Source organism: Novosphingobium rhizosphaerae (assembly GCF_050920675.1).
Classification (GTDB): Bacteria; Pseudomonadota; Alphaproteobacteria; order Sphingomonadales; family Sphingomonadaceae; genus Novosphingobium; species Novosphingobium rhizosphaerae.
The window spans coordinates 4224223-4281893 of the sequence record NZ_CP137861.1; the positions used below are offsets into that span (position 1 = coordinate 4224223).

Below are 57671 nucleotides of genomic sequence, written 5' to 3' on the forward strand. Positions count from 1 at the left end.
GAAATCGACGTGATAGACGTTGAGCTGGGCATTGATGCCGATGCCGCGGCCCAGTTCGTGGTTGCTGCGCAGGCCCAGTTCGTAAGTCCACGAGGTTTCCGGCTTGCCATCGCGCTTGAACGCATCGAACGCGGCCTGGCTGCCGGTGCTCCACGGCGAAACCCCGCCGCCGCCATAGGTCATGAACTGGCGCAGGTTCTTCTGTACGTTGACATAGACCTGCTCGCTGCCGGTGAAATCCCACTTGGCGCCGAAAGTGGGCAGGAACCAGCGCTTGGTGTCGATTTCCCCGCTGGGCAGGGCCGACGAGGAGCCGGGCAGCGAGCCGATGATCGGCTGCACCACCATGTCGCCGCGCGCGAACTGGAGGCTGGATTTCACCCCGGCCTGGACCAGCAGATTGGGCAGCACGTGCCAATCATCCTGCGCGTGGAGCTGCACCACGGTGTTGCGGATCTCGCTGCCATATTGGGTGAACAGCGGATTGCTGGGACGGATATAGGGGCTGTAGCGCTCCGGGTGGTTCACATCGAGCGCGTACCAGCGGCGATAGGCCGAGGAGCTGTTGTATTCCATCCAGCCGCCCACTTCGATGTGGTGGTTGCCGGCATCCGCCGTGACATTGCTGATCACCCCGCCGCGATCGATGCGGTATTCGGTGGTGCGGATGGCATAGCCCGAATTGCCGGTGGCGAGCTTGAGGTTCTGCCCCGGAAAATAGAGCGCGAACAGCGTGGGCAGCGATGCCACGGTGATCGGCCCGGCGACCACGCCCACGCCATCGTTGTGGTGGTAATAGACCTGGGTGGACCAGTCGATCTTGCTCGACAGGTGCGCCTGGTACTTCAGGTAGCCGAGGTAATCGGTGCGCTGCGCATCGGAATAATAGTTGCGGTAGTTGTTGGCTTCCTTGGCCGGCACGTTGCCATTGGCATCAAGGTAGGCCACCGCCGCGGCGAAATCGGGATAGGTGAACGGGCGGGTATAGGGCTGGTAGGCCTGCGCCGGGGTGGTCGCCACCTTGTAGACGGTGGTGGCGTCCTCGTTGGGTTCGATCTTGTCGGAATAGGCGAAATAGGCGGTCAGCTTGCCCATGCTGTCATCGTGCACGAACTTGGCATTGGCCTGCCAGCCGCCCTGGCGGCCGTTGAAATCCCAGGCGCGAGCGCGCTGGCGCAGGCCCGAGACGTAGAGGCTGTTGCCATTGCCGAACGTGCCCGAATCGAGGCGCAGGAACGTGCGCGAGGTGCCGTAGCTGCCGATCGTCTGGTTGAGCGTGGCGCCGCGCTGGGCCGTGGGATCCTGGGTGAACGTCTCGATCCCGCCGCCCAGGTTGCTGGTGGAAGCCAGGCCCAGGTCGGCCGCGCCGGTGGAGACGATCGCCCGGCCAACGTTTTCCGAAATCACCGCGCGCTGGGGCGAAAGGCCGTTGTAGTTGCCATAGGACTGATCGCCCAACGGCACGCCATCGAGCGTGTAGCCCAGCTGGTTGCCGGCAAAGCCGTGGATGAACAGCGAGGCGTTCTGCTCGTTGTTGCCCCAGGGATCGGCGGTGACGTACATCACGCCGGGCAGGGTCTGGATCGCTTTCAGCGGATTGATGCCCGGCAGCAGCTTCTGCATTTCGACCGAGGTTACCGCCGTGGCCGAGCGCGTGGCCTTGACCGCCGTGACGACGATATCATCGCCGGACGGCGCCGGCTCTGCCGCGGGGGCCTGCTGCGCGGCAGCGGGCGTGGCAGCCAGAGCAAGAGCCAGGACACCGGCCGAAACGGCCATGCATGCGCGATGCGAAAACGGAACTGGCACGGTATGCAACCCCCTCATTATGTGCAGCGCACAAGATACTGGGGCGGCAGTTAGAAGCGCTTGGAGACAATTGTATGACAAATAGCAGAGGTCTGCAGCGCACCGTCACAAACCTCGGTCGCTCGGCATAAAATCAACGTTTCCGTTGTGTTACATGCTTTCGCCAAGCGGCACGATCACCACCGCGGGCAATGGCGCTGCACCGGGTTGCTCGGTCCAATGCGCCACGGTGAGGACGCCACCTTCGCAGCGCAGCGCATCCACGTGGGCGGTGTCGATCGTGGCATAGACCCATTGGCCCACGCCTTCTTCGCCCAGCGCCAGCACGCCATCGGCCGGCATGCCGCCGCCGGCAGGCGCTGCATCGGGCGGGCCATAGATGCCCGCCGCACCCCGGTTGACGTCCACGGCGGGAGACCATGCCGCGTCGCCCACGGTGGGCGATTGCACCACGAAGCATTGCCCTTCCAGCGCGCGGGCCTGGCTGCCCAGTCGTACGCGCCAATAGCCGTGCAGCGTATCGGTGCAGCTGGGCACCAGCAGCACTTGCGCGCCCGCTTCCACCGCAGCGCGGGCCAGCAGCGGAAATTCGCTGTCATAGCAGATCGTGATCGCCAGCCGGCCCAGGGCGGTATCGAACACGCGCAGGGCATCGCCACCCGTGATGAACCACTCCTCGCGCTCGAACCGGGTCATGATCAGCTTGTCTTGCGTGGCCATGGCGCCATCGGGGGCGAACAGGCGCGCGGCATTGCGTGACCGGCCATCGCCATCGCGGCGCGGTGCGCTGGCAGCCAGGATATGCACGCCATAGGCCTGCGCCAACCGCGCGTGCAGCGCATCGACGCGGGGCAAGAGCGCCGAAACCGTGTCGATCGAACCGGCCAGGTCACCCATGGTCGCCGGATCAAGGCTGGCGAGTTCCATCGCGCCATATTCGGGAAAGACCAGCAGCGCCGCGCCGGCAGCCACGGCCTCTTCCACCCAGGCGGTCAGCTTGGCTTCATAAGCCGCCCAATCGGCCAGGCGATCGATCGGATATTGTGCGGCGGCGACGGTGAAACGCGGCATGGGGCGCCTTTTATGACAGATGCTTGAGCCAGTATTGCATGGGCTTTGGGGTTTCCTGCGCCGCGCCATGCTCTTTCCACGCCAGCTGCGTGACGAGGCCGGGGATCAGCGCATAGCCGCGACCCTGCCAGAAGGCATCGAGCGGACGATAGCCCGCCGGGCGCGCGGGATGATCGGCGCTGCGAATCACGGCGGCAAAGCAGGCCGTCTGCGCCCCGGCGGCGCGGGCAGCGTCTTCGCGGTGATCGAAAAAGGCATGGCCGATGCCGGCGCCGCGATATTCGGGCAGCAGCACGCTTTCCCCGAAATAGAACAGGCTTGCCGTGTCGATGCCGCGCGCTTCGAACGGAGCGCGAAATTCCGCCTTCTGGTGCAACATCGGCGCGGCCGTTGCCGCCCCGACGATGCGAGCGCCATCGAACGCAGCCACCAGCACGGCACCGGGCGCGGCGGCATATTCGGCCAGATAGCGCGCCTCATATTCCCGATCCCCATCATAGAGATAGGGCCAGGCCGCAAAGACCGCGATGCGCAAGCGCGCCAGATCATCGAGCGCGGCCGTCACTTCCGCGCCGCTCAGCGGGCGGATGGCAACGCTCATTCGCCCACCACTTGTGCCGTCCAGTCGGCCAGGTTGTAATACATCGTCAGGCGGGTGATCTTGCCGCCGTCCACCGCCAGGAAGGCACCGGCCGGCAGGACATAGGTTTGCCCCTGGGCTTCGGGCAGGCCTTCGTCGGTGGCAAGATAGCTGCCATGGACGACGAATTCGGCCGCTGCGCGGGTGCCGTCCTCGTTGGCCATCAGCACGATGTCTTCGAGGCGCTCCTTGTAGCAGCGCTCCATGTGGCCAAGGAACGTGGCAAAGGTGTCCTTGCCCACCTGGCGGCTGCCCTGGTTGATATCGTGGGCAACATCTTCGGCCAGGCACGCCAGCATGCCGTTCCAATCCCCGGCGTTGAAAGCGGCGTAATAGGTTTCCAGCAGGGCAAGCGTGGCGGCGCGCGACATCAGGCGGGTCTCCGTAAGTCCGTGGGGCGAAGCGTTGTCGCGCCCTGCGCTAGCCGATCGGACCGGGCGCCGCCACATACCGTTTTGGCATGCTGTATTGCCCATATGCAATGAAGCGGCGCAGGACGGGCCTGCACCGCTTGCATCATTGCGCGTGCCTGTCGGTTTCAGGCGATGCGTATCAGCCGAACAGCTTGTTGGCCGTGTTGGCCACCCGGCGGCCCAGATAGCGCGCACCATCCAGTTCGATCTCGCTGGGCTGGCGGCTGCCATCGCCACCAGCAATGGTGGTGGCGCCATAAGGCGCGCCGCCATGCACGGCATCAAGCGTGAGCTGACCCTGGAAGCCATAGTCGAGGCCCACGATCGTCATGCCGAAGTGCAGCAGGTTGGTCAGGATCGAGAACAGCGTGGTTTCCTGGCCGCCATGCTGGCTGGCGGTGGAGGTGAACGCCGCGCCGACCTTGCCGTTGAGCGCGCCCCTGGCCCACAGGCCACCGGCCTGGTCGAGGAATGCCGCCATCTGCGAGCTGATCCGGCCAAAGCGCGTGCCGGTGCCCACGATGATGGCGTCGTATTCGGCCAGTTCGGCAACCGTTGCCACCGGGGCAGCCTGGTCCAGCTTGAAATGAGCAGCCTGCGCCACTTCAAGCGGGGCGGTTTCGGGAACGCGCTTCACGTCCACCGTGGCGCCGGTTTCGCGGGCGCCTTCGGCAATGGCATTGGCCATCGTTTCGATGTGGCCATAGCTGGAATAATAGAGAACCAGAACCTTGCTCATCACACGTCATCCTTGGGCAGAGAGGGATACCTTGGTGGCGAAGCCGGGGCGGCCCCGCCGTGATGCCCGCCTTGTGCAGCCAGGGCGGCTTTCAAGATAGGGCGATAAGATTGCATCAAATGTTCCAGAACGCCGAACGCTTTGCCAGCGTTTGCGTTTCCCCGCGTTTTCGCATATGGGCGGGTGGGAATGCCCCGGCCCACACGATGCAGTCGCCTCGCGACTCCCTCGTCTGCCGGGGTTTATTGTTTTTCCATGGGGGCGGGCCGATCGCCCCCGCCGTGCAGGAAGAAGCCGCATGTCGCGTCGCCGCCAGATCTACGAAGGCAAGGCCAAGATCCTTTACGAAGGCCCCGAGCCAGGCACTCTCATCCAGTACTTCAAGGATGATGCCACCGCGTTCAACGCGCAGAAGCGCGGAACGATCAACGGCAAGGGCGTGATCAACAACCGCATCAGCGAGTATGTGTTCACGCGCCTGGCGCACATCGGCATTCCCACGCACTTCATCCGCCGGCTCAACATGCGCGAGCAGCTGGTGCGCCAGGTGGAAATCGTGCCGATCGAGGTGGTGGTGCGCAACGTGGCCGCCGGTTCGATTTCCAAGCGGCTGGGCATTGCCGAGGGCGAGCCCCTGCCCCACACCCTGATCGAATACTACTACAAGGACGATGCGCTGGGCGACCCGATGGTGGCCGAAGAGCACATCGCCTGCTTCGGCTGGGCCAGCAACGAGGAAATGCAGGACATTTCCGCGATGGCGATCCGCGTGAACGATTTCCTGTGCGGGATGTTCGCCTCGATCAACATCCGCCTGGTAGACTTCAAGCTGGAATTCGGCCGCATCTGGGATGGCGACTATAGCCGCGTGATCCTGGCCGACGAAATCAGCCCCGACGGTTGCCGCCTGTGGGACATGGTCACCGGCGAGAAGCTGGACAAGGACCGTTTCCGCCGCGACCTGGGTGGCGAGGAAGAAGCCTACCAGGAAGTGGCGCGCCGCCTGGGCCTGCTCGACAACGACGGGCCGAGCGAAGTGCTGGACCTGGGCGCGCACCGCAAGCTGCGCACCAAGAAGTAAGCAGGGCGCCCGCCAGGGCCGCCGAAACGCTATGAAGAAGGTGGGGCCGGCGAAGCAATTCGCCGGCCCTTTCGCATGCCCGCGCCCCGGCGCGGGATGGCGGATTTTTCCCTAATGCCTTGTGCGTTGCACTGCGCATGATCGCCTGATCCATATCTTAGCCGTGTGCCGCGCAGATTGCCGGCCATGGTGAAACCGCGCCTTCATGCCACCACTGCCAGCCCGGGGCCGGCATCCGCCGCGCCGGGCACGGCACGGCCGGGCCACATGGCTGGCTGAGCGCCATGTTGCGCCTGCCCGGCCGAAATGACCCGCCGCGTGCGGCCACCGTGCCCACCGGCAGCCTGCGCACCCGCATCGCGTTGACCGGGGTGCTGGTGCCGGTGGCGCTGGTGCTGGCAATGGTGGCGATCAACGGCATTTCGCTGGCCGAAATCCTGCTGATCCTGGCCGGGCTGTCGCTGGCATTGTGGCTGACGCGCGATCTGGTCGCGGCGATTGCCGGCCCGCTGCAGTCGCTTTCCGAAGCGAGCGAGCGCTATGCCAAGGGCGAGGCAGCCCGCCTTTCCGAGGAAGGCGACGCGGAACTGGCCGATATTGCCCGCCGGTTCAACGCCATGGTCGATGCCGTGGACGAGCGCGAGCGGCGCATCGTCCACACCGCGTTGCACGACGGGCTGACCGGCCTGCCCAATCGCAGCTTCTTTGCCGAAAAGCTCGATCGCGCGATTGCCCGCCAGCATGCCGAACATCGCACGCTGGTGGCGTTCATCGACCTTGATGATTTCAAGCTGATCAACGACACGCTGGGCCATCCCACCGGCGACATGCTGCTGCGCGAGGCCGGCCTGCGGCTGCAACGGCAATTCCCCGATGCAATGATCGCGCGGTTCGGTGGCGACGAGTTCGGCCTGCTGATTTCAGGCCTGCCACCTGATCAGGATTGCACCGCCATTGCCCGCATGCTGCATGCCCAGGTCAACAGCCCAATCCTGCTGGGCGAGCGACTCGTCCCGCTGAGCGCCAGTTTCGGCATGGCGATCGGGCCGGAAGACGGAGCGGATGGCAACGCGCTGCTGCGCGCCGCAGACCTGGCACTCTATCGCGCCAAGGACGAGGGCAAGGGCACCTATCACTTCTTCGAAGCCAGCCTGGACGAGCGCGTACGCCAGCGCCGCCGGATGGAGGAAGACCTGGCCCAGGCCCTGCGCACGGGCGAATTCACCCTGGCGTTCCAACCGACCTTCAGCCTGCAACATCGCCGGATCGTGGCATGCGAAGCGTTGCTGCGCTGGAACCATCACACGAACGGGCCGATTTCCCCCGCCCAGTTCGTGCCGCTGGCCGAGGAATGCGGGCTGATCATGCCGATCGGCGAATGGGTGATCCGCGAGGCCTGTGCCCAGGCGGCCACCTGGCCCGGCGAGATCGCCGTGTCCGTCAACCTTTCCGGGCGCCAGTTCGCCCATCCCGCGCTGCTGCCCACGCTGGTCCAGGCGCTCGCCGCTGCCAAGCTGCCGCCACACCGGCTTGAACTGGAACTGACCGAGCGCGTGCTGGCCGCCAATGCCGAGCGTAGCCAGGCGACGCTGGCCACGCTGCGCCAGTTGGGCGTGCGCATCGCGCTCGACGATTTCGGCATGGGCTATTCCTCGCTCCACCACTTGCGCAGCTTTCCGGTGGACACCTTCAAGATCGACGGCAATTTTGTGCGCAACTTGCGCGGGGATCGCGGCGCCCAGGCCATCGTGCGGTCGATCACCACGCTGGCCGGCGCGCTTGGCATCGAAACGCTAGCCGAAGGGGTGGAACTGGCCGACGACCTTGACCTGCTGGCGCAGCAAGGGTGCAACCTCGCGCAAGGCTATGCCATCAGCCCGCCCTTGCCGGCGGCGGAACTCGCCGCCCTGCTCGCCGCACAACACGCCGGAACAGAGCGCCGCGCCGCACGATAAGCGCTTGCCGCCGCACAAGGAGCGGGGCAAACGCAAGGCAATGACCCGCCATCGCCCGGCCGCGCCCCGCCTCCTGCCCCTTGTTGCCGCACTGTTGTTGAGCGCCTGCGCCGGCCTGGGCCATGGTCCGGCCGCGGCGCCGCCAACCCATGTGGCCGCAGCGCCCACCTGGGTGTTCGAGAAATCCGACCTCGCGCCTGATCCCCGCTTCCGCTTTGGCCGGCTGCCCAACGGCATGCGGACGATCATCGTGCCAAACGCCACGCCCAAGGGCACCGTGCAGGTCCGGCTGGACGTGGCCACCGGATCGCTGGACGAAACGGCGAACGAGCGCGGGTTTGCCCATTTCGTGGAACACATGGCGTTCAACGGGAGCACCCATGTGCCCGAAGGCGAAATGGTGCGCCTGCTCGAACGCAAGGGGCTGGCCTTTGGCGCGGATACCAACGCGCAGACCAGCTTCGAGCAGACCACCTATATGCTCGACCTGCCGCGCGCCGACGACGACCTGGTCGATACCGCGCTGATGCTGATGCGCGAAACGGCCAGCGAGCTGACTTTCTCGCCCGAGGCAGTGGCGCGCGAGCGCGGGGTGGTGCTGTCGGAACTGCGCGACGGGCAAGGCTATGCGCTGGACAATTTCCAGGACCAGCTGGCGTTCTTCTATCCCAAAGCGACGTATCCCAAGCGGCTGCCGATCGGCACCGTGCAAACGATCGACGCGGCCACCGCGCAAAGCCTCAAGCAATTCTGGCAAGCCCATTATGTGCCGGAAAAGACCACGCTGGTGGTGATCGGGGACGTCGATCCTGACAAGGTAACGGCAGCGATCGCCCGGCGCTTTGGCGATTGGCATGCCGCTCCTGCCCCGGCCCGGCCCGGCCAGGGCAAAGTCTTGCCCCATCAGCGCGGGCAGACCGAAATCTGGATCAACCCGGCGCTGGCCGAGCGGTTGACCGTGGCGCGCCATGGCCCCTGGACCGACGAGCCCGACACCATCGCCATGCGGCGCGAGAACCTGCTGCGCCAGATCGGCTATGGCATCGTCAACCGCCGCTTCCAGAGCCTGTCGCGCCGGGTCGATGCGCCGTTTCGCGGCGCCGGGTTCGGCACCAGCGACGTGTTCAAGATCGGCCGTACCACCAACCTGATCGTCGATACCGTCGATGGCGGCTGGGCCCGCGGCCTGGCAGCCGCCGGCACCGTGTGGCGCGAGGCGCTGGCCAAGGGCTTTACCCAGGCCGAAGTGGACGAGCAGGTGGCAAACCTGCGCACCGGCATCGAGAATGCCGCCGCCGGCGAAGCCACGCGCAACAATGCCACGCTGGTCAGCCTGGCGCTGTCGCTGCTGCACGACGACATGGTGCCGACCACGCCGAGCAGCGGCCTCATGCGCTTCAACACCTTTGCCCCCACGATCACGCCGGCCAGCGTGCTCGCCGCCTTGAAGCGAGAGGCGGTGCCGCTGGACCAGCCACTGATCCGGTTCCAGGGACGCAAGACCCCGGCGGGCGGTGCCAAGGCGCTGCGCCACACCTGGCAGGCCGCGATGGCAGCGCCGCTGGACGAGGGGAAAGCCGCGCCCGCCGACACCTTTGGCTATACCGATTTCGGCACGCCGGGCACCGTGGTGGCCGACAGCACCGATGCCACGCTCGGCATCCGCCGCATCCGCTTTGCCAACGGCGTGATGCTCAATATCAAGCGCACCGCGCTGGAGGCAGACCGCATCCATGTGCGCGCGGCGCTGGACGGCGGGGAGATGCTGGAAACGCGCGACAATCCCATGGCGGTAGACCTCGCCTCCAGCCTGCCCGCCGGCGGTCTTGGTCGCTATAGCCAGGACCAGTTGCAGACGATGCTGGCCGGCCATGCGGTGGGCACCAGCTTCGGCGCCAATGGCGACACGTTCGGCGCGGGCGGAACGACCACGGCGCGCGACCTGCTGCTGCAATTGCAGCTGATGGCTGCCTATCTCACCGATCCCGGCTATCGGCCCGAGGCGGAAGAACTGTTTCACCAGGGCATGGCCAATTACTTTGCGCGGCGCGATGCCACGCCGGGATCGGCGCTTTCGGCCGCGCTCGGCGGGATTCTCTCGGGCGGTGATCCGCGCTTTACCCTGCAATCGCCGCAGGCCTATCAGCAGCTTGGCTTTGCCCAGTTGAAGCCGGTGCTGAAAGAGCCGCTGGCCCGTGGCGCGCTGGAAATCGCGCTGGTCGGCGATGTGGACGAAGCCACCGCGATTGCGGACGTCGCCCGCACGTTTGGCGCCCTGCCCCCGCGCGAAGCGACGTTCCGGGCTTGGCAGGAAGCGCGCCAGCGCCGCTTTGCCGCGCAGCCCGGCGTGCAGGTCGTGCGCCACAAGGGGCCGGCCAACCAGGCGATCGTGCGCATGGTATGGCCCACCACCGACGATCGCGACCCGGTGCAAACCCTCACCATGGACCTGGTGGAGCAAGTGGCCGGCATCGAAGTGATCGATACCGTGCGCGAAAAGCTGGGCAAGGCCTATTCCCCCAGCGCATCGAGCGACATGTCACAAGTGTGGACGGGCTGGGGCACCTTCACGCTCCAGGCCTCGGTCAACGTGGCAGACATTGCCGCCACCCATGCCGCCCTGGCGCAGACCATGGCCGATCTGGCCACCCATCCGATCGACGCCGACGTGCTGGAACGCGCGCGCGCGCCGATGCTGGAGCGGCTGGACAACGCCTTGAAAGGCAATGGCGGCTGGCTGGCCCTGGCGGCGCGCGCGCAATCGCGGCCCGATCGCATTGCCCGGTTCCAGGCCGCCCGCGCACGCCTGGCTGCCCTGACCGTGGCCGACGTGCAGGCAGCGGCCAAGGCCTGGCTCACGCCAGACAAAGCCGTGACGGTGCTGGTGTTGCCCGATGGCGTGGCCGTGCCCAAGCTCTAGGCAAGACTTGCCCTTGGCGCCGGACGGGGGCATAGGCGGCCCCGAGTCCCAAACAGCCTATTTTGCGAAAGGCCCACCGCCGATGAAGGTCCGCGTCCATGTCAGCCTCAAGAACGGGGTGCTCGATCCGCAGGGTCGCGCCATCCACCATGCGCTGGAAGGGCTGGGCTTTGCCGGCGTGAAGGACGTACGCGCCGGGCGCCTGTTCGAACTCGACGTGGCCGAGGACACCAGCGACGAAGCGCTGGACGATATGTGCCGCAAGCTGCTCGCCAACATGGTCATCGAAAACTATCGCATCGAGAAGGTTGCCGCCTGATGCCGTTCACCTCTGCCGTCATCACCTTTCCGGGCTCGAATTGCGACCGCGACATGGCCGTGGCGGTGGAAGAGGTCTGCGGCGGCACTGTCCACCGCGTGTGGCATGGCGATGCCAGCCTGCCCGAAGGCCTTGATTTCATCGCCGTGCCGGGCGGCTTTTCCTATGGCGACTATCTGCGCTCGGGCGCGATGGCCGCGCGTTCGCCGATCATGCAGGCCGTGGTCGAGGCCGCCGGGCGCGGCGTGCCCGTGCTGGGCGTGTGCAACGGCTTCCAAATCCTGACCGAAGCAGGGCTGCTGCCCGGTGCGCTGATGCGCAATGCCGGCATCCGCTTTGTCTGCCGCGAAGTGCCGCTCAAGGTGGAAAACAGCCAGTCGCTGTTCACCCAGCGCTATTTCAAGGACCAGGTGATCACCATTCCGGTGGCGCACCATGACGGCAACTATTTCGCCGATGCCGAAACGCTCGATCGCCTGGAAGGCGAAGGCCGCGTGGCCTTCCGCTATGCCGAACCGGTCAACGGTTCGCAGCGCGACATTGCCGGCGTGCTCAACGAAGCGGGCAACGTGCTGGGCATGATGCCGCACCCCGAACGCATGATCGAAGCAGCGCAGGGCGGCAGCGATGGGCGCAAGCTGTTCGAAGGCGTGCTGGCGGGGTTGAACGTTTCGGCTTGAGCCGACATCCCCTCCCCTAACCCCTTCCGCAGGCGGGAGGGGGATTTGTAGAAGGCCCCTGCTTTGCGGGGGTTTTTTGCTCCCCTCCCGCGTGCGGGAGGGGCTGGGGGAGGGCATGTTCCCCCAAAAATCACTCCACCGTCACGCTCTTGGCCAGGTTGCGCGGCTGGTCCACGTCCGTCCCCTTGGCCACAGCCACATGATAGGCCAGCAATTGCACCGGCACGGCATAGACCAGCGGCGCGATCAGGGGGTGGACCTTGGGCATCTCGATCGTGGCAAGGCAGCCCTCGCCCGCTTCGGCCAGGCCTTCGGCGTCGGAGATCAGCACGATCTTGCCGCCGCGCGCGCGCACTTCCTGCATGTTGGACACGGTCTTTTCAAACAGCGGGCCCGATGGTGCCAGCACGATCACCGGCACCGCTTCGTCGATCAGCGCGATGGGGCCATGCTTCATTTCGCCCGACGCGTATCCTTCCGCGTGGATATAGCTGATTTCCTTGAGCTTGAGCGCGCCTTCCAAGGCCAGCGGATAGTCCGGCCCACGGCCCAGGTAGAGCACGTCGCGCGCCGGCGCGATCAGCGGCGCCATCGCGGCGATTTCCTCGTCGTGCGAGAGCGCGGCATTGAGCGCAGCGGGGGTTTCGGCCAGCTGGTTGACGATCACCGCCTCTTCCTCGCGCGTGAGGCGGCCACGCTTGACCGCCAGATGCGCGGCGAGTGCGGCCAGCACGGCCAATTGGCAGGTGAACGCCTTGGTGGACGCCACGCCGATTTCCGGCCCGGCATGGGTGGGCAACAGCAGGTCCGCCTCGCGCGCCATCGAACTGGTCGGCACGTTGACGACCACGGCAATGGTCTGCCCCGCCGCCTTGCAATGGCGCAGCGCCGCCAAAGTATCGGCGGTTTCGCCCGATTGCGAAATGAACAGCGCCAGGCCGCCCGGCTCCAGCACCGGATCGCGATAGCGGAATTCGCTGGCCACATCGATGTCCACCGGCAGGCGCGCGAACTGCTCGAACCAGTATTTCGCCACCATCCCAGCGTAATAGCTGGTGCCGCAGGCCACGATGGTCACGCGGTTGATGCTGGCCAGGTCAAAATCGATCTGTGGCAGCGAGACGGTCTGTTCCACCCGGCGCAGGTAAGAGCGCAGGGTTTGTGCGACCACGATCGGCTGCTCGAAGATCTCCTTCTGCATGAAGTGGCGATAGTTGCCCTTCTCGATCGCGGCGGCCGTGGCGCCCGAGGCGACGACGGCGCGTTGCACGGGATTGTTGTCCACGTCGAACACCTCGATGCCGTCGCGGCGCACGATCACCCAGTCGCCTTCTTCCAGGTACGACACCTTCTGCGTCAACGGCGCGAGCGCCAGCGCGTCGGACCCGAGATAGGTTTCGCCCTCGCCAAAGCCGACGACCAGCGGCGAACCCAGCCGCGCGCCGATCAGCAGGTCGGGATGCTGGCGGAACGCGATGGCGAGCGCAAAGGCGCCGCGCAGTTGCGGCAGCACGGCCTTGACCGCCTCGGCCGGAGACTTGCCCGCTTCCACCTGTTCGGAAACCAGGTGGGCGACCACTTCGGTATCGGTCTCGCTTTCGAACCTGCGGCCGCGCGCGATCAGCGCCTCGCGCAAGGGGCGGAAGTTCTCGATGATGCCGTTGTGCACCAGCGCCACTTCGCTTGTCGCATGGGGGTGGGCGTTGCTGGTGGTGGGCGCGCCGTGGGTGGCCCAGCGGGTGTGGGCAATGCCGATCAGGCCCGGCGCGGGGTTGCCGGCCAGTTCCTTGACCAGGTTGCCCAGCTTGCCCTCGGCCCGGCGGCGCACGAGTTGCCCGTCGAACACGGTGCAGACCCCGGCGCTGTCATAGCCGCGATATTCCATGCGGCGCAGGCCATCGACCAGCCGGTCTGCCACTTCATCCTTGCCGACGATTCCGATAATTCCGCACATCGATCTTGGCCCAGACTTTCTTCAGGATTGGTAGGGTATCCGGATGCCCGGCATCATGGCCGGGAAATCCTTGGTATTTCGTGTCACCAGAATCGCCCCGCTGACTTGCGCCGTGGCCAGCACGGCCGCCGCCGCCAGCGAAAGGCCCATGCGCCCGATCAGATCGGCCGCTGCGGTGGCTATACGCCCATCGAGTTCAACGATTTCGAACGGGGCGATTAATTCGCGGACATGATCGCGCGTTTCCATCGGCTCTGCCGCGCAAAGCTCGATCCAGGTGAGCCGGGCGATGCGGTGGCGCGGATAGCGCAGCAGTTCGACGCGCGCCTGCGGCTTGCCCGCAAGCCAATCGGCGACAATGCCGGTGTCGAAGATGGGATCGGACATCCCGGCGGGCCCTATTCGCCACTGCCGGGCAGGTCGGCGCGGCCCTGCCAATAGCCGGCGCCACGCGCAATCCAGTCCTGGCTGGACTTGCGCAGCAGGTGGGCTTTCACCGCCTCGCGAATCTCGGCCGCGCGCGAGCGGCCGGCGCGAACCGCCAGGGCATCGAGCTTGTCGATATCGTCGTCGGGAATATCAACCAGAGTACGCAAACGGCCAACCTCGCCTCGAATGATATCGCGATATCATATCGCGATATCATCGCGCAAGGATTTCAGAACGTGAAGCCGAGCGAAGTGGAAACGGTGCGCCCGGTGATCGCGCGGGCAAAGCCCAGTCCGCTGGCCGGCACGGTGCTTTGCGCCACCTCGAAGATGCCCATCGTATCGAACAGGTTGTTGACGTTGAATGAAAGCCGCACGCTCTTGGCCGGCAGCACCTGGGCAAACAGGTTGACCGTGGTGAAGCCGGGCATCTTGAGCAGATTGCTGTCCTGCGCATAGCTGGACGTGATGGTCACCAGGCTGGCCCCGGCGGCTACCTGGCCCAGATCGACTTGCGGCGTGGCGCTGAATGTCCAGGTGGGCTGGTGGCGTGGCTCCTTGCCGGTCAGCGTCGGGTCCAGCCGGTCGGTGGTGATCCGCGCCTTGGTATAGGTGGCGCCATAGGCCAGGCGGAACACCCCGCGTTCCACCCCGCCTTCCACTTCCACGCCCGAGGCATGATAGGTGCGATCGGTGCGGTTGGCCGAACCATTGAGCACGTTGTGATCGTCGGCATCGGCGGTGAACCCGGTGACGTTCAAAGTGATGCCGTGCTTGCGGAACTTGAACCCGCCTTCCAGCTGGCGCACGGCGTCATACTTGCCGCTGGCATCGGTCACCGCCCCGCTGGCGCTATCGACCAGCGGGGTGAACAGGATCTTGTCGGCATTGGCCCGCCCGCCCCGGCTATAGCGCGCAAAGACCGAGAACGGCTCTGCCACGCGATAGTTCACGCCGGCCGAATAGCTGACATAGCTGTAGTTGTAATTGACCGGCGCCGGCTGGGTGAGCGGCAGCATCGCCACGGCCGCTTCGGGCCCGGTGATCTGGCCATCGCGGTTCATGTCATAGCTGGTCACGCCCACGCGCCCGCCGCCCAGATCGGCGCCATAGAGCGTGCCGCGCACCCGCCCGGTATCGAGCCGCACGCTGCCGCCGATGGCCAGCTTGCCGATGTGATAATTGACCGAGCCATAGGGGGCGAGCACGCCATAGGTCACATCGAAGATGCGGCGGAACTGGCCGGTGCGGCCGCGCCCGAACGCGTAATAACCATTGAGCGTCTGGGCCACGCCCGCGCTGTTGAAGATATTGACCATGGCGGTCTGCCCATGGCCCACCACGTCGATATCCATCGCGGTGTGCAGCCAGGTGGTGTCGAGCGCCTGCGAGGCGGCATAGACGCCCAGCGTGGTGGTCAGGTTGCCGTGCCCCACTTTCCACACCCGCGTGGCGCGCAGGTCGTTGGTGAAGTTGTCGAGCGAGCGGACCTGCAGGTAGGACACATAATACAGCGCGAGCAGGCCATTGCCGTTGACATCGGCGCCGATCGCCTGCCCCGCGCGCGGTCCGGTGGCATAGACGGCGCTCGCGCCCGCCCCGCCCTGCCCCGCGGCAAAGGCCGAAACGGTGTTGACGCTGGAATTGAATGCGCGGTCAAAGTCGCCAGAATTGGCGGCGTAGCGCATCTTGTCGCTGACGGTCCAACCCGCGACCTGGAATTCTGCTTCCAGCCCCAGGGCCTGTGACACGGCATGCTGCCCGGTGTTGAGCGCATAGGCGGCCGGCTGGTTGGCGCTGTCGAGCGTCACGACCGGGCCAAGATACGGCGAAAGCACCGAATCGCGGCGAATGTCGAAATTCTTGAGGTTGGTGTAGACCGGATTGTCGTTGGTGCCGGTGATGCCCACGGGATAGGGCGCATACGTGGGCGAGCGATCATCGAGCAGCTTGGCGTAGAACCGGATATAGCCATTGGCAAAGGTGCGGGTGATGTTGAATTTCACCTGCCCGCCGCGCCAGCCGGTCATGCCGATGCGGCGCGGCCCCTCGCCCGAGCGATAGAAGCCGCCGAGGTGAAAGCGCAGGTTTTCCGAAAGACGCGCGCCATAATCGAAATCGACGCGCTTCTCGTCATAGTTCAGCCCGCTCGATACCTGCACCGCGCCGCCGGGATTGTCCCCCGTCTTGGACATGAAGTTGATCAGGCCACCAGGCGAATCCGACGCAAAGGTAGAGGCAGAGCCACCGCGGATGACCTCGACCGCGGCAATGTTGAAATCGTTGCGCAAATAGACATCGGCCCCGGCGTTGAACAGATCGCCGAATTCCAGCAGCGGCAGGCCGTCTTCCTGGATCTGCATGTATTTCGATCCACCGGCGGCCAGCGGCAGGCCGCGTACGGTGAAGTTGTTGTTGCCCTCGCCAATGCCCGATTCCACCCGCAAGCCAGGCAAGGTGCGCAGCACGTCGCCCGGCGAGCGCGGCCCGAAGCGGATGATGTCATCGCCGCGCAACGCGCTGGTCGAAATGGCGCTGTCCAGGCGGTCGCGCCCCTTGGCCACGCCGGTGCTGAACACTTCCACCTTGCGGGCGGGAACAGCGCCGGGCGCGGCAGGCGTGGCTGCCTCGGGTGCCGGGCCTTCGGGTGCGGCACGGGCAGGCGCGGCGTGCATCAGCGCCAAGGCCAACGTGGCGCAACCGGCAGCAAGGTTTGAGGCTTTCACGGCCATCTCCACAAGACAGGATGTCTTGGAAGATGGCGTTACGCCCGATGAAGTGACTGTACGGGGCGGGCCTGGCTAGGTTCGATTACGGAGGCCCTACTTCTTCCCTTCGGCCTTCTTCTTTTTCATCGCGTCGTGGAAGCGGTCCGCCCAGCCTGGCTTGACCAGTTGTTCGGCGCGCACCAGGCGCAGTTCGCCATCCGAGACATCGCGCGAGACGGTGCTGCCCGCCGCGACGATGGCGTCGGCACCGATCCGCACCGGGGCGATCAGGGCAGAGTTGGAGCCGATGAAGGCGCGGTCGCCGATCACCGTGCGATACTTGAAATAGCCGTCATAGTTGCAGGTGATCGTGCCCGCGCCGATATTGGCGCCCGCCCCCACATCGGCATCGCCCAGGTAGGTCAGATGGTTGGCCTTGGCACCGGCGCCCAGGCGCGCATTCTTCACTTCCACGAAATTGCCCACCCGGCTGCCCTGCTCCAGCGCGGCACCGGGGCGCAGGCGGGCGAACGGCCCCACCGAGACCCCGCTGTCCACGCGGCAGCCTTCCAGGTGGCAGAAGGCATGGATCACCACGTTGTCCGCCACGGTCACGCCCGGGCCGAACACCACGTTCTGCTCCACCGTCACGTCGCGGCCCAGCACGGTATCGTGCGAAAACCATACCGTTTCTGGCGCGACCAGCGTGGCGCCATCGGCCATGGCCACCTGGCGGCGGCGATCCTGCCAGCGGCCTTCGGCCTGGGCCAGTTCGCTCCGGCTGTTGATGCCGGCCACTTCATCGGCGTCGGCGGTGATCACCACGGCGCAGGTCTTGCCGGCGGCATTGGCGACATTGACGATGTCGGTCAGGTAATATTCGCCCTGGGCATTGTCGTTGCCCACTTGCGCGAGCAGGGCAAACAGATCGGCACTGTTCACCGCCATGAGGCCGGAATTGCACAGGGTGCAGGCGCGCTCCTGCTCGCTCGCATCCTTGTGCTCCACCATTTTCACCACGCGATCGCCATCGGCAATCACCCGGCCATATTGCAGCGCATCGGCCGGCTGGAAGCCCAGCACGACCACGGCCGGCGCATCGGGCGCATGCAGCCGATCGAGCATGGCCTGCATCGTCGCGGCCGTCACGAACGGCACGTCGCCATAGAGAATCAGCACATCGCCCACGAAACCGGCCAGCGCCTCTTCCGCTTGCTGCACGGCATGGCCGGTGCCCAGCTGCGGTTCCTGCACGGCGATGGTGGCGCTGCCGGCCAGCGCCTTTTCCAACTGGTCACGGCCGTGACCGGCCACCACCACCTGGCGCGCGGGCGCCAGGGCCGCCGCGCTGGCCATCAGGTGCAGCAGCATCGGCCGTCCGGCAATCGGGTGCAGCACCTTGTGAAGATCGCTTTTCATGCGGGTGCCCTTGCCGGCCGCGAGGATGACAAGAGCGAGGGGGGCGGTGGCCGAGGGCGACAGAGTCTGCGTGGTCATGTCCGCATCCTTGCCAGCTAATGCTTGCAGTTTCCAGAACGGGTGGGCACTGGCGTTGCACATGACCGATTTTCCATTTTCAGTCGTCGGGTTCGATCTCGACGGGACGCTGTGCGACACCGCCGCAGACCTGGGCAACGCGCTCAACCGCACGCTGGAACACGCCGGGCGGCCCACCTTCCCACTCGACGTGGTGCGCCGTTTCATCGGCGGTGGATCGGGGCAAATGCTGCGCGCCGCGCTGGCCGAAACCGGCGGCTATGACGAGGCGGAGTTCCCCCCGCTGCAAGACGTGCTGTTCGGCTATTACGGCGATGCGATCGCGGTGCATTCGCGCCTCTATCCCGGCGGCGAATCCATGCTCGATGCCCTGGCCGCACGCGGGGTGACATTGGCCGTGGCCACCAACAAGCGCGAGGCATTCGCGCGCCAGTTGCTGGACGAACTGGGCCTTTCGGCGCGTTTTGCCACGATCATCGGTGGCGATACGCTGGGCCCGGGCAAGGCCAAGCCCGCACCCGACATGCTGCAGGAAATGGTGGCGCGCTGCGGCGGCGGCCGTGCCGCTTTCGTGGGTGACACCACGTTCGACGTGGGCGCCGCGCGCGCCGCCGGGTTGCCGGTGGTGGCGGTGAGCTTTGGGTTCCACGACCTGCCCCCGCCGCTGTTGGGCGCCGACGCAGTGATCGATCACTTCGACGCGCTGGTGCCCACGCTGGCGCGGCTGGGCTGAGCGCTTACTCGGCCAGCAGGTCCAGCAGCCCGCGCTCCTCGCGGCTGAGCCAGCGCGTGGCGCGCGGCAGGCGCAGGCCGGCGCGCCATTCGGCCTGGCCGGGCACCAAGGCCAGCACGGCGGGGTGGATATAGCTTTTGCGCGCGATCGTGGGCGTGTTGCCCAGCCGATCCGACACCAGCGCAAGCAAGGCCTTGAGCGGCACGTTTTCCTGCGCGTGGGCCAGCGCGGCGAAGGCCAGCACGCTGGCGTGCCAGGTGCGAAAATGCTTGGCGGTGATCGGTGCGCCGGTCGCCGCGCGCAGCCAGGCGTTGACGTCGGCCGAACCCACCGGGCAGGCGGTGCCATCGTCGTTCAGGTATTGAAACAGGTGCTGCCCCGGCAGATCCTGCATGCGCCGCACGAAGCGGGCAAGCGCGCGATCGGTCAGGCGCATGTCGCGCTCGATGCCCGATTTGGCGCGAAAGCGCAGGCGCAGGCTTTGGCCCTTGAGTTCCACATGCCGCATGCGCAGCGTGGTGGCACCAAAGCTGGCATTGGCGCGGGCATAGGCTTCGTTGCCGATGCGGATCGCGCCGGTATCGAGCAGGCGCACCACGCAGGCGATACAGCGCTCCTCGCTCAACGCCCGCCCCGACAGCGCCGCTTCCACGCGCGCCCGCACTTTGGGCAGCAGGGCGCCGAATGCAGCGCACCCGTCGAACTTTTCCGCCTCGCGCGCGGCGCGGAAATCGGGGTGATAACGATATTGCTTGCGCCCGCGTGCATCCACGCCGGTGGCCAGGATGTGCCCATGGGGCAGCGGGCAGAACCAGGCATCGCGATAGGCCGGCGGCAGGGCCACGGCATTGAGCCGGTCGATCTCGTCCCGATCGGTGATGCGCCGCCCGGCGTGATCGCGGTAGCACCAGCCCCGGCCGGCGCGGCGCCGGGTAATGCCGGGAATGCTTTCATCCACATAGACCAGTTGGCACTTGCCCGGTTCTGGCAAAACGGCTTTCCTCATGCTGGGCTAGGCCTCTCCATCGGGCCAACGCCACAACATGTCTTGCGGTTCCCCCCATGCCCCGCCAGAATGATAGGCAGGCTAACAATCGACCGCACATAATCAACCGTTGCAGAGGAACGACCATGTCCGAAGAATACACCCCGCCCAAGGTCTGGACCTGGGACAAGGCCAACGGCGGCGCCTTTGCCAGCGTCAACCGACCGATCGCCGGCCCCACGCACGACAAGGACCTGCCGGTGGGCGCGCATCCGTTCCAGCTCTATTCGCTCGGCACGCCCAATGGCCAGAAGGCCACGATCCTGCTGGAAGAACTGCTGGAAGCCGGCGTTGCCGAGGCGGAATACGATGCCTGGCTGATCAAGATCATGGATGGCGACCAATTCTCGTCCGGCTTTGTCGACATCAATCCCAATTCCAAGATCCCCGCCCTGGTCGATCGCAGCGGCCCCGAACCGTTCCGCGTGTTCGAATCCGGCGCGATCCTGATGCACCTGGCTGAAAAGTTCGGGATGTTCCTGCCCACTGCCAACCCGGCGCGGGCCGAATGCCTTTCCTGGCTGTTCTGGCAGATCGGCTCGGCCCCGTTCATGGGCGGCGGGTTTGGCCATTTCTACAACTATGCACCGGTCAAGATCGCCTATGCGATCGATCGCTATGCCATGGAAACCAAGCGCCTGTTCGACGTGGCCAATCGCCGCCTGGCCGAAAGCCGTTTCCTGGGCGGAGACGAATACACCATCGCCGACATTGCCGCCTATACCTGGATGGGCAACCTCTATCGCGGCGAAGCCTATGGCGAGGCCGCCACGTTCCTGTCGATGCACGAATACGAGCATGTCGGCCGCTGGGTGGGTGAGATCGACCAGCGCCCCGGCGTGCTGCGCGGCCGCCTGGTCAACAGCGGCAAGGGCCTGGCCGAGCGCCACAGCGCGGCCGATTTCGCGACGCTGCCCCCCGAAAAGCTCAAGGGCATCGTCAAGGGATTCTGAGCAGCGCCAGCCGCCCCGCAATCCCGTTTGCGGGCATTCCCCCTTCCCATGCGGGAGGGGGAATGCCCGCGGCAAGTTATCCCCAGCTACCCTCTTTTCATTCGCGTTTCGCCCGCTATAAGCGCGCGCTCTGCTGGGGCGTCGCCAAGTGGTAAGGCACCGGTTTTTGGTACCGGCATTCGCAGGTTCGAATCCTGCCGCCCCAGCCAGATTTGCGGTCCAAGCCGCAACGCGGCGCAGGTTCGATCCCCGCCGGCCGCATCCAGCCCTCCTTCTTGCATGGTGATGGCTATCCAGCCCGCCAGCCGTGGCTGTACCACGCCGGGCCGATGCCGATTGGGCTTGCCACCCTCATCGTTACGTGTTGTTACTTAGGCTCTTACAAATAGTTCGGTGTTGCCCAGCCTGATCGCCCTGTGCCCGGTTTTCCGCGCGGCACCGGGGCTGTTGGGCTGTGGGCGGCCTTTCGGGCAGGAGTGCGCGATGACGGTATACGGCAAGCAGGGCACGGCATTTCTGATTCCCACCGCCACCACCAATATCCAGAACCAACCTGCCATCGCCACGCTGGCCGATGGCCGCGTGGTCGTGGTCTGGACCGATCTGAGCAAGGGCGTGGGCGGTGCCACCGGCGATACCAGCGACAACGCGATCAAGGGCCAGATCCTGGCCGCCAACGGCAGCAAGCTGGGCAGCGAATTCCTGATCAACACCGCCACCAGCGGCGGCCAGACCCTGCCAACGATCGCTTCCCTTGCCAATGGCGGCTTTATCGTCACCTGGACCGATGCCAGCGCAGGCGTGGGCGGCGCCGGTGGCGATACCAGCGGCAAGGCGATCAAGGCGCAGATTTTCGATGCTACCGGCGCCGAAGTGGGCAGCGAAATTCGCATCAACGCCCGAACAGTCAGCGACCAGTTCCAACCGTCCGTCGCCTCGCTGGCGGGCGGTGGTTATGTCATCACCTGGACCGACACCGCCGGTGCGATTTCCGGTACCGGCGCCGATACCAGCGAGGCGGCGGTCAAAGCCCGCATCTATGACGCCAATGGCGCCAAGGTCGGCGGAGAATTCCTGGTCAATACCCAGATCATCGGTAGCCAGGCCGATGCCCATGTCACTGGGCTGGCCAATGGCACGTTCGTGATCACCTGGACGGACAGTCCGATCGAGGCAACGCTCGAAAACCCCTACCCCGACACCACGACCGCCGATGGCGATATGGCCGGCATCAAGGCCCAGCTCTATGCCGCGAATGGCACCCCGATCGGCGGCGAGATGATCGTCAACACCTCGACCTATTATTACCAGACCAAATCCACTGTCACCGCGTTGGCCAATGGCGGCTATGTCGTGGCTTGGGAAAGCTGGGACGGCTACGGTCCGGCCGACAACACCCCCCGCATCCTGGCCCAGGTGTTCGATGCTGGCGGTGCCAAGGTCGGGGCCGAACTGGCGGTGAGCACGCCCGCGGGCATCTATATGCCAGAATGGCCTACGATTGCGGCACTGGCCAACGGCGGCTTTGTCATCGTGTATGACAAGCAGCTAAGCGGGGGCAACGCGATCACCGCCCGAGCCTTTGATGCGCTGGGCCATGCCGATGGCGCCGAAATCGCGGTGACCGGTTTGACCACCTGGCCGCTTTACGATCCCGTGGTTACCGGGCTTGCCGATGGCGGTTTCATGGTGAGTTGGACGGACTATAACCAGGGTGGGACAACCCCAGGAGACACCTCGATCGCGGTCAAGGGCCAGGTCTTCACTGTGGTGGGCCACGATCCGATGATCACGTCGAACGGCGCCGACGCTACGGCCAGCGTGGTGATTGCAGAGAACAACACCGTGGTCACTACCGTCACCGCCACCGATGCCGATCCGGGCACCACGATCCGCTATGCCCTGGCCGGCGGCGCCGACGCCGCGCTGTTTCAGATCAACGCCACCACCGGCGTGCTGTCATTCAAGTCTTCGCCCGACTTTGAAAACCCGACCGATGCCAACCGCAACGGGGTTTACGACGTGATTGTGTCGGCGCGCGACGGCACTTACACCGACACGCAAGCCATCGCCGTGACAGTGAGCGATGTGTTTGATTCAATGGTCCACACTACGCGAACCGCGCTAGTACGGGTCAACGCCGAAACCCCGGGCGAGCAGATCGGACCCACGCTGGCCGCCACCACCGACGGCATGATTGCCGCTTGGGTGGATAGCAATACGCTGGACCTGCGCGCGCAATTCTTGGCAGCCGATGGCAGTCGAGTCGGCAGCGAAATCACGGTAGCTACATTGGGTGTAGGACCGTCAACCGACAACGGCGTGACGATGGCCCAACTGGCGGGCGGCAACATTGTTCTGGCGTGGACAGATGCCAACCGTACCATCAAGGCGCAGTTGATCACCGCAAACGGCACGCTAGTGGGCGATGCCTTTTCCCTCGCCGCAACCCCATCGCTTGCCGGATCGCCACGCAAGGCAGCGATCGCCACACTTGCCGACGGCGGCTTTGTCGCCACCTGGGAGGCCTATGCCGGCGCCGACAGCAGCGGAACCGCTGTCCGCGCCCAGTTGTTCGATGCCAGCGGCAATAAGGTGGGTGCAGAAATCGCGGTCAACACCGCCACCAACGGTAACCAAGCCGACCCGGCCATCGCGACACTGGCCAAGGGCGGCTTCGTGATCACCTGGAATGACAGCAGCGCCACCCAGGCGGACACTGACGGCACAGCCGTGAAAGCTCAGGTTTTTTCCAGCAGCGGCGTAAAGCTGGGGAATGAGTTCCAGGTCAACACCCATGCCCCGGGAAACCAGGATCACGCCGTCGTTGCCCGCCTTGCCAACGGCACGTTTGTGGTTTCCTGGCAGGACAGAACTGGCGTGGACGACTCGCTGACCGCGATCAAGGCCCAGTTGTTCAATGCGAGCGGAGCGAGGCTGGGCACGGAAATCCTGGTGAGCACCACTGATAGCGCATCCGACGCTGTGATGCCGGCCATCACTCCCATGGCGAACGGCGGATTTGCGATCGCATGGAATGACAGCGGCCCGGCATGGGTTATGGTCCAATTGTTCTATTCTACCGGGGCCAAAGCTGGCAGTGCGTTCAAGCTGAGCGCAGACGCGATCAATTCAGATCTGCCATCCGCGCTGGCTGGCCTTGCCGATGGGTCGTTGGCCTCGGTATGGCAAACCCACGCGGCTGAACTGGGCGATACCGATGGTGGCATCGCCCTGCATGTCGATACCGTGCAGACCCCAAGCGGCAGCGTCACGATCACCGGCAGCGCCGCGCCCGATGTGCTCAATGGCACGTTCTACAATGACAAGCTGCTGGGCGGCGACGGGGCGGACAAGCTCAACGGCGGATCGGGCACCGATACGCTGGTGGGTGGCGCGGGAGACGACCGCCTCTATGGCGGCGATGGCAGCGATACGGCCAGCTATGCCGGGGCCGCTGCCGGCGTTACCGTCAGCCTGGCGGTCACCACCGCGCAGGATACCATCGGTGCGGGCACCGATACGCTCAATTCGATCGAGAACCTGGGTGGCTCGTCCTTTGCCGATCACCTCACCGGCGGCAGCGGCAACAATTACCTGGTCGGCGGCAACGGCAACGACGTGCTCGATGGCGGTGCGGGCAACGATCTGCTGGTGGGCAGCGCCGGGGCCGATACGATGACTGGCGGCACCGGCAACGACCGCTTCCGCTTCGACGTGATGGAAACCACCGCCCGTCGCGACACCATCACCGACTTCACCGCCGGGCAGGATTCGATCGAGATTCGCCGCAGCATATTCACCGCCTTTGCCGGGCACGCGGCCGGCGCCTTGACCGCCGGAGAACTGGCACTGGGGCCGGTTGCCACCACGCCCGACCAGCACCTGATCTATGACCAATCCACCGGGGTGCTATCCTACGATGCCGATGGTTCGGGCGCCGGGGCGGCGATCGAACTTGCGGTGCTCACCGGCCATCCCGCCTTGGTCGCCGGCGACATCCTGCTGATCTGACCAACCCACGCAAGCGCGTGCCTATCCCGTTCTGACACCGCCATATCCCGGCCTGGCTGCAAACGACGTTGTTATGACAACGCCAAAAAGCTAATGCACCGCGCCGGGGACGATTGGAGGTTGGGGTTGGTACGCGTAAATCGACGGCTTGGCCGGACCGGCGGGACAGCCGATGGCTGATCGCGCCCCGGCACAACACGCCGTGGCGTCCTGTTCCTTCGCCCCGCCTGATGCCCCCACGCCGGCTGCGCGGCCCACGGTTGCGCTGGTCTATAATCCCCATGCCGGGCATTTCTGCGCGCGCACGCTGGCGCGCTGGCAAGTCGCGCTGGAAAGCGCCGGCTACCCAACCCTGCTGGTCGATAGCCTGGACTATGCCCGCGCGCCGCAGCACCAGCCCGCCGACGTGGTGTGCATCGTGGGCGGAGACGGCACTGCCCGCATGGTGGTGGAAGCCGGGCTGGCCGGCACTGACGCCGCGCCACTGCGCCATGCGCTGCTGCCGGCCGGCACGGTCAACCTGATCGCCCGCGAAGCCGGCTGCACGGCGCAGCCCGATGCCCTCCTTGCAGCACTCGCCGCCGGTGCGCCGGGCACGCCGCATTACCTGGGCCTGCTCGATGGTGCGCCGTTCCTGTGCTGCGCTTCGGCCGGGCCCGACAGCGCGGTGGTGGCCCGCGTGACGCCAGCCGCCAAAAAACGCTGGGGGCGCGCTGCCTATGCCCTGGCGGCGATCGCGCAAGCCTGGCGCTGGCCACGCCCGGCCCTGCGCGTGACGATCGACGGCGTCGCGCACGCGGCCGAGGCGGTGTTCGTGTTGAAAGGGCGGTTTTACGCCGGCCCCTGGACTCTCGATCCCCAGGCAGACCTGCGCCGACGCGAATTGCGCGTGGTGCTGCTGCCCCGCGCGCGCCGTCGCGACATCATTCGCCTGGCGTTGAGCGCGATGATCAGCCCGCGCTTTGCCGATCCGGCCTGGCAACGCTTTGCGGCACAAGCCGTGACTATCGACGGGGCGCAGCGCGTGCCGATCCAGGCCGATGGCGATGTGGTGGGACAAACTCCGGCGCGGTTCAGCCTAGCGACAGCGCCCATCCGCTTCCTGTCTCCGGCGGCGCGACAGACCACAAGGGACCAGGCCTGATGCGCCAGCAATTCGAACGAGAGCCTTGCAATGATACTGTCCTGCCCCGGTCCCCGGCCCAGCCGCCTGCACCCACCCCATTGCACGTGGTGCCAATCGCCCCTCTCGCCGCCGACCTGCCCCACCCGCGCCGTTCGATGATCGGGGAAACGCTGCCTGCACCGGCGCGCCGCGCGCCTGTGGCGGATCGCTGGCTGTGGGCGCTGGTCGCCGCTTCGGCCCTCGCCGTCATGGCGATGATGGTGGCCAATCGCCTGCCGGTGATGGTGGCAAGCCCGGCCTTTGCCGTGCTGGTGCTGGCCGTGGGCGCCTTGCTGGAGACCTGGCGCCGCTGTGCGCGCGCGGCAACGCCCTTGCAGGCCCGGATGCGGGACTTGTGCGAATATGGCCTGGTGCTGATTGCCATCGGCGTGCTGGGCGGTGTGGCCAGCTATCAAGTGGCGGCCCTGTCCCGCGGGTTTTGCGACGACATGCTGCAACGCTGGGACACCGCGCTGCATTTCGACTGGCTTTCGCTCTACCGCCTCGTGGTCAGCCATCCGGTGCTGCAATATACCGGATCGGCGGCCTATGATGCGGTATTCCTTTATCCCTGGGCCATCCTGATCTGGCACGCCTGGAATGGCGAGCGTGCCCAGGCGCGCGAATTCCTGCTGACCTTCTGGCTGGCCGCAGTGATCACGCTGGCGCTGTTCCCGCTGTTTCCGGCGCGCGGCGCCCTGGCGCACTTGTGGCACGGGGCAGTGCCCTATGCCCCCAGCAACGGATTGGACCAGGGCACGGTGATCGCAACGCTGCGCGCCCATGCCCTGGGCGGGATCGATCTGGGCACGGTCACCGGCGTCGTCTCCGCGCCGAGCTTCCACACCGTGTGCGGCGTGCTGTTCATCGCGTTTTCCTGGCGCATCGTGCCGCTGCGGCTGCTGATCGTGCCGCTCAACCTGATGCTGCTGGCGGCCACTCCGATCGAAGGATCGCATTACCTCATCGATATGGTGATCGGCGCCCTTGTCGCCACGATCGCGCTCGTCTTGGTGCGCAAGCGCGCCACCTTGCTGACCCTGGCCCAGGGCCTGGCGGCAAGGCGCCTGCGCCCCGCCGCCATTTCACGCTGATCCTTCCCGATCAATAGTCCTTGCTGGCCTTCACGCTGACCTGTTCATCGCCGATCGTGGAGATCGTGCCGAGCAGGGCCAGCCAGCGGGTGATGCGGAATTCGATCGACGTGGCGTTGTACCCGCGCCCGTCCGTGACCAGTTCCAGATAGAACCGCCGCCCCAGATACTTGCCCACGGCGATCGACGTGCCGCGCCCGGTGGTGGCATCGGCCCCCACGATACGCAGGCGATCGAGCCCGATCGCGCTGCGCACCTTGTTGATCGGATCACCCCCGCCGCCGCCGCGCAGGCTTGCCAGCGCCGAGGCAAGCTGCACCGCTTCCGGTGCCGAAATCTGCGTGATCGAGGTGCCGAACAGCAGGCGGCTGAGCAGCTCTTCCTCGGGCAGGGCCGGGGTGGAGCTGAAGGCGATGGAGGTGTGCGCCGCCGTGCCGGAAATCGTGATCGTGGCGGTCACGCCATTGGCATCGCCGGTGGCGACGATATCGAGTTGCGGATCGATCGGAGTGGCACCAGTGAAGCGGATCTTGCCGCGCGTGAGATCGAACCGCTTGCCGGCGAATTCATAACTGCCGCGGATCACTTCGGCCGTGCCGGTAATCTCGGGTGCGGCAGTGGTGCCGCGCAGGCGGATATCGGCCCCCCATTCGCTGTCCAGCCCCATGCCGCGCACCGCCACGCGATTGGCGGCCACCGCATCGATCATGAACTGCCACGGCGCCGAGGGAACCTTGGCCGGCGCAGCATCGGCGGGGGCATTGATTTCACGCGTCTTGATCGTGGGCAGGTCTGCCGCCGCGCTTGCCTTGCCCAGGGCCCAGCTGGCCTGGTCGATGCGCACGCGCCCGGCGATCGTGCCGCCGTTGCCGCTGCTGATCACGCGCAGCGGCCCGGTGACCGTGGCTGACATGTCGTCGCGCCGGATCAACTGCGCGTTGCTTGCCGCCAGGCGCAGGTCGATGCCCACGCCCTTGGTGGCAATCGCCGAAAGGTCGATCGTGCCGCTGCCTTCCACTTTGCCCCCATTGCTGGTGGTGCCGGTGAAATGCTGGAGTGACAGGTGCGAGGCATCGAAGCTGCCGGTCGCCTCGACATTCTGGACGTCTGCGCCGATCAGGGACGAACGCAAGCGCAGCCCCTTGCCCGCCAGCGCGCCGTTGAGGACGGGCGCATCGATCGTGCCGCTGACATTGGCCACCGCGCCCAACGGCCCGGTGAAATCGAACGCCTCCACCGCCGACAGACGCCACAGCGCTTCGGCCGGGCCGCTATAGCGCACCTGCGCGTTGAGCTTGCCGCCGCGCAGGCGTTCGGTCAGCGTGCCGCCGCGCGGCAGATCGGCAATCGCGGCCTGCAGGCGGCCGCGCACCGCGCCGCCATCCTTGACCACGGCGCGCGTCTGCAACGATGCCGCATCGAGTTGGCCGATCAGGTAGAGATCGACCGGGTGCGACGTGAGCACCAGCCCAGAGCGCGAGAAGTTGCGCACCTGGATGGCCACATGGCCCTGCGGCGCGCCGGTGCCATCGTCGCTGTAATCGATCAGGCCCGAGGCGATGCCGCCCAGCCCGAGATCGGCCACCGCGATATCCAGCACCGAAAGCGGCATGCGCGCCACTTTCAGATCGATCTTGGTCGGCCCACCCAGGATATGGCCCTCGGCAATCACGATGCCGCGGCCGAATGTCACTTGCGTGGGTTGCAGCTTCCAGCCTTCACCCTCGCGCTCCATCACCATGCGGCGCGGCATGTCGACCGTGCGGCCGGCATAGTTGCCCGCCACATAGGCGACGACCTTGTCAGGCTCGAACGCAGCGGTGCCCTGCAGCGCGAACTGCGTGCCGCGCCGCCCTGCGATCGACGCGGTGACGCTGCCCGAACCGTTGACCAGCGCGGCGCTGGCCGCCAGGCGCCCGATGAACACTTTGCCCGCCGAAAGCCCCTGCGCGGTAACATTGGCCGTCACGGTGCTGTTGCCTTTGGCAAACAGGCCATCCACGTCGATCTTGGCGCTGCCGATGGCCAGCGGCGTATCCCCGCCAAAGCGGGCATTGCGCGCCAGGATCAAGGCCTTGACCATCTGCCCGCCATCCTGTGGCGCCAGGTGGATCGTGCCATCAAGCCCGCCGCCTTTCAGCGCCAGATCGCCGCTCACGCCGCCATTGGCCAGCACCAGGCCACCGGTCACATCGGTCTGCCACACGCGCAGGAACTGGATCTGCAGCCGGGTGGGCCCGTCCTTGGGCGAAAACAGGCCCATCGACCCGTTGAACGGCCCCAGGCGCGATTGGCCCTGGGCGGTGATGCCCAGGCCATCGGGAATCGGGCTGATCCCCACGCGCACATCCTTGAGGCCGGCCGCCGGCAGCGGGCTGGCAAACACCAGTTCCGCGTGCGGGCCATCCTTGGCGAGGCGCGCGTTGACGGTGAACGGACCATAATCGGTGGAACGGCCCTGGCCAAGGACGCTGGCGGTGCCGTCCTGGCCCACCTGGCCGTCCATGGTCAGCGTCAGCTTGGGGGCGTTGACCGACACCTTGCGCAAGGTGAGCGGAATGGCGCCACCCATCCGCGCACTGCCCGAAAAGCGCACGTCGCCACCCGCCAGATTGGCCAGCGTGGCGTTGCTCAGGCGCGACAGGCGCCCGGCGGCATTGGCCTGGATCGACCATGGCAGGCGATCGCCCAATTTGATCAGCACTTTGGCGGTGCCATCCAGCGTGCCGACATTGGGCACGGCAAAGCCGCGGGCCACGATCGGCCCGGCCAGGGCATAGCCGCCGCGCGCCATGTCGCCGCGCAAGGTCAGCCGCGCGTCCAGGCCCTTGAGATGCAGGGCCAGCGGATCGGCCGACAGGGCATTGCCGCGCATCACCAGATCGCCCTGAAGCCGGGCACCGCTAAGATGCTGGTCGACCATGGCCTGGCCGCTGCGCAAGATCTGCGCCGTCACGTCGAGCGGCAGGACCAGCGCCTTGCCATCCCAGTGCGCGGTGCCGGCAGTCCGCAGCCCCTGCGCGGTGATCTGGCCCGAACGCAGGCTTTTCACGGTGACGAGGTGTTCGAAGGAAAGATCGTTGAACGCGCCATCCAGTGTGCCCGACAGCGCCACGCCTTCCACCTGCGGATCGGGCAGCAGCTTTTCCGGGTGAAGCACCTGGGCCTTGACCTTGATCGCCTGGGCCTGGTTGTTGGCGAGATCGAGGCCGCCCTGCGCCATGGCGCGCAGGGTGGGCGTGACGGCGAAGGCGGTGCCTTGGGCACGGCTTTGCGCGAAAGTGCCCTGATAGACGAGCGAGACCTTGCCACCGGCAGCAGCCGCCGCCGTGCCCTTGACCAGATCGGCCGGGAACACCTGGCCAGCCAGGCGATAAGTGCCGCTGCGGTTGTCGAGCAGGAAGGCCGCCAGGGTCTTGCCACCCTGTTGCGCCCAGCCAAAGCCGTGCCAATCGGCAAAACTGCCGCGCCCCGCCACGCGCATGTGCACATCGCGGCGCAGGCCCGAAAGCCCGGCGAGCAGGCCATCCTTGGGGGCATCATAGAGCCCGGCCAGTTCGAAACGATCGCGATCGGGCTCGCTGTCGAGGTGCACGACCAGGCGGTCGCGGCCCCCCAGCTTGCCCATCACGTCGACCAGGGCGCGCCCGTTGCGAATGTCGGCGCGGGCCTTCACGTCGATCCGCCGCCGATCGCCCACGATGCCCTTGGCAATCGTCAGGTCTTCCAGGGCAAAACGATCGATGCGGATGTTGAAATCGGGCAGCACCGGCGCGTTGGGATCGCCGGGGTTCATCTTGGGCGTGCGCCACAAGGTGCCGCGATGAAATACGAGGGTGCGGATATCGAGGCCGCTGTGCAGCCACGAGAGCGGCCGCCAGTCCAACTCTACCTCGGGCACGGTCATGAAGCGGCCCTTGGGATCGCTGATCACCACGTCGCGCAGGGTGGATGCGCCGAACAGCGAGCCGTCGATCCGCCCGATCTTCACGCGCAGGCCCGATCCCGGCGTGACCTGGGCAATGCGATCGATCACGAAGCGATGGCCGATGGCCGAATCCAGAATGAGGAACAGCGCCCCAAGCCCGGCCGCGAGCAAGAGCAGCGCGGTGACAAGGCGACGGGCCCAGCGCGCGGTCCAATGGCCTTGCGGGGCGCTGCGAGCCGCGGCGGGCTGATCCGCCGGCGTTGGTGCCGGCGGGGTATCCTGTGGTTCCTGCGCCATCAGAAGGCTTGCCCCAGCGCGATATAGACACCCAGGCGGCTATCGCCCGGACGCGGATTGATGGGCGTGCCCACGTCGATACGGATCGGGCCGAAGTTGGTGTGGTAACGCAGGCCCAGGCCCGCGCCCAGGCGCAAGCCGGACAGCGTGGGCGTGGCGGTTGGTCCCACGGTGCCGGCATCGACGAAGGGCACCAGGCCCACCGCGCCGCCAAACAGACCCGTCTTCACGCGCGCTTCCAGCGAGAATTCGCTCAACGAGCGGCCACCGGTCGGCTCCCCGGCGGAATCGAGCGGTCCCACCCGCTGATAGGCATAGCCACGCACCGATGCGCCACCACCGGCATAGAACCGCCGCGACGGCGCGATATTGTCGAGCGTGGTGCCGGCAATCGCCCCCAGTCGCGTGCGCGCGGCCAGGACCACGCTGCTGCTGATGCGCTGATAGATGCTGGCATCCACTTGCGTCTTCACATAGCTCGACTTGGTGCCGTCGGTGGTGGACAGCTCGGGCGAGACGCGCAGCGACAGGCGCCAACCCCGGGTGGGATCGAGCAGGCTGTCGCTGGCATCATAGGCCCCGCGCAGCGGCAGGGCGGCGATGAAATACGTGGTGCGCGGGGTGGTGCTGGTGGTTTCCTGCGTCCCGATCAACTGGATGCCGAACGAATAGGTCCACGGCTTCTGGAAGATCAGTGTGGATTGCTTTTCCAGGCTTGCCGTCGCCGAAATAGTGTTGGCGTCATAGGCGCGAACCTGGATGGTCTGGGCATAGAGATCGGCGGTAAGAACCTGGTCCCGCTCGTGGAAATTGTTGCGGCGGAAGGTGAAACCGGCCAGCTGCTCTTGCGTACCGAGCACGCCGCGGAACTTGATCATCCCTTCGGGCGGGAAGAAGTTGCGGTGTTCCCAGCTGCCTTCCAACCGCGCGCCTTCGCCACTGGAATACCCGATCAGGCCGGCCAGCGTGCGCTGCGGTGCCTTGGTCAGATCCACGTCCACGTCCACCACCCCGGGCTGCCCATTGGCAGGCGGCGTGACTTCGCGGGCCTTGACCGTTGCGGTGGACACCAGGCTGGTGGCCAGAATGCCCTCGCGCAGGTCGTCCATATCGCTGCGCTGGTACATGTCGCCGGGGCGGAAGCGGGCAATCCGCTCCAGATGGCGGGAACTCAGGTAGGCCGGCAGGTTGCTGTTGACGTGGCCAAAGCGGTACTTGCCGCCGGTGGTCACCGGCACGGTGAGGTCTCCGGTGCGCGGTTCGTGGTCGATTACAAGATCGGGTTCGCCCACGCTGGCAAAGGCATAGCCGCGCTCGCCCAGTTCCTTGTTGAGGCTGTCCTTTTCGGTGAGGATCTTGTCGCTGTTGATCGGATCGCCGATGTTGAGGTGGAACGCGGCGCGCAGATTGGCGCTGTCGCTTGCGGCCATCACATCGCCCAGCGCGATATGGGCAAAGCGATATTGCGGCCCGGGCTGAATGTCGAAGCGGACCACCGACTTGGCGAGATTTGCCTGACGCCGGGCGCGGGCCTCCTCGGCGGTTTCGGCCTTGGCCGGCGCTGGTGCGCCGGTCGCGGCAGTGCTGCTCGCCGTTTCCGGGGCGGCGGCCGCCGGCGTTGTGGTTCCGGGCGTAGCGGGCCGCTCGATTGTCTGCGTCACACCCGGATCGTAATAGCCATAGACGCGCAGCACCTGCTGCAGCAGTTCGGCGTCGCTCTTGGCGCGACGGGTCAGCTGCGCCAGGTTGTCTTCATCGTCCTTGAGCGTGGCCAGCGCCGAAAGGCCCTTGAACCGCGCGACGATGGCATCGCGATCGGGGATTTGCGTGTCGGTGGGAAACGCGAGCACGACCTGGTCTGCCACGCGCACCAGGGCGGCATTGGCAATCCGCACGCCTTGGGCCGAATCATCGGTTTCCAGCGCGGCCCCTGCGGCCTTGGCCTGCTGCTGGGCATCGGCGATATCAGGATCGGGCGTGAGCGGCTCGATTGCCGGCAGATCGGCCTGGTCGGGCCAATCGAGCGTGATGCCCGGCATGGCGGGCAGCGCCGGCAGCGGATCTGGGCTGATCAGGGTGGAAACATCGGGCACCGTCGCGCGGGCGGCATCGGTGTCGCGTGCCCAGGCCTGCGGGTTGTCGATCGCGGAATCGGGGATCAGCGCTTCAAGCGCGGGATCGGCATCGCGCGACTGGCCCAGTGCGGGCAGCGGCCCGAGAACGGCCCCCAGACCCACCCCTAGCGCGGCAAGCGCGCGCGCCAGGTTGGATGGCCCGAAGACGTCAGAGTGGAGGAAACCCTTGCGCCACGCTGGCGCTGACGGGCTGGGCAGAAAGCTCGGGCTTGGTCGGCAGGCCATCGGCACCATCGGTTTGCCCCAGGCGATCGATGGCCTGGGCTTGCGCCTCAGGCTCGAATGCACACCAGCCATCGCGGCCAAGACGCTCCATCGGGCGATAGCGGATCTTGTACTGCATCCGTGCCGATCCCTCGACCCAATAGCCGAGGTAGACATAGGGCAGGCCGATCCTCTGTGCGTGGAGGATGTGATCGAGAATGATGAAGTTTCCAAGCCCGCCGCGCGTTTCGTGATGTGGATCGTAAAAACTGTAGACCATTGAGAGCCCATCACCCTGCTGATCGGTCAGGCAGGCCCCCACCAGTTTGCCCGGGCTGCCATCGGCAGTGGGCTCCCTGTATTCGATCACATAACTTTTCACCGACGTATGTTCCACCATGTCCGCGAAATCCATCTCGTCCATGGTGGCCATGCCGCCGCCCGGATGCCGGGCAGCGAGATAACGCCGAAGCAGATCGAATTGTTCCGCAGTGGACCACGGTTTACACGCTGTCACCACAAGATCGCCATTGCGGCGCAGATCGCGCCGTTGTGTGGCCGATGGGCGAAAGGCCCCCGCCACCACCCGCACCGACACGCAGGCCGTGCAATCGACGCACGATGGCCGATAGGCCACCGTCTGGCTGCGCCGGAAACCGATGCGGCTCAGCGCATCGTTGAGCTCCTCGGCGCCAGGCCCCTTCAACTCGGTGAAGACCTTGCGTTCCTGCCGGCCGGGCAGATAGGGGCACGCGGCCGGGCTGGTGACGAAGAAGCGAGGGAAGCGGACAGGCGCTGTCACGGCGAAGAGCAGTTCCTTGTCGCGAAGCCGGACCATCCGGCGCGCGTCTTGCCCATAGCCGTGCCCCGGCATGGCCCTGGGTTAAAGCGTGTTAACCACGAAAGCCGCTTGACCGACAAGCCTGCGCCGTCATTTCGGTGCTGATTTTCACGGGGCCGTCCGATCCCGTGCCAAGGCAGGACAGCCTGCCCGGCACGGGTTAACGGATTCAAGCCGGCCGCGGGTGAGGCCGGCGGTGCGTCAGGCCAGTTCCACCTGGGTCACGTCATAGCCGCGGTCACGCAGCGAACGCACCAGCAGGTCGATCTGCTCACGGTTACGCGCCTCGCATTCGATCTCGGCCGTCAGCCCCTTGGCCGGCAGCGAGGTAAAGATGCGCTGGTGCCACACTTCCAGGATGTTGACCTGGTGGCGGTTGAACTCTTCCACCACGCTGTAGAGCGCACCAGGGCGATCCTGCAGCACGATGCGCAGCCGGCCCAGCCGGCCCGAACGGGCCAGATCGCGCAGCAGCACGTTGGCAAGCAGGCGCGTGTCGATGTTGCCGCCGGTCAGCACGATGCCCACCTTGCGCCCTTCGAACATGCGCCGGTTGGCGATCACGGCGGCAAGCCCGGCCGCGCCGGCGCCTTCGACCACGGTCTTTTCAATCTGCAGCAGCAGGGCCACCGCCGATTCGAGCGCGGCTTCATCGACCAGCACGATATCGTCGAGCAGGGTTTCGAGCACCGCCGAGGTGAACTTGCCCGGTTCCTTGACGGCGATGCCTTCGGCCAGGGTATCCCCGCCGCAGGGCAGCGTCTGGTGCTTGAGCTTGTCGTACATCGACGGGAACAGCGCCGCCTGCACGCCCACCAGGCCAATGCCCGGCTTCATCGCGCGCGCGGCCGTGCCCATGCCGGTCAACAGCCCGCCACCACCGATCGGCACGGCCAGCATGTCGATCTCGGGCACGTCGGTCAGCATTTCCAGCGCCACCGTGCCCTGCCCGGCCGCAACGGCGGGATCATCGAATGGATGCACGAAGGTCAGCCCGCGCTCCACCTCGAGCAGGCGGGCATGGGCATAGGCATCGTCGAAGGTTTCCCCTTCGAGCACGACATTGCCGCCGACGCTTTCGGTCTGCATGATCTTCACCGCCGGCGTCGTGCGCGGCATGACGATCGTGACCGGTACGCCCAGCCGCGTGCCGTGATACGACAGGCCCTGGGCATGGTTGCCGGCCGACGCCGCGATCACGCCGCGCGCGCGCTGTTCTTCGGACAGGAGGAGAAGGGCATTGAGCGCGCCGCGTTCCTTGTAGGCGGCGGTGAATTGCAGGTTTTCGAACTTGAGGTAGATCTCGGCGCCGGTGATCCGGCTGAGCGTCTGGCTATGCAGCGTGGGGGTGCGCACCACCTTGCCCATAATTCGCCCCGCCGCCGCGTGAACGTCGGCAAGGGTCAGCTGGGCATGCGCCGGCTGCTGGGCGAGCTTGTGGACAAGGTTTTCCATGGATGCTGCCCCTAATACAAAGGGCTGCGCAAAGAAACCGTTTCCGCGTGCCGGGGCGAGCCCCAAGGGAGGGCTGGCGCGCCTGCGCAAACCGGCTAAACACATGGGCCATGACGCAATCACTTTCCATCGCCTGCATCGGCCTTGGCACCATGGGTGGGCCGATTGCCCGGCACCTGGGCCAGGCCGGCCACCGCCTGACCGTATTCAACCGCAGCGACGCCCGGCGCGAAGCCTGGCTGGCCGCCAATCCCGGCCTGGCCGCGCGCGTGGCCAACAGCCCGGCCGAAGCGGCCGAAGGCGTGGACGCCGTGATCACCTGCGTGGGCAACGACGATGACCTGGCCGACGTGGTCCTGAGCCCGCAGGGCGCGTTCGCCACGCTCAAGCCCGGCGCCGTGCTGATCGACCACACCACGGTTTCGGCCCGCATTGCCCGGCAGATTGCCGTTGAGGGACGTGACAAGGAACTCCTGTGCGTCGACGCGCCCGTCACCGGCGGGCAATCGGGCGCGGAAAACGGCACGCTGTCGATCATGTGCGGCGGCAGCGACAAGGCGATCGCCGCGGCCCGCCCGATCCTTTCCGCCTATGCCAAGCGTGTGGTCCACGTGGGCAAATCGGGCGCCGGGCAGACCACCAAGATGGTCAACCAGATGTGCCTGGCGGCGACGATCGCCGGCCTTTCCGAAGCCATGCGCTTTGCCCAGGCCGCGCATCTCGACCTTGGCAAGGTGTTCGAGGCGATTTCGGGCGGCGCCGCGCAATCCTGGCAGATGGACAACCGCTGGGACACCATGGCCGACGATTCGTTCGACTTCGGCTTTGCCGTGGACTGGATGCGCAAGGACCTGGGCCTGGCCATCGAGGAAGCGCGCGGCCTGGGCGCCAGCGTGCCGACCACGGCGCTGATCGACCAGTTCTATGCCGATGTGCAGGCCTTGGGCGGCGGGCGCCAGGATACCAGCGCACTGATCCGCCGCCTGCCGCTGCGCGGGCAGAAACCGGCATGAGCCGCGCCTCGCTGGCGGCACTCGCCGCGCTTCTGGCCAGTTGTGCCCTGCCCGGCCTGGCACAGGCTGCCCAGGCCCCATCCACCGATACGCTGGTGGACAATGTCCACGGCGAAACCATCGGCGCCGATGGCCAGGTGGAGCAGGTCATCGGCCTGCTGTTCGACCGTTCGGGCACGATCCGCCAGGTTTTCCACCCCGGTGACAAACTGCCCAAGAAGGGCTTTGGCTATCACGTCGATGGCCAGGGCCAGGTGATCCTGCCCGGCCTGATCGACGCCCACGTCCATATCATGGACATCGGGCTGGCCGCGCTCACCCTGGACCTGTCGGAGACGCATTCGCTGGCAGAGGCGCTCGACGCGATCCGGGCCTATGCCGCCGCGCACCCCGATCGCACCTGGATCACCGGCCGCGGCTGGAACCAGGAGCAATGGGGCCTCAAGGATGGCGCGGGCCAGAGCCGCTATCCCACCGCAGCCGAACTCGATTCGGTGGTGGGGGATCGGCCGGTGTGGCTCGAACGCGTGGATGGCCATGCAGGTTGGGCCAACAGCGCCGCGCTCAAGGCCGCCGGGATCACCGCCGCCAGCAAGGCGCCCGATGGCGGCGCGATCGACCGGCGCCCGGATGGCACGCCCGCCGGCGTGTTGGTCGACGCGGCCATGGGCCTGCTCACCCCGCGCCTGCCCGCTCCCCGCGCGGCCGACCGCGATGCCGCGCTGGCCAAGGCGCAATCGCTGCTGTTCCAGCGCGGCGTGACCGCGGTGGCCGACATGGGCACCAGCATCGAGGATTGGCAGGCCTTCCGCCGGGCGGGTGACAAGAACCAGCTCTATGTGCGGATCATGGCCTATGCCATGGGCACCGATCAGATGGCGCTGATCGCCGGGGGCGAACCCACGCCCTGGCTCTACGCCGATCGCTTGCGCCTGGGCGGGGTCAAGCTGTTCATGGACGGCGCGCTGGGTTCGCGCGGGGCCTGGCTCAAGGCACCTTATGCCGATGCGCCGGGCACGCGCGGCCTGCCCCGGATGAATGACACCCAGTTGGGCAACCTGATGAGCCGGGCGGCGATGGACGGGTTCCAGGTTGCGGTCCACGCCATTGGTGACGCGGCCAATGCCGCCGTGCTCGCTTCGATCGAGGACCTTTCCGCCACCTACAAGGGCGATCGGCGCTGGCGGGTGGAACATGCGCAGATCGTCGATCCGGCCGATATCGCGCGCTTTGGCCGCAACGGGGTGATCGCCTCGATGCAACCGGTGCACGAAACATCCGATCGCCTGATGGCCGAGGCGCGGCTGGGCCCGCAGCGGCTGGCCGGCGCCTATGCCTGGCAATCCATTGCCAAGGCCGGCGGCAAACTGGCGTTCGGGTCTGACGCGCCGGTGGAACTGCCCGATCCCTTTGCCGGCCTTGCCGCCGCGATCAGCCGCCAGGGGCCTGATGGCCAGCCGGCCGGCGGCTGGCAGCCACAGGAAGTGGTAACGCCGGCCCAGGCCTTGGCCGCCTATACCACGGGCGGCGCCTATGCCGGCTTTGCCGAGGGCCGTTTCGGCCGCCTGGCACCGGGCCTGCGCGCCGATTTCATCCTGGTCGATACCGATCCGCTGACTGCCACGCCCGACGCGATCCGCCGCACCAAAGTGCGCGAAACCTGGGTGGGCGGGGGCAAGGTCTGGCCGGCAAACTCGGAAAACGCCCCGGCCGACAAGGATGGAAACAAAAAGGGCTGAGGGTCGTTACATCGCCCGACGCGGAAGGCGCTGGGTTCCCCCCTCATCCCGGCGCTGCGTTGCCAGGCCCAGACGGTGTTGTCCCCTCGCACCGCTTTCTCATCTGGGCACGGCCATGCGGGCAGCGGAAAAAATCCCGCCGCGCATGAAACTCCCTCGAAGTGCAAGATACGGTGGGGGCCAGCAATGGCCCCCACCCCAATTGGATCAAGGCAGCAGTTGCGTGGGTTCGCCCACCGGCTGCGCGGCAGCAGCCGCAGCGGCAGCGGCTTCTTCTGCTTCGGCCCGCGCCTTTTCCTCGGCATCGGCCTTTTCGACGAAGCGCATCACGATCAACGTGCCTTCGAACAGGATCAGCAGCGGAATCGCCAGCATCAGCTGCGACACCACGTCGGGCGGGGTGATCAGCGCGGCAAGCGCCACGATGCCCACGATCACATAGCGCCGCGCCTTGACCAGCGCATCGCGGCTGACGATCCCTGCGCGGTTGAGCAGCATGAGCAGCACCGGCAGCAGGAACGAGACGCCGAACGCCAGGATGAACTGCATCACCAGCGCTAGGTATTCCTCGATCCCCGGCAAGGCTTCCAATTGCAGGCCGCCCTTGTTGCCCTGGAAGCCCACGAACCATTTGAACGCGGTGGGCATCACCACGAAGTAAGCCAGGCTGGCGCCCATGCCGAACAGGATCGGCGTGGCGATCAGGAAAGGCAGGAAGGCCCGCTTTTCCCGCGCATAGAGCCCCGGCGCGACAAAGGCCCAAAGTTGGTTGGCGATCACCGGAAAGCTGAGCAGGAAGCCGGAAAACAGCGCCACTTTCAGGTTCACGAAGAACGCCGAATAGAGCTTGGTATAGATCAGCCGGCCATGCCCGGCGGGAAACGCGAGGCTGAGCGGGTGGACCAGGATCGCCAGGATCGCGTCGACGAAATAGTAGCTGATCGCCGACGTCAGCGCGAGCGCATAGACGCAGCGCAACAGGCGCGTGCGCAGTTCGATCAGGTGATCGAGCAGCGGCGCCTGGGTTTCATCGATATCGCGAATCTGAATCACTCGTGCCCCGTGTTCACTGGTCCCGTCGATGCCGGGGTTTCCGCGTCGGACTTGACGCTATCGGGCTGCGGGCCGCGCGGGCGCGCGCCGCGCTGCTCCACCGGCAGAAGCTGTTCGGGCGGCGGCGGCAAAGGCGCGGGCGCAGGTGCGATCGCCGGTTCGGTCGGCGCATGGGGCGCCAGCACCGGATCGACCGGGTGCGCGGGCTGTTCGGCCACGGCATGGGGCGCTTCGGCAGCGCTGGCGGCCGCGCTCTGCGCCATGATCTGGGCGTTCTGCTCCTGCCACTTCTTTTCCATCTCGGCCAGTTCCGCCTCGCGGATCATGGTTTCGATACCGGAACGGAAGTGGTTGGAAACGCGGCGCATCTTGCCGATCCACCGCCCGGCGGTGCGCAGCGCAAGCGGCAAATCCTTGGGCCCGATCACCACGATCGCCACGATGACGACCAGCAGCAATTCGGACGGGGCAATATCGAACATCAGCAGTGAGCCCTATCTCGTCGGCCTGTCTTGGCGGGTAGATCAGGCCTGCGGGCCTTGCTGATGATCGCCGGGCTGCTGGACGGGCGCCTGGGGCGCAACCGGGGTTACAGGCGGGGTCACCGGCGGCGGGGTCTGCTGGATCTGCGCAGGCGGCGGGGTCACCGGACGATCGGCTTCCTCGTTCATGCCCTGCTTGAAGCTTTTGATACCCTTGCCGAAATCACCCATCATTTCGGAAATGCGGCCACGGCCGAACAGAATCAGCACGACCAGCGCGAGGATGATCAGGTGCGGTAGAGAAAGGCCACCCATTTCAAATTCTCCTTTGGCCTGCCCAGATAGGGGATGTTCCGGCTCTTCGCCAGCGGGCAGTGCGATTCTTGTCGTTTAGTCGGCCCCGGCCCCATCTTCATCGCCATCGTCGGCAGCATCCTCGCCGCTGCCGGTGAGCACGGCATAGGCTTCATCGACCGGATCGAGCAAGCCAGCCGCGCGCAATTCGCCGATGCCCGGCAGGTCCCCCCGGCTCGACAGCCCGAAATGGGTGAGGAACGCGGGGGTGGTGGAATAGATCGTGGGGCGCCCCGGCACTTCGCGCCGCCCGGCAATGCGCACCCAGCCTGCTTCCATCAGCACATCGAGCGTGCCCTTGGCAGTCTGCACGCCACGGATCGCCTCGATTTCCGCCCGGCTGACGGGTTCGTGATAGGCGATGATCGCCAGCGCCTCGGTCGCCGCGCGCGACAGGCGGCGCACATCTTCCTTCTCGCGCCGCAACAGGTGCGCCAGGTCTGGCGCGGTCTGGAAATGCCAGCGTCCGCCCCGCTCCACCAAGTGAATGCCGCGCCCGGCGTAATGCTCAGTCAGCGCGGCCAGCGCAGGCCGCACGTCTGCCCCGCCCAGGTGCCGGGAAATCTCGTCGGCACGCAAAGGTTCGGTGGCGGCAAACAGCGTCGCTTCCACGCCACGCAGCAGATCGTCGGGCGCCGTCATGAAAGCGGCCGGCATCGAATCGGCCGCACCAGCAGCGGGCCAAAGCATTCCTCCTGCACCAGTTCCACCCGGCCTTGCTTGGCCAGTTCGAGCGCGGCGAGGAAACTTGAAGCGAGCGCAGAGCGCGCCAGTTGCCGATCGGCATCGCTGTTGATGGCCATCGGCGGCAGGAAGGCGCGTAGGTCGCGCCATTCCAGGCTGGTGCCGAGCAGGGCGGAAATGCGCGCCAGCGCGGCATCGAGCGTCATCACCGGCCGCTCGCGCACCATGTGCACCACCGGGCGGTTGCGATGCTGGACCTGGCCATAGGCCTGGATCAGGCCGAACATATCCATCTGCCAGCGCGCGCGGCGCGCCAGCGTGATCCCTTCGGGCGCACCGCGCGCAAAGACATCGCGCCCCAGCCGGTCCCGCGCCATCAACCGTGCGCCGGCCTCGCGCATCGCCCCCAGCCGCTGCAGCCGCAATTGCAGGCGCAGCGCCATTTCCTCGGGGCTGGGCTGCATATCCGGATCGCGCGGCAAGAGCAGCAGCGACTTGAGATAGGCCAGCCAGGCCGCCATCACCAGGTAATCGGCCGCCAGTTCCAGCTTCAACGCCTCGGCCCGGTCGATATAGCCCAGGTACTGGTCCACCAATTCCAGGATCGAGATCTTGCGCAGATCGACCTTCTGCCGCCGCGCCAGATCGAGCAGGAGGTCGAGCGGCCCTTCCCAGCCGTCGAGATCGAGATAGAGCGCATCGTTGGCGGCAACGGCGGTGGGCAGGCCGTCCCAGCCACCATCATCCTCCCCTGGCGCGCCCTCGGCCATGGCGGATCAGGCCAGCGCCAGCAGCGTGTCGCGCCGGGCCACCAGCTCTGCCTGCAAGGCCCCGTCACGCGGCACGGCGGCCGGCGCGGTGGGTGCCAAGGCGCGTTCCAGCCGCTTGGCGGTTGCGTCGCTCATCGGCGCGAGCGACGCAGCAATCCCGATCATGTCCGGCATCTTGGCCCAGCAATTGAGCGCGATATCGCACCCGGCCGCCTGTGCCCGCGCCGCGCGTTCGGGCACGGTCCCGGCCAGAGCCTCCATGTCGAGATCGTCGGTCAACAGCAGGCCGTCAAAGCCGATGCGGCGGCGGATTACTTCGCCCACCACGAAGGGCGACAGCGTGGCTGGCAGTTCGGCGTCCCACGCGGTGAAGCGCACATGCGCCGTCATGCCGATGGCCGCACCGGCCAGGGCCTGGAACGGCGCCAGATCGGCATCCAGCTCCGCCTCGCTCGCGGTGACGGTGGGCAATTCCTTGTGGCTGTCAGCCAAGGCGCGGCCATGGCCGGGCATGTGCTTGACGACGCCGGCCACCCCGGCCCGCGCCAGCCCATCGAGCACGGCACGGCCCAGCGCCGCCACGCGCAGCGGCTCCTTGCCCAAAGCGCGATCGCCGATCACGTCATGCGCGCCCACCTGCCGCACATCGAGCAGCGGCAGGCAATCCACGCTGATCCCGGCTTCGGCCAGGTCCATGCCCAAGCCTTGCGCATTGGCGCGCGCCGCCTCGATCGCGCTGGCCGGCGCCACGTCATAGAGACGGTCGAATGCCTCACCAGGGGGATAGGCCGCCCAGACCGGCGGCTTCATCCGCGCCACCCGGCCACCTTCCTGATCAATCGAGATCAGCAGCCGCTCGCGCCCGTGCAGGTCGCGCAACGAATCGGTCAGCGCGCGCAGCTGGTCGCGGCTTTCCACGTTGCGGCCGAACAGGATGTAGCCGGCCGGGTCTGCATCCAGGAAAAAGGCGCGCTCGTCAGCGGTGAGAACAGGGCCGGAAAGCCCGAAAATGGCAGGAAGCATGCCCCTGCCATCCCGAAATTTGCGCGGCATGGCAAGCCCAAAGGCCTGCCGTCAGTCCGCCGTCAGCGCTTCACCTGGCACTTCACGCCTTCGCCCTGCAGCTTGTTGCACAGCGCGTTGGCAGCGCCGGCGTCACCGGGCACGGCTTGCAGGCGATAGACCGTGCCGATGTCCGCCTTGCCGGCGATCACGCGGTGGTTCACGCCCTTGAGGCTTTCGTGCGCCAGCACCAGCTTGTTCCAGCCGGTTTCGGCCAGGGCCTGGCTGGAAAACGCGCCAACCTGCACGCCCACGCCGCTGACCGGGGCCGCTGCCGGCGTGGCCTTTTCGGCGGGCTTGTCTGCCGGCTTGGCGGCCGGGCTGGCGCTGGGCGCGGGCGCGGCGGGCGCATCCTTGGCGGCCAGGGCGGCGGTGGGGCGTTCGCCCTCGCTCACCTTGAAACTCGAATCGCCGGTGCCCTGGAAGGTCTTGCCACCCGGATCCTTGGGGGCAACCTTGTAGGGTTCCTTGCTCGCTTCGATCAGGCTGCCATCGGCCGCGGCGGGCGCGGCGTTTCGGTGGGTGGCCCAGTAAATGCCGCCCACGATCGCGGCGAGCAGGATCAGCGCCAACACGCCAAAGCCGATCAGGCGGCCGTTGTCGGGGCCTTCTTCCTCAAGGTCCACATCATCGGCGCTTTCCAGCCAGGGCAGGCGTTCTTCCGTGCCCAGGTCCAGCGCCGGGCTTGCGTGCCCTGCCCCGCCCCATCGTGCCCCGGATTGTCGTGCTGATCGCCGTTCACCATTACCTTAAAGCTCCTGCGCGGCCTCAACCCCCAAGATGGCCAGCCCGTTCTTCACAACCTGCCCGATTTGTGCGGCCAGGAAAAGCCGGGCCTCGGTAAGGTCCTTATCCTGTGCCACAATGAACCGCTTTTCGGGCTTGTCGTTACCCACGTTCCAATAAGCATGGAACGCGGCAGCCAGGTCATAGAGGAAGAACGCGATACGGTGCGGCTCGCGCGCAACGGCCGCGCCATCGACGATGCGCGGGAACTGCGCCGCCAGCTTGACGACGGCCAGCTCTTCCTGGCCCAACCGGCCGAGGTTGGCCGCGCTCGGCGCCCAGCCCAGTTCGGCACCCTTGCGCAGGGTGGAACTGATCCGGGCATGGGCATATTGCACATAGAACACCGGATTGTCCTTGGAGGCTTCCACCACCTTGGCAAAGTCGAAGTCCATCTGCGCATCGGGCTTGCGGGTCAGCATGGTGAAGCGCACCACGTCCTTGCCCACTTCCTCCACCACATCGGCCAGCGTGACGAAATTGCCCGCGCGCTTCGACATCTTGACCGGCTGCCCATCGCGCAGCAGCTGGACCATCTGCACCAGCTTGACTTCGAAGGGCTTCGGCTTGGCGCCTTCCGCGCCGGTCAGCGCGGCCACCGCGGCCTTGATCCGCTTGACCGTGCCGGCATGGTCCGCGCCCCAGATGTCCACCAGCGCATCGGCGGTTTCGGCCTTCTGGAAGTGATAGGCCAGGTCCGCGCCGAAATAAGTCCAGCTGCCGTCGGACTTCTTGATCGGGCGGTCCTGGTCGTCGCCAAAGCGGGTGGAGCGGAACAGCGGCAGTTCCACCGGCTCCCAATCCTCGGGGGTCTTGCCCTTGGGCGCTTCCAGGTGGCCATCATAGACCAGATCGTGCGCGCGCAGCCAGGCTTCGGCGGCCTCGGGCTTGCCGGCGGCCTGAAGCTCTGCTTCCGAAGAGAACAGATCGTGGACGATGCCCAGCTTGCCAAGGTCTTCCTTGATCATCACCAGCATGGCCGCCACGGTCTTTTGCCGGAACAGCACCAGCCATTCGGCTTCCGGCGCGCCGACATAGCGATCGCCATATTCGGCGGCCAGCGCCTGGCCCACCGGCACGAGATAGTCACCCGGATAGAGCCCCTCGGGCACCGCGCCCACGTCTTCGCCCAGCGCCTCGCGATAGCGCAAGTGCGCCGAACGGGCGAGCACATCGACCTGCGCGCCCGCATCGTTGACGTAGTATTCCTTGATCACCTTGTGTCCGGCGAACTGGAGCAGCGCGGCCAGGGCATCGCCCACCACGGCGCCACGGCAATGGCCCATGTGCATCGGCCCAGTCGGGTTGGCCGAGACATATTCGACGTTGACCGTGCTGCCACCACCGAGCGCAGAGCGGCCATAGTCGCCCCCCGCCGTGCCGATCAGGGCGAGTTCGTCGGTCCAGGCGGCATCGACCAGGCGCAAGTTGATGAAGCCCGGCCCGGCGATTTCGGCACTGGCCACGCGCGGATGGGCGGCCAGTTCCTCGATCAACAGTGCGGCCAGCGCGCGCGGATTGGTGCCGGCAGGCTTGGCCAGGACCATCGCGGCATTGGTCGCCAGATCGCCATGGGCCGCATCGCGCGGCGGTTCGCAAGTCACGGCGCCGCGCGCCAGCCCGGCGGGAAGCGCGCCCTTGGCAACAAGCGCATCGAGCGCGGCATCGATCACGCCGGCATAAGTGGCAAACAGCGTCTGGGCGGCAACGGGGCTATCGGTGGTCATGCCGGGCCGATAGCGAATTTGTGGGGGCTTGGGAACTGGCGGGTTTGGCGTTGTGCTGCGGCGTTTGTGCAAGGTCTCGCACCACCCCCAAACCCCCTCCTCTGAAGAGGAGGGGACTTTTTCTTGTTTCTCCCCCTCCTCACCGAGGAGGGGGTCGGGGGGTGGTGGAAGCCTAAACCAACCTCACGCAACCACGAACGCCAGCGCGCCATCGCCTTCGTCGATAGTCACGGTGCTGCCGTCGGGAATCTGCCCGGCCAGCAGGCGCTCGGCCAGCGGGTCCTGCAGATGGCGCTGCACCGCGCGTTTCAGCGGCCGCGCGCCATAGACCGGATCGTAGCCAACGCGGCCCAGCCAGCGCTTGGCCGCATCGGTCAGGTTCAGGGTGATCTTGCGATCTTTCAGCAGCTTGGCCACGCGCGCCACCTGGATATCCACGATCGGGGCCATGTGTTCCTGGCCGAGGCGGTGGAACAGGATGATTTCGTCCAGCCGGTTGAGGAATTCCGGGCGAAAGTGCGCGCGCACTACGTCCATCACCTGCGGCTCAACGCTGGCCGCGTCCTCGCCCTCGCCCAGGTTGGCCAGATACTGACTGCCCAGGTTGGACGTGAGGATGATCAGCGTGTTGGTGAAATCCACCACGCGGCCCTGGCCATCGGTGAGGCGGCCATCGTCCAGCACTTGCAGCAGCACGTTGAACACGTCCTGGTGGGCCTTTTCCACTTCGTCGAACAGCACGACCTGATAGGGCCGGCGCCGCACCGCCTCGGTCAAGACGCCGCCTTCGTCATAGCCGACATAGCCCGGAGGCGCGCCGATCAACCGGCTGACCGCGTGCTTTTCCATGAACTCCGACATGTCGATGCGCACCATCGCGTTGTCGTCGTCGAACAGGAAGCCGGCCAGCGCCTTGGTCAGCTCGGTCTTGCCCACGCCCGTGGGGCCCAGGAACAGGAAACTGCCGAGCGGACGGTTGGGGTCTTGCAGCCCGGCGCGCGCGCGGCGCACGGCCTTTGACACGGCAAGCACCGCGTCCTTCTGGCCGATCACGCGCTTGCCGATGGCTTCTTCCATGTGCAGCAGCTTTTCGCGCTCGCCTTCCATCATCCGGTCGACGGGCACGCCGGTCCAGCGGCTGACCACGCCGGCAATGTCCTCGGCGGTCACTTCCTCGCGCAGCAGCGCGTTTTCGCTCGCGCCCTGTGCTTCGGCCAGTTGCCGCTCCAGCTCGGGAATGCGGCCATAGGCCAGCTCCCCGGCCTTGGCCAGGTCACCCACGCGCTGCGCCTGCTCCAGTTCCACGCGTGCGGCGTCGAGCTGCTCCTTGATCTTGCCCTCGGCCTGGATCTTGTCGCGCTCGTTCTGCCAGCGCGTGGTCAGTTCGGCCGATTGCTGTTCCAGATTGGCCAGTTCGCCGCGCAGGGTTTCCAGCCGGTCGCGGCTGGCAGGATCGGTTTCCTTGGCCAAGGCCATTTCCTCGATCTTGAGCTGGATGATGCGGCGATCCAGGTTCTCGATTTCCTCGGGCTTGCTTTCCACTTCCATGCGGATGCGGCTGGCGGCCTCGTCCATCAGGTCGATCGCCTTGTCGGGCAGGAAGCGGTCGGCGATATAGCGGTTCGACAGCGTTGCCGCCGCCACGATCGCGGCATCGGCGATGCGCACGCCGTGATGCACCTCGTACTTCTCCTTGATCCCGCGCAGGATGGAGATGGTGTCTTCCACGGTCGGCTCGCCCACGAAGACGGGCTGGAACCGCCGTTGCAGGGCCGGGTCCTTTTCCACGTACTTCTGGTATTCATCCAGCGTGGTCGCGCCGATGCAGTGCAGCTCACCCCGCGCCAGCGCCGGCTTGAGCAGGTTGGACGCATCCATCGCACCCTCGGTCTTGCCCGCGCCGATCAGGGTGTGCATCTCGTCGATGAACAGGATGATCTCGCCTTCGGCGCCCTTCACTTCGTCGAGCACGGCCTTGAGGCGCTCCTCGAACTCGCCGCGATACTTCGCGCCCGCGATCAGGCTGCCCATGTCGAGCGCCATCAGGCGGCGATGCTTGAGGCTGTCGGGCACGTCGCCATTGGCGATGCGCAGCGCCAGGCCTTCGGCAATCGCGGTCTTGCCCACGCCGGGTTCGCCGATCAGCGCCGGGTTGTTCTTGGTGCGACGCGCCAGGATCTGCACGGTGCGGCGGATTTCCTCGTCGCGGCCGATCACGGGATCGAGCTTGCCCTCGCGCGCCGCGGCGGTCAGGTCGCGCGCATACTTCTTCATCGCGTCATAGGCGTTTTCGGCGCTCGCGCTGTCGGCATTGCGGCCGCCACGCAGGGCGGAAATCGCCGCTTCGAGCGTCTGGGGCGTGACATTCGCGGCCTTGAGCGCCTGGCCGGCCGCCGTCGTTCCCGCCAGCGTCAGGGCCAGCAGGATGCGCTCCACGGTGACAAAGCTGTCGCCGCTCTTGGTCGCAAGCTGTTCTGCCTGGTCGAGCAGGCGCACGGTATCGTTGTCGAGCCCGGGCGAATTCTGCGCGCCAGAACCGGAGACGGCCGGAATCTTGCCCAGCGCCGCATCGAGCGCGCTGACCGCCGCCACGGGATTGCCCCCGGCGCGCTGGATCAGCCCGCTGGCCATGCCTTCGCTGTCTTCCAGCAGCGCCTTGAGCACGTGCTCGGGCGTGATGCGCTGGTGGTTCAGGCGGATCGCCAGCGTCTGCGCCGCCTGGAGGAAGCCCTTGGCACGATCGGTGAATTTTTCGAGGTTCATAAGCTCTCTCGCTCTCCTGACCGGCTCAAAGTAGTGTTGCGTTTCGGCAACACAAGGACGTGGATCAAATTTTGCCACACCGGTTGCAATCCAAACCAATCGCTGCGGGCAAGCCATGGCGATGGTTCAGCTTTGACTCAGCCGCGCAGGCCCTTACACATCGTTGCAGAGACATTTCGAGACAGGACAAGCCCCCTCCATGCAGCGCTTCCTCAACGCCTCTCTCCTGGCCCTGGCGATCGCCTCGGCCGCGCCCTCGCCCCTGCTTGCCGCAACCGTGGCGGCGCCGGCTGCCCCCGCCCCCGCCCCGCTGGCAGACCTCGTCAAGGCGGTGAACATTCCATACGAACAGTTCACCCTGCCCAATGGGTTGCGCGTGCTGGTCCACACCGATCGCAAGGCGCCGGTGGTGGCCATCTCGGTGTGGTATGGCGTGGGTTCCAAGAACGAGCCCAAGGGCAAGACCGGCTTTGCCCACTTGTTCGAACACCTGATGTTCAACGGCAGCGAACACAACAAGGGCGATTTCTTCACCCCGCTGCAGAATGCCGGGGCAACCGACTACAACGGCACCACCTGGTTCGATCGCACCAACTATTTCGAAACCGTGCCCTCGGCCGCGCTCGATCGCTTCCTCATGCTGGAATCCGATCGCATGGGCTATCTGCTCGGCGCGGTGACGCAGGAAACGCTCGATAACCAGCGCAGCGTGGTGCAGAACGAAAAACGCCAGGGCGACAACCAGCCCTATGGCCTGGTGGAATACGAACAGCTCGAAAACCTCTATCCGGTCGGCCACCCCTATCACCACAGCACGATCGGCTCGATGGCCGATCTCGACGGCGCCAGCCTGGCCGACGTGAAGGCCTGGTTCACCGATCACTATGCCCCCAACAATGCCGTGCTGGTGCTGGCGGGCGATGTCGATCTCGCCACGGCCAAGGAAAAGGTGGCCAAGTGGTTCGGCGCCATTCCCGCCGGGCCCAAGGTTCAGCCGGTGGCCGCCCCGGTGCCCACGCTGCCTTCGCCCAAGGCCAAGACGATCAAGGATGAAGTGGCGACCACGCGCATCTATCGCATGTGGGCGATCCCCGGTTACGACAACCCGGATTACCTGCCGCTGCAGATCGGCGCGGTGATCCTGGGCGGCCTTGCCTCCTCGCGGCTCGACGACAATCTGGTGCGCGGGCAGCAGATCGCGGTTTCAGCCAGCGCCAATGCCGAAGTCTATGCCCAGGCCGGGCAGTTCGTGGTCCAGGCCGATGTGAAGCCGGGCCAGGATGCCGCCGCCGTGGGCGCCGCGCTCGATGCGCAGATCAAGCGCCTGGTGACGCAAGGCCCGACGGCCGACGAACTCGCCCGCGCCAGCACCGTCACCGCCAGCGACCAGATCCGCAAGCTGGAATCGGTCGGTGGCTTTGGCGGCAAGGCGCCGACTCTGGCCGAAGGGCTGCTCTATCACGGCGACGCTGGCTATTACCGCAAGGAACTGGCCGACATGGCCGCGCTCACGCCCGCCAAAGTGCGCGCCGCGCTGCAAAAGTGGCTGACCCGCCCGGTCTTTGCTTTGACCGTGGAACCGGGCACCCGCACCGAAGGGGGCGAGGCGCATGGCGGCTGGGCCAGCAACGACACGACAGTGGGCGGTGGCCATGGCAGCGGAGCCCACCCGGCCTATTGGCACCAGCCCGGCCAGGAACCGGCGCCGCTGCCCGCAGCCGCCGCCGGCCCCGATCGTGGCGAACTGCCCCCGATCGGCCAGTTGGCCGCGCTGCAATTCCCGCAGATCGAGCGGGCCACGCTGTCCAACGGCATCAAGGTGGTCTTCGCCCGCCGCGCCGCCGTGCCGGTGGTTTCGGTGCAGGTGGCGTTCGACGCTGGTTTTGCCGCCGATCCGCGGGCCGCGCTGGGCACCCAGGCCATGCTGCTCAAGACGATGGACCAGGGCACGCAAACCCTGGACGCGGCCGCCTTTGCCCGCGCGCGCGAAAACCTCGGCGCCAATATCAGCAACGAGGCCCTGCCCGACAGCACCAACTTCCAGCTCGATGCCGTGGCGCCCAACCTCGCCGGTTCGCTGGCGCTGCTGGCAGACTATGTGCGTCACCCCGCGCTCAAGGCCGATGACCTGGAGCGCGTGCGGGCGCAGCAACTCGCCGCGATCGACGCGGAACTGCGCGATCCCTCGGCCATGGCCTCGCGCGTGCTCTATCCCGCGCTCTATGGGCCGCAGCACCCCTATGGCACGCCACCCACCGGCACGGGCGATCCGGCCGTGGTCAAGCGGTTGACCACCGCTGACCTCGCCGCGTTCCACCAGGCCTGGCTGCGCCCGTCCAAGGCGACGATCTTCGTGGTCGGCGATACCACGCTCGATGCGGTCAAGCCGCTGCTGGAAAAGAGCTTCGGCACCTGGGCCGAACCGGCTGGCGCGGCGCCGGCCAAGAACCTCTCGGCTCCGATCCCCGCCCCTTCCCCGCGCATCCTGCTGGTCGATCGCCCAGCCTCGCCGCAGTCGATGATCATGGCGGGCGAAGTGCTCGGCGCCACGGGCCGCGACGATCTCGTGCCACTGCGCACCGCCAACGAAGTGCTGGGCGGCAGCTTCCTCTCGCGCCTCAACATGGACGTGCGCGAAAGCAAGGGCTGGAGCTATGGCGTGGGCAGCGCCGTGAGCGAGCGCCAGAACCGCGTGATCTATCGCCTCGTCGCTCCGGTGCAGACCGACCAGACCGGCCCTTCGATCGCCGCGATGCAGGCAGATATGGCCGCGTTCCTGAAAGACAAGGGCGTCGCCCCCGACGAATTGAGCTGGGCCACCCAGGGCGCCGCGCGCGAACTGCCCGGCGCGTTCGAAACCTCGTCCTCGGTGCTCGATGGCCTGGTCAAGATCGTGCAGTTCAACCGCCCGGACGATTACTACACCCGCCTCGCCCAGCGCTATCCCACCCTCACCGCCGCCGACCTCGACAAGGCCGCCCGCACCGCGCTCGATCCCGGCAAGCTGACCTGGGTGGTGGTGGGCGACGCCGCCAAGATCAAGCCGCAGCTCGACAAGCTGGGCCTGCCGGTCGAAGTGGCGAGCGTGCCGGGGAAGTAATTACACCATATTGGAACGAATTTTCATCTACAACACGTGAAGCTCTGCTTTTTTCGTCGCTTCGCTGAGTTCCGTGTTTTAAAACCCCTGTTGCCGGCGTCAGAAGTCAATCGCTGGCAACAGGGGGTTTCATGTCTATCAGGAAGTTGGTCGTCGCGCTTTGCGCCTCGGCCACGTTGCTATCTGGCACTGCCAAAGCGGCGCCACTCACGCTCGAGCAAATCACCGCCCTGGCCCAAAGCGGCGTTGGTGACGAAGCTGTGGTCGCCAAAATCAAAAGCACCGGCACGCATATGGACCTTTCGGTCGAACAAATGCTGGAACTGAAGAAGAAAGGCTTGACCGGGCCGATTCTTGCAGCCTTGCTCGATAGCCCTGCCACTGCGCCCACAGCACAACAATTTTCCCTGACTTCCCCCGATCCGGCAGTGCTGCATCCGGCGGGTGTCTACTTGCTCGATGCTGGCAAGGGCCACATGGTCCGCATCGATCCAACGACGACCAACCAGGCGAAGACAGGCGGCATCTTCGGCTATGCACTGACCGGTGGCCTGGCTTCCGCCAGCATCAAGGCATCCATCCAGAACGCATCGGCGCGCGTCCATGCGGCCGAGCGAACGCCTACATTCTATTTCTTTTTCGACGAATCCAACCCGCAAGTTGGCAATGCACCGTCATCATGGGCGTCCGGTACCGCCGCAACGGTCACCTCGCCCAGTGAATTTACACTGATCAAATTGATCACGAAGGACGGTCGGCGCGAAGCGCGGGTTGGGAGCATGAATATCGCGGGCGCCAAGACCGGCGTGATGGACAAGGACCGCGTGGCCTTCGATTATCAGATGGTGCGGCCTGGGGTCTACAAGATCCAACCCAAGGCTGAGCTTGCCCCCGGCGAATATGGGTTTCTGTTCTCGCTCAACGGCATGGGCAACGGCGGCGCATTGAGCGCCCGCATTTTCGACTTTTCGATCTGATAAACAGGGCGCGGCCCCTGCCCGATCTGAGGCAGGGGGCCTGACCAATTCACCCCAGTTTGGCTTTCAGCACCTGGTTCACCAGTTGCGGATTGCCCTTGCCGGCCATGGCTTTCATCGTCTGGCCCACGAAGAAGCCGAACAGGGCTTCCTTGCCGCCGCGATACTGTTCCACCTTGTCGGCATTGGCGGCCAGCACGGCGTCAACCGCCGCTTCGATGGCGCCGGTGTCGGTGGTCTGCTTGAGGCCTTCGCGTTCCACGATGGCGGCGGCGCCGTCGCCGGTTTCCAGCATCTTTTCCAGCACCTGCTTGGCGATGGAGCCGGAAATCGTGCCGTCGCCCACCAAGCTAAGCAATTCGGCGGCGCCTTCGGGCGAGACCGGGCTGTCTTCCAGGCCCTTGCCCAGCTTGTTGAGCGCACCGAACAGTTCGCTGGTCAGCCAGTTGGCCGCCTGCTTGGCCACGGCGGCTTCGTCCTTGCCCTGCTTGGCAGCACTCGCCGTGATCAGGGTTTCGAACCAGGCGGCCGTGTCCACGTCCGCCGTCAGCACCGCTGCGTTGTAGGGCGAAAGGCCCAGCACGTCGGTATAGCGGGCGCGCTTGGCATCGGGCAGTTCGGGCAAGGACGCGCGGCATTCATCGAGGAACGCCTGGTCCAGAACCAGCGGCAGCAGGTCGGGATCGGGGAAATAGCGATAGTCGTGCGCGTCTTCCTTGCTGCGCATCGACCGCGTGGTGCCCGTGCCCGGATCGAACAGGCGGGTTTCCTGCACGATCTTGCCACCGGCTTCCAGCACGTCCACCTGGCGGCTCGCCTCATGCTCGATCGCGGCCATGACGAAGCGCACCGAGTTGACGTTCTTGGTTTCGGTGCGGGTGCCCAGCGGCTCGCCGGGGCGACGCACCGAGACGTTGACGTCTGCCCGCATCGAGCCCTGGTCCATGTTGCCGTCGCACGAGCCAACATAGCGCAGGATCTGGCGCAGCTTGGTGAGATAGGCCCCCGCCTCGGCCGGCGAAGTCATATCCGGACGGCTGACGATTTCCATCAGCGCCACGCCCGAACGGTTGAGATCGACGTAGGACATCGTCGGGTGCTGATCGTGCATCAGCTTGCCCGCGTCCTGCTCCACGTGGATGCGCTCGATGCCGATCACTTTCGTGCCGGCTTCGGGGTTCTTGTCATCCAGCGCGATCTCGATCGAACCTTCGCCCACCAATGGGTGATAGAGCTGGCTGATCTGATAACCCTGCGGCAGATCGGCATAGAAGTAGTTCTTGCGATCGAACCGCGACCAGGTGTTGATCTGCGCCTCGATCGCCATGCCGGTGCGCACCGCCTGGCGGATGCACTCGCGGTTGGGCACGGGCAGCATGCCAGGCATGGCCGCGTCCACCAGGCTGACCTGGGTGTTGGGCTCGGCCCCGAACGCGGTGGCGGAACCGGAAAAGAGCTTGGCCTGGGTGGTGATCTGGGCGTGGACTTCCAGCCCGATGACCACTTCCCACTCGCCCGTGGCGCCCTGGATACGATAGCTGCTCATCTTACCACCACTTACCCGGCTTGGCCGAAAACTGTGCGCGCTGTTCAAGCGCAAGGCTGGCGTTCAGCACGCCCTGTTCATCGAGCGGACGGCCGATGACATGGAGGCCCAGCGGCAGCCCGTCGCGCGAGAGGCCGGCGGGGACCGACATGGCCGGCAGGCCCGCGAGGCTCGCCGGCACCGAGAACACGTCGTTCAGGTACATTTCCACCGGATCGGTGCTCTTCTGACCCAGCGCGAACGCGGCCGAAGGCGCGGTGGGGGTGAGGATCACATCCACCGTCTCGAACGCCTTCATGAAGTCCTGCGAAATCAGCGCACGGACCTTTTGTGCCTGGGTGTAGTAGGCATCATAGAAGCCGGCCGAGAGCACATATGTGCCGATCAGGATGCGGCGCTTGACCTCGTCGCCGAAACCGGCGGCGCGGGTGGCGGCATACATGTCCTGAAGGTTGGCGCCCTCGGGCAAGTCGCGCAGGCCATAGCGCACGCCATCATAGCGCGCGAGGTTGGACGAAGCCTCCGCCGGGGCGATGATGTAGTAGGTCGGCAGCGCATACTGGGTATGCGGCAGGGAAATGTCGACGATCTCCGCGCCGGCATCCTTGAGCCAGGCAATGCCGTCGTCCCAGCTCTTGGCCACGTCGGCATCCAGGCCATCGACGCGGTATTCGCGCGGGATGCCCACTTTCTTGCCGCGCAGATCGGCGTTCAGGCCCTCTTCCCACGCCGGCACGGGCAGATCGAGGCTGGTCGAATCCTTGGGATCGAACCCGGCCATGGCCTCCAGCATGATCGCGCAATCGCGCACGTCGCGCGCCATCGCCCCGGCCTGGTCGAGCGAGGAGGCAAATGCCACCACGCCCCAGCGCGAGCAGCGGCCATAGGTCGGCTTGATGCCCGAAATGCCGGTGAAGGCAGCCGGCTGGCGGATCGAGCCGCCGGTGTCGGTGCCCGTGGCGGCGGGCGCAATGCGCGCGGCAACCGCGGCCGAAGACCCGCCCGAAGAGCCGCCCGGCGCCAGCGGGGTCACGTCATCCCCCTTGCGCCAGGGCGAGATCACGTTGCCGAAACCACTGGTTTCGTTGGACGAACCCATGGCGAACTGGTCGAGGTTGAGCTTGCCCAGCATGCCCGCGCCCGCGTCCCACAGCTTCTGCGAGACGGTGCTTTCATAAGGCGGAATAAAGCCTTCGAGGATCTTGCTGGCAGCGGTGGTCTGCACGCCCTTGGTGGCGAACAGGTCCTTCATGCCGATCGGCACGCCGGCCATCTTGCCCAGCGGCTGGCCGGCGGCGCGGTCCGCATCCACCTTGGCCGCAGCGGCAAGTGCGGCATCGGGCGTGGTGACGATGAAGGCATTGAGCGCGCCCTGCGCCGCTTCCACCGCAGCGTTGAAAGCGTGCGCCACTTCGGTCGCGGTAAAGGCGCCACCGGCCACCCCATCGCGGAGGGCGGCAACGCCGAGTTCGGTAAGGTCAGTCATCAGTTCGAACCGATGGTTGCGCATGGACTGTCATATGGGTCCGTGCGTGGGAAACTGGAAGCTTGGTGCTGCGCCGGCCCTTCGACAAGCTCAGGGCGAACGGGGAATTGATCTAAAACCCACATCCGTTCGTGCTGAGCTTTTCGAAGCACGCCTGGCGCAACGCCAAGATTACTCGATCACCTTGGGCACGCCGAAGAAGCCATGCTCGGCCACCGGTGCATTGGCCAGCACCGCGTCGCGGATATTGCCCCCGGTCAGCGGGTCGGCATTCACCACGTCGTCGCGCAGGCGCAAGGTGTTGGGGATCACGGCGGTCATCGGGGTCACCCCGGTCACGTCCACTTGGCCCAATTGCTCCACCCAGGCGAGGATACCGTTCAATTCGGGAACCATGGCCTCAAGCTGGGCCTCGCTCACCTTGATGCGCGCAAGACTGGCGATCTTCGCCACGTCGGCGGTATTCACGGACATGCCGTCCCTTTCATGCAGGGTTTGCCAAAAACAAGAACACCGCGCGCTACCATCGCGCGCGGTGTCCTTCAAGCCGTGGGACCGCCGCGCCACCAGGACATGGGCCCTGGGCGCAGCGAATCCGGATCAGTTGGCCGGTGCCACCGGGGCAGCCGCGGCGCCATCGACGGCGCCGGGCGCGCCCGCCGCACCGCCATGGGCCTGCATCTGCTGCTGCAAGGCCTGCATCGCGGCCTGCTGGCGCTGAAGCTCGGCCATGGAGCGGAATTCGAGCAGTTCCACGTCGAACACGAGGTCGCTGTTGGCGGGCACGGCAATGCTGCCATCGCGGCCGGGCATGGCCTGGCTGCCATAGGCCAGCGCAGCGGGGATCTCGAGCCGGTACTTGCCGCCCACCTTCATCTGCGCAAGGCCTTGGGCAAAGCCGGGAATCACGCCTTGCAGCGGCATCGCGGCGTTTTCGCCACGGTCGAATTCCTTGCCCGTGCTGGCAATGCGGCCGACATAATTGATCAGCGCCACGTCAGAGGTGGTGGGCGATTTGCCCGTCCCTTCCTTGAGCGCGATCACGCGCACTTCGCTGAAATGCACCGGGCGCGCTGCCCAGGCCAGGCCGATGCCCACCAGCACGGCGACGATCACGCCCAGCCAAACCTTGGCGAGCGAGCCCTTGGCGACGGGCTGCAACGGAACGCGGGTGATTTCCGACATTGGTTTCCCTCTGGGGTGTCCCTCTGGATTTTCCCTGGTCAGGCGGCCTCCAGACCATGGAGGGCCACCCGGGCGGTGCCTGCCCGTCGATTCGAACCAGCATGCTCGAACCAACGAAAAGGGCGCCGTGATTCACGGCGCCCTCTTGGCCCAGCACAGGGCCTATCGCAAGTGCTCAATGCAGCGGATCGACCCGCCGCAATCGAGGCTTACTTGGCGCCGTCGCGCTCCTGGCGCTTGCGCTCCAGCTTGCGGGCGCGGCGCACGGCAGCGGCCTTTTCGCGGGCGCGCTTTTCCGACGGCTTTTCAAAGTGACGGCGCAGCTTCATTTCGCGATAGACACCTTCGCGCTGAAGCTTCTTCTTCAGGGCGCGAAGAGCTTGGTCAACATTGTTGTCGCGAACGAGAATCTGCATAAACCGACATACCTCAACAGCTTCGGGCGAGAGCCCGCGGCCGCGCGGGGGTCACCAGATACCAGGAACACAAAACGTGCCGAATCCGATCAGGACCGGCTCGAACCGGGCGCCCAATAGTGATTCTGGCGGCGAAAGGCAAGCAATGTCGTGCATTTTGCGGGCAAAGGCCCTATGGGCGCGGCCATGACCTCTTTTAAAGCCCCACATGGCAAAGGCGCCGGTAATTCAGATGCCGTGCGCCAGTTCACGATTCGGCCCGATGACAATGATGTGCGGCTCGACCGCTGGTTCAAGCGCAACCTGCCAGAGGTGAGTTTCGCCATGGTGTCGCGCTGGGCGCGCACCGGGCAGATTCGCGTCGACGGCAAGCGCGCCGATGTCGATACCCGGCTGGCCGCCGGGCAGACCCTGCGCGTGCCGCCAGCCGGGGGGCCGCTGCCCCTGGCC

General features: G+C 66.2%; 44 protein-coding genes and 1 tRNA gene (2 of these 45 only partly in view). 16 read left to right on the forward strand and 29 right to left on the reverse strand.

Annotated features, from left to right (window positions below):
* The 5 genes from R9J51_RS19260 to wrbA all read right to left on the reverse strand — a co-directional run.
* Positions 1-1779, reverse strand: partial view of a TonB-dependent receptor gene (locus tag R9J51_RS19260; protein ID WP_432787681.1) — the 5' portion only. It extends 630 nt beyond the left edge of the window; 1779 of the gene's 2409 nt are visible here — the first part of the coding sequence; it begins with the start codon at positions 1777-1779; its stop codon lies beyond the left edge, outside the window.
* Between the two features lie 180 nt (positions 1780-1959).
* A complete protein-coding gene (locus R9J51_RS19265) occupies positions 1960-2880 on the reverse strand; it encodes a carbon-nitrogen hydrolase family protein (RefSeq protein ID WP_179505416.1) in 921 nt (306 codons plus the stop codon).
* 10 nt (positions 2881-2890) lie between these two features.
* The gene (locus R9J51_RS19270) at positions 2891-3481 is read right to left on the reverse strand and encodes a GNAT family N-acetyltransferase (RefSeq protein ID WP_179505417.1); all 591 of its coding nucleotides are present in this window, start codon (positions 3479-3481) and stop codon (positions 2891-2893) included.
* A complete protein-coding gene (locus R9J51_RS19275; RefSeq protein ID WP_179505418.1) occupies positions 3478-3891 on the reverse strand; it encodes a ketosteroid isomerase-related protein in 414 nt (137 codons plus the stop codon). Before R9J51_RS19275 ends, R9J51_RS19270 begins: the two co-directional genes overlap by 4 nt.
* A gap of 181 nt (positions 3892-4072) precedes the next feature.
* Positions 4073-4672, reverse strand: coding sequence for an NAD(P)H:quinone oxidoreductase (gene wrbA / locus R9J51_RS19280; protein ID WP_169475932.1), 600 nt, complete (start codon positions 4670-4672; stop codon positions 4073-4075).
* Positions 4673-4970: 298 nt separating this feature from the next.
* Here wrbA and purC point away from each other — a divergent pair, with 298 nt between their 5' ends.
* The 5 genes from purC (at position 4971) to purQ (ending at position 11627) form a co-directional block, all read left to right on the forward strand.
* A complete protein-coding gene (purC, locus tag R9J51_RS19285) occupies positions 4971-5753 on the forward strand; it encodes a phosphoribosylaminoimidazolesuccinocarboxamide synthase (RefSeq protein ID WP_168556676.1) in 783 nt (260 codons plus the stop codon).
* Positions 5754-6037: 284 nt separating this feature from the next.
* Positions 6038-7708, forward strand: a complete 1671-nt coding sequence (locus tag R9J51_RS19290; protein WP_179505419.1) for a bifunctional diguanylate cyclase/phosphodiesterase — start codon at positions 6038-6040, stop codon at positions 7706-7708.
* Positions 7709-7748: 40 nt separating this feature from the next.
* Positions 7749-10628 carry an insulinase family protein gene (locus R9J51_RS19295; protein WP_179505420.1) on the forward strand — a complete coding sequence of 960 codons (2880 nt, stop codon included), beginning with the start codon at positions 7749-7751 and terminating at the stop codon, positions 10626-10628.
* 82 nt (positions 10629-10710) lie between these two features.
* On the forward strand, positions 10711-10947 hold the full coding sequence (purS, locus tag R9J51_RS19300; RefSeq protein WP_179505421.1) for a phosphoribosylformylglycinamidine synthase subunit PurS: 237 nt from the start codon (positions 10711-10713) through the stop codon (positions 10945-10947).
* A complete protein-coding gene (gene purQ, locus R9J51_RS19305; RefSeq protein WP_169475929.1) occupies positions 10947-11627 on the forward strand; it encodes a phosphoribosylformylglycinamidine synthase subunit PurQ in 681 nt (226 codons plus the stop codon). The genes purS and purQ overlap by 1 nt, the downstream gene beginning before the upstream one ends.
* 130 nt (positions 11628-11757) lie before the next feature.
* Here purQ and glmS read toward each other — a convergent pair whose 3' ends face one another.
* From glmS to glmU, 5 genes are all read right to left on the reverse strand, one after another.
* Positions 11758-13581, reverse strand: a complete 1824-nt coding sequence (gene glmS, locus R9J51_RS19310) for a glutamine--fructose-6-phosphate transaminase (isomerizing) (protein ID WP_169475928.1) — start codon at positions 13579-13581, stop codon at positions 11758-11760.
* 21 nt (positions 13582-13602) lie between these two features.
* Positions 13603-13968, reverse strand: a complete 366-nt coding sequence (locus R9J51_RS19315) for a PIN domain-containing protein (protein ID WP_168556670.1) — start codon at positions 13966-13968, stop codon at positions 13603-13605.
* Positions 13969-13979: 11 nt separating this feature from the next.
* Positions 13980-14177 carry a ribbon-helix-helix protein, CopG family gene (locus tag R9J51_RS19320; protein WP_168556669.1) on the reverse strand — a complete coding sequence of 66 codons (198 nt, stop codon included), beginning with the start codon at positions 14175-14177 and terminating at the stop codon, positions 13980-13982.
* A 62-nt stretch (positions 14178-14239) separates the two neighbouring features.
* A complete protein-coding gene (locus R9J51_RS19325; protein WP_432787682.1) occupies positions 14240-16735 on the reverse strand; it encodes a TonB-dependent receptor domain-containing protein in 2496 nt (831 codons plus the stop codon).
* A 96-nt stretch (positions 16736-16831) separates the two neighbouring features.
* Positions 16832-18214 carry a bifunctional UDP-N-acetylglucosamine diphosphorylase/glucosamine-1-phosphate N-acetyltransferase GlmU gene (gene glmU, locus R9J51_RS19330; protein WP_179505422.1) on the reverse strand — a complete coding sequence of 461 codons (1383 nt, stop codon included), beginning with the start codon at positions 18212-18214 and terminating at the stop codon, positions 16832-16834.
* Positions 18215-18275: 61 nt separating this feature from the next.
* Here glmU and R9J51_RS19335 point away from each other — a divergent pair, with 61 nt between their 5' ends.
* Entirely contained in the window at positions 18276-18947 is a 672-nt protein-coding gene (locus R9J51_RS19335) for an HAD-IA family hydrolase (RefSeq protein ID WP_179505423.1), read from the forward strand.
* A 4-nt stretch (positions 18948-18951) separates the two neighbouring features.
* Here the strand turns inward: R9J51_RS19335 and R9J51_RS19340 are convergent, their stop codons facing one another.
* Positions 18952-19953 carry a DNA topoisomerase IB gene (locus R9J51_RS19340; RefSeq protein ID WP_179505424.1) on the reverse strand — a complete coding sequence of 334 codons (1002 nt, stop codon included), beginning with the start codon at positions 19951-19953 and terminating at the stop codon, positions 18952-18954.
* Positions 19954-20078: 125 nt separating this feature from the next.
* Between R9J51_RS19340 and yghU the strand changes: the two genes are divergently transcribed.
* The 5 genes from yghU to R9J51_RS19365 all read left to right on the forward strand — a co-directional run bounded on the left by yghU (position 20079) and on the right by R9J51_RS19365 (position 27218).
* Positions 20079-20945, forward strand: a complete 867-nt coding sequence (gene yghU, locus R9J51_RS19345; RefSeq protein ID WP_168556664.1) for a glutathione-dependent disulfide-bond oxidoreductase — start codon at positions 20079-20081, stop codon at positions 20943-20945.
* Between the two features lie 134 nt (positions 20946-21079).
* Positions 21080-21154: transfer RNA gene (locus tag R9J51_RS19350), tRNA-Gln, on the forward strand.
* A 274-nt stretch (positions 21155-21428) separates the two neighbouring features.
* On the forward strand, positions 21429-24959 hold the full coding sequence (locus tag R9J51_RS19355; protein WP_179505425.1) for a cadherin domain-containing protein: 3531 nt from the start codon (positions 21429-21431) through the stop codon (positions 24957-24959).
* Between the two features lie 172 nt (positions 24960-25131).
* Entirely contained in the window at positions 25132-26103 is a 972-nt protein-coding gene (locus R9J51_RS19360) for a diacylglycerol kinase family protein (RefSeq protein ID WP_179505426.1), read from the forward strand.
* Positions 26104-26192: 89 nt separating this feature from the next.
* Complete coding sequence (locus R9J51_RS19365; RefSeq protein ID WP_179505427.1) at positions 26193-27218, forward strand: phosphatase PAP2 family protein; 1026 nt, start codon at positions 26193-26195, stop codon at positions 27216-27218.
* Between the two features lie 10 nt (positions 27219-27228).
* Here the strand turns inward: R9J51_RS19365 and R9J51_RS19370 are convergent, their stop codons facing one another.
* The 4 genes from R9J51_RS19370 to R9J51_RS19385 all read right to left on the reverse strand — a co-directional run bounded on the left by R9J51_RS19370 (position 27229) and on the right by R9J51_RS19385 (position 36078).
* Complete coding sequence (locus tag R9J51_RS19370) at positions 27229-31443, reverse strand: translocation/assembly module TamB domain-containing protein (protein ID WP_179505428.1); 4215 nt, start codon at positions 31441-31443, stop codon at positions 27229-27231.
* Entirely contained in the window at positions 31443-33803 is a 2361-nt protein-coding gene (locus R9J51_RS19375; protein WP_432787683.1) for an autotransporter assembly complex protein TamA, read from the reverse strand. The genes R9J51_RS19370 and R9J51_RS19375 overlap by 1 nt, the downstream gene beginning before the upstream one ends.
* Positions 33727-34584: an arginyltransferase gene (locus R9J51_RS19380; protein WP_179506569.1), complete on the reverse strand. Its 858-nt coding sequence runs from the start codon at positions 34582-34584 to the stop codon at positions 33727-33729. Before R9J51_RS19380 ends, R9J51_RS19375 begins: the two co-directional genes overlap by 77 nt.
* A 240-nt stretch (positions 34585-34824) precedes the next feature.
* Positions 34825-36078: a threonine ammonia-lyase gene (locus R9J51_RS19385; protein WP_179505429.1), complete on the reverse strand. Its 1254-nt coding sequence runs from the start codon at positions 36076-36078 to the stop codon at positions 34825-34827.
* 110 nt (positions 36079-36188) lie between these two features.
* On the opposite strand from R9J51_RS19385, the gene R9J51_RS19390 reads away from it, so the two are divergent.
* Both R9J51_RS19390 and R9J51_RS19395 read left to right on the forward strand, forming a co-directional pair.
* Positions 36189-37091 (forward strand): NAD(P)-dependent oxidoreductase, encoded by a 903-nt coding sequence (locus tag R9J51_RS19390; protein WP_168556657.1) that lies wholly within the window; start codon positions 36189-36191, stop codon positions 37089-37091.
* Complete coding sequence (locus tag R9J51_RS19395) at positions 37088-38830, forward strand: amidohydrolase family protein (protein WP_179505430.1); 1743 nt, start codon at positions 37088-37090, stop codon at positions 38828-38830. The genes R9J51_RS19390 and R9J51_RS19395 overlap by 4 nt, the downstream gene beginning before the upstream one ends.
* Before the next feature lie 207 nt (positions 38831-39037).
* Here the strand turns inward: R9J51_RS19395 and tatC are convergent, their stop codons facing one another.
* The 9 genes from tatC to clpB form a co-directional block, all read right to left on the reverse strand.
* A complete protein-coding gene (tatC, locus tag R9J51_RS19400; protein WP_168556989.1) occupies positions 39038-39874 on the reverse strand; it encodes a twin-arginine translocase subunit TatC in 837 nt (278 codons plus the stop codon).
* Positions 39875-39879: 5 nt separating this feature from the next.
* Positions 39880-40365: a Sec-independent protein translocase protein TatB gene (gene tatB, locus R9J51_RS19405; RefSeq protein WP_179505431.1), complete on the reverse strand. Its 486-nt coding sequence runs from the start codon at positions 40363-40365 to the stop codon at positions 39880-39882.
* Positions 40366-40407: 42 nt separating this feature from the next.
* Positions 40408-40680, reverse strand: a complete 273-nt coding sequence (locus tag R9J51_RS19410) for a Sec-independent protein translocase subunit TatA (RefSeq protein WP_246866167.1) — start codon at positions 40678-40680, stop codon at positions 40408-40410.
* Between the two features lie 75 nt (positions 40681-40755).
* Positions 40756-41361 (reverse strand): SMC-Scp complex subunit ScpB, encoded by a 606-nt coding sequence (gene scpB / locus R9J51_RS19415; RefSeq protein ID WP_179505432.1) that lies wholly within the window; start codon positions 41359-41361, stop codon positions 40756-40758.
* Positions 41358-42173 carry a segregation and condensation protein A gene (locus tag R9J51_RS19420; protein WP_179505433.1) on the reverse strand — a complete coding sequence of 272 codons (816 nt, stop codon included), beginning with the start codon at positions 42171-42173 and terminating at the stop codon, positions 41358-41360. The genes scpB and R9J51_RS19420 overlap by 4 nt, the downstream gene beginning before the upstream one ends.
* A 6-nt stretch (positions 42174-42179) precedes the next feature.
* Entirely contained in the window at positions 42180-43196 is a 1017-nt protein-coding gene (nagZ, locus tag R9J51_RS19425; RefSeq protein WP_179505434.1) for a beta-N-acetylhexosaminidase, read from the reverse strand.
* Between the two features lie 62 nt (positions 43197-43258).
* Entirely contained in the window at positions 43259-43861 is a 603-nt protein-coding gene (locus tag R9J51_RS19430) for an SPOR domain-containing protein (protein WP_432787684.1), read from the reverse strand.
* A gap of 123 nt (positions 43862-43984) precedes the next feature.
* The gene (gene argS / locus R9J51_RS19435) at positions 43985-45748 is read right to left on the reverse strand and encodes an arginine--tRNA ligase (RefSeq protein WP_179505436.1); all 1764 of its coding nucleotides are present in this window, start codon (positions 45746-45748) and stop codon (positions 43985-43987) included.
* Positions 45749-45931: 183 nt separating this feature from the next.
* Positions 45932-48511 (reverse strand): ATP-dependent chaperone ClpB, encoded by a 2580-nt coding sequence (gene clpB / locus R9J51_RS19440; RefSeq protein ID WP_179505437.1) that lies wholly within the window; start codon positions 48509-48511, stop codon positions 45932-45934.
* Between the two features lie 199 nt (positions 48512-48710).
* On the opposite strand from clpB, the gene R9J51_RS19445 reads away from it, so the two are divergent.
* Together R9J51_RS19445 and R9J51_RS19450 are read left to right on the forward strand one after the other, a co-directional pair.
* Positions 48711-51611, forward strand: coding sequence for a M16 family metallopeptidase (locus R9J51_RS19445; RefSeq protein ID WP_179505438.1), 2901 nt, complete (start codon positions 48711-48713; stop codon positions 51609-51611).
* A 131-nt stretch (positions 51612-51742) separates the two neighbouring features.
* The gene (locus R9J51_RS19450) at positions 51743-52588 is read left to right on the forward strand and encodes a hypothetical protein (RefSeq protein WP_179505439.1); all 846 of its coding nucleotides are present in this window, start codon (positions 51743-51745) and stop codon (positions 52586-52588) included.
* Positions 52589-52637: 49 nt separating this feature from the next.
* Here the strand turns inward: R9J51_RS19450 and gatB are convergent, their stop codons facing one another.
* The 5 genes from gatB to rpsU form a co-directional block, all read right to left on the reverse strand.
* Positions 52638-54134: an Asp-tRNA(Asn)/Glu-tRNA(Gln) amidotransferase subunit GatB gene (gatB, locus tag R9J51_RS19455; RefSeq protein ID WP_179505440.1), complete on the reverse strand. Its 1497-nt coding sequence runs from the start codon at positions 54132-54134 to the stop codon at positions 52638-52640.
* Position 54135: 1 nt separating this feature from the next.
* Complete coding sequence (gatA, locus tag R9J51_RS19460) at positions 54136-55620, reverse strand: Asp-tRNA(Asn)/Glu-tRNA(Gln) amidotransferase subunit GatA (protein WP_179506570.1); 1485 nt, start codon at positions 55618-55620, stop codon at positions 54136-54138.
* 171 nt (positions 55621-55791) lie between these two features.
* Positions 55792-56094: an Asp-tRNA(Asn)/Glu-tRNA(Gln) amidotransferase subunit GatC gene (gene gatC / locus R9J51_RS19465; RefSeq protein WP_168556643.1), complete on the reverse strand. Its 303-nt coding sequence runs from the start codon at positions 56092-56094 to the stop codon at positions 55792-55794.
* Between the two features lie 126 nt (positions 56095-56220).
* The gene (locus R9J51_RS19470) at positions 56221-56805 is read right to left on the reverse strand and encodes an FKBP-type peptidyl-prolyl cis-trans isomerase (protein ID WP_168556642.1); all 585 of its coding nucleotides are present in this window, start codon (positions 56803-56805) and stop codon (positions 56221-56223) included.
* Positions 56806-57014: 209 nt separating this feature from the next.
* Positions 57015-57221 (reverse strand): 30S ribosomal protein S21, encoded by a 207-nt coding sequence (gene rpsU / locus R9J51_RS19475; RefSeq protein ID WP_011446475.1) that lies wholly within the window; start codon positions 57219-57221, stop codon positions 57015-57017.
* A 186-nt stretch (positions 57222-57407) separates the two neighbouring features.
* On the opposite strand from rpsU, the gene R9J51_RS19480 reads away from it, so the two are divergent.
* Positions 57408-57671, forward strand: the 5' end (the start) of a protein-coding gene (locus tag R9J51_RS19480) for an RluA family pseudouridine synthase (protein ID WP_179505441.1). The gene runs 1080 nt beyond the window's last position; the window shows 264 of its 1344 coding nt (coding positions 1-264); it begins with the start codon at positions 57408-57410; the stop codon falls past the right edge of the window.

Coding starts and splice junctions, on each gene's coding strand:
- nagZ (WP_179505434.1), bottom strand. CDS start 43,196: ATGCTTCCTGCCATTTTCGGGCTTTCCGGCCCTGTTCTCACCGCTGAC.
- R9J51_RS19420 (WP_179505433.1), bottom strand. CDS start 42,173: ATGGCCGAGGGCGCGCCAGGGGAGGATGATGGTGGCTGGGACGGCCTG.
- tatB (WP_179505431.1), bottom strand. CDS start 40,365: ATGTTCGATATTGCCCCGTCCGAATTGCTGCTGGTCGTCATCGTGGCG.
- R9J51_RS19335 (WP_179505423.1), top strand. CDS start 18,276: ATGACCGATTTTCCATTTTCAGTCGTCGGGTTCGATCTCGACGGGACG.
- purS (WP_179505421.1), top strand. CDS start 10,711: ATGAAGGTCCGCGTCCATGTCAGCCTCAAGAACGGGGTGCTCGATCCG.
- wrbA (WP_169475932.1), bottom strand. CDS start 4,672: ATGAGCAAGGTTCTGGTTCTCTATTATTCCAGCTATGGCCACATCGAA.
- purQ (WP_169475929.1), top strand. CDS start 10,947: ATGCCGTTCACCTCTGCCGTCATCACCTTTCCGGGCTCGAATTGCGAC.
- R9J51_RS19275 (WP_179505418.1), bottom strand. CDS start 3,891: ATGTCGCGCGCCGCCACGCTTGCCCTGCTGGAAACCTATTACGCCGCT.
- R9J51_RS19355 (WP_179505425.1), top strand. CDS start 21,429: ATGACGGTATACGGCAAGCAGGGCACGGCATTTCTGATTCCCACCGCC.
- R9J51_RS19470 (WP_168556642.1), bottom strand. CDS start 56,805: ATGTCGGAAATCACCCGCGTTCCGTTGCAGCCCGTCGCCAAGGGCTCG.
- R9J51_RS19290 (WP_179505419.1), top strand. CDS start 6,038: ATGTTGCGCCTGCCCGGCCGAAATGACCCGCCGCGTGCGGCCACCGTG.
- scpB (WP_179505432.1), bottom strand. CDS start 41,361: ATGACGGCGCCCGACGATCTGCTGCGTGGCGTGGAAGCGACGCTGTTT.
- R9J51_RS19445 (WP_179505438.1), top strand. CDS start 48,711: ATGCAGCGCTTCCTCAACGCCTCTCTCCTGGCCCTGGCGATCGCCTCG.
- gatC (WP_168556643.1), bottom strand. CDS start 56,094: ATGTCCGTGAATACCGCCGACGTGGCGAAGATCGCCAGTCTTGCGCGC.
- clpB (WP_179505437.1), bottom strand. CDS start 48,511: ATGAACCTCGAAAAATTCACCGATCGTGCCAAGGGCTTCCTCCAGGCG.
- gatA (WP_179506570.1), bottom strand. CDS start 55,620: ATGACTGACCTTACCGAACTCGGCGTTGCCGCCCTCCGCGATGGGGTG.
- R9J51_RS19385 (WP_179505429.1), bottom strand. CDS start 36,078: ATGGAAAACCTTGTCCACAAGCTCGCCCAGCAGCCGGCGCATGCCCAG.
- argS (WP_179505436.1), bottom strand. CDS start 45,748: ATGACCACCGATAGCCCCGTTGCCGCCCAGACGCTGTTTGCCACTTAT.
- R9J51_RS19390 (WP_168556657.1), top strand. CDS start 36,189: ATGACGCAATCACTTTCCATCGCCTGCATCGGCCTTGGCACCATGGGT.
- R9J51_RS19315 (WP_168556670.1), bottom strand. CDS start 13,968: ATGTCCGATCCCATCTTCGACACCGGCATTGTCGCCGATTGGCTTGCG.
- R9J51_RS19370 (WP_179505428.1), bottom strand. CDS start 31,443: ATGGCGCAGGAACCACAGGATACCCCGCCGGCACCAACGCCGGCGGAT.
- R9J51_RS19360 (WP_179505426.1), top strand. CDS start 25,132: ATGGCTGATCGCGCCCCGGCACAACACGCCGTGGCGTCCTGTTCCTTC.
- glmU (WP_179505422.1), bottom strand. CDS start 18,214: ATGACCACGCAGACTCTGTCGCCCTCGGCCACCGCCCCCCTCGCTCTT.
- gatB (WP_179505440.1), bottom strand. CDS start 54,134: ATGAGCAGCTATCGTATCCAGGGCGCCACGGGCGAGTGGGAAGTGGTC.
- R9J51_RS19265 (WP_179505416.1), bottom strand. CDS start 2,880: ATGCCGCGTTTCACCGTCGCCGCCGCACAATATCCGATCGATCGCCTG.
- R9J51_RS19375 (WP_432787683.1), bottom strand. CDS start 33,803: ATGGCCTGCCGACCAAGCCCGAGCTTTCTGCCCAGCCCGTCAGCGCCA.
- yghU (WP_168556664.1), top strand. CDS start 20,079: ATGTCCGAAGAATACACCCCGCCCAAGGTCTGGACCTGGGACAAGGCC.
- rpsU (WP_011446475.1), bottom strand. CDS start 57,221: ATGCAGATTCTCGTTCGCGACAACAATGTTGACCAAGCTCTTCGCGCC.
- purC (WP_168556676.1), top strand. CDS start 4,971: ATGTCGCGTCGCCGCCAGATCTACGAAGGCAAGGCCAAGATCCTTTAC.
- R9J51_RS19295 (WP_179505420.1), top strand. CDS start 7,749: ATGACCCGCCATCGCCCGGCCGCGCCCCGCCTCCTGCCCCTTGTTGCC.
- R9J51_RS19450 (WP_179505439.1), top strand. CDS start 51,743: ATGTCTATCAGGAAGTTGGTCGTCGCGCTTTGCGCCTCGGCCACGTTG.
- R9J51_RS19410 (WP_246866167.1), bottom strand. CDS start 40,680: ATGGGTGGCCTTTCTCTACCGCACCTGATCATCCTCGCGCTGGTCGTG.
- R9J51_RS19270 (WP_179505417.1), bottom strand. CDS start 3,481: ATGAGCGTTGCCATCCGCCCGCTGAGCGGCGCGGAAGTGACGGCCGCG.
- glmS (WP_169475928.1), bottom strand. CDS start 13,581: ATGTGCGGAATTATCGGAATCGTCGGCAAGGATGAAGTGGCAGACCGG.
- R9J51_RS19395 (WP_179505430.1), top strand. CDS start 37,088: ATGAGCCGCGCCTCGCTGGCGGCACTCGCCGCGCTTCTGGCCAGTTGT.
- R9J51_RS19340 (WP_179505424.1), bottom strand. CDS start 19,953: ATGAGGAAAGCCGTTTTGCCAGAACCGGGCAAGTGCCAACTGGTCTAT.